The 54,164-nt window shown below is 60.4% G+C and carries 60 protein-coding genes, 3 tRNA genes and 1 riboswitch (2 of these 64 cut by a window edge); of the genes, 32 read left to right on the top strand and 31 right to left on the bottom strand.

Annotated features, from left to right (window positions below; genetic code table 11):
• Nucleotides 1–221, bottom strand: partial view of a lactaldehyde reductase gene (fucO, locus tag ACLH1I_RS12930; protein ID WP_004205528.1) — the beginning only. It extends 928 nt beyond the left edge of the window; the window shows 221 of its 1,149 coding nt (coding positions 1–221); its start codon is at nucleotides 219–221; the stop codon falls past the left edge of the window.
• 27 nt (nucleotides 222–248) lie between these two features.
• Nucleotides 249–896 (bottom strand): L-fuculose-phosphate aldolase, encoded by a 648-nt coding sequence (gene fucA, locus ACLH1I_RS12925; RefSeq protein ID WP_002915470.1) that lies wholly within the window; start codon nucleotides 894–896, stop codon nucleotides 249–251.
• A gap of 566 nt (nucleotides 897–1,462) precedes the next feature.
• Between fucA and fucP the strand changes: the two genes are divergently transcribed.
• From fucP to fucR, 5 genes are all read left to right on the top strand, one after another.
• Nucleotides 1,463–2,773 (top strand): L-fucose:H+ symporter permease, encoded by a 1,311-nt coding sequence (gene fucP / locus ACLH1I_RS12920; RefSeq protein ID WP_032456536.1) that lies wholly within the window; start codon nucleotides 1,463–1,465, stop codon nucleotides 2,771–2,773.
• Nucleotides 2,774–2,805: 32 nt separating this feature from the next.
• Entirely contained in the window at nucleotides 2,806–4,581 is a 1,776-nt protein-coding gene (fucI, locus tag ACLH1I_RS12915; protein ID WP_004205524.1) for an L-fucose isomerase, read from the top strand.
• A gap of 107 nt (nucleotides 4,582–4,688) precedes the next feature.
• The gene (gene fucK / locus ACLH1I_RS12910; protein ID WP_023319036.1) at nucleotides 4,689–6,107 is read left to right on the top strand and encodes an L-fuculokinase; all 1,419 of its coding nucleotides are present in this window, start codon (nucleotides 4,689–4,691) and stop codon (nucleotides 6,105–6,107) included.
• Nucleotide 6,108: 1 nt separating this feature from the next.
• On the top strand, nucleotides 6,109–6,531 hold the full coding sequence (gene fucU / locus ACLH1I_RS12905; protein WP_004205520.1) for an L-fucose mutarotase: 423 nt from the start codon (nucleotides 6,109–6,111) through the stop codon (nucleotides 6,529–6,531).
• Between the two features lie 58 nt (nucleotides 6,532–6,589).
• Nucleotides 6,590–7,300 (top strand): L-fucose operon activator, encoded by a 711-nt coding sequence (fucR, locus tag ACLH1I_RS12900; protein ID WP_004205519.1) that lies wholly within the window; start codon nucleotides 6,590–6,592, stop codon nucleotides 7,298–7,300.
• A 52-nt stretch (nucleotides 7,301–7,352) separates the two neighbouring features.
• Here fucR and rlmM read toward each other — a convergent pair whose 3' ends face one another.
• From rlmM to ACLH1I_RS12880, 4 genes are all read right to left on the bottom strand, one after another.
• Nucleotides 7,353–8,453: a 23S rRNA (cytidine(2498)-2'-O)-methyltransferase RlmM gene (gene rlmM, locus ACLH1I_RS12895; protein WP_004205518.1), complete on the bottom strand. Its 1,101-nt coding sequence runs from the start codon at nucleotides 8,451–8,453 to the stop codon at nucleotides 7,353–7,355.
• Nucleotides 8,446–8,841: a DUF423 domain-containing protein gene (locus ACLH1I_RS12890; protein ID WP_002915543.1), complete on the bottom strand. Its 396-nt coding sequence runs from the start codon at nucleotides 8,839–8,841 to the stop codon at nucleotides 8,446–8,448. Before ACLH1I_RS12890 ends, rlmM begins: the two co-directional genes overlap by 8 nt.
• 19 nt (nucleotides 8,842–8,860) lie before the next feature.
• On the bottom strand, nucleotides 8,861–9,778 hold the full coding sequence (gene gcvA / locus ACLH1I_RS12885) for a glycine cleavage system transcriptional regulator GcvA (protein WP_002915545.1): 918 nt from the start codon (nucleotides 9,776–9,778) through the stop codon (nucleotides 8,861–8,863).
• A gap of 351 nt (nucleotides 9,779–10,129) precedes the next feature.
• A complete protein-coding gene (locus ACLH1I_RS12880; RefSeq protein ID WP_002915549.1) occupies nucleotides 10,130–10,354 on the bottom strand; it encodes a YgdI/YgdR family lipoprotein in 225 nt (74 codons plus the stop codon).
• A gap of 197 nt (nucleotides 10,355–10,551) precedes the next feature.
• On the opposite strand from ACLH1I_RS12880, the gene csdA reads away from it, so the two are divergent.
• Nucleotides 10,552–11,757, top strand: a complete 1,206-nt coding sequence (csdA, locus tag ACLH1I_RS12875) for a cysteine desulfurase CsdA (protein ID WP_151629047.1) — start codon at nucleotides 10,552–10,554, stop codon at nucleotides 11,755–11,757.
• Nucleotides 11,757–12,194: a cysteine desulfurase sulfur acceptor subunit CsdE gene (gene csdE, locus ACLH1I_RS12870; protein ID WP_048295494.1), complete on the top strand. Its 438-nt coding sequence runs from the start codon at nucleotides 11,757–11,759 to the stop codon at nucleotides 12,192–12,194. The genes csdA and csdE overlap by 1 nt, the downstream gene beginning before the upstream one ends.
• A gap of 141 nt (nucleotides 12,195–12,335) precedes the next feature.
• Here the strand turns inward: csdE and tcdA are convergent, their stop codons facing one another.
• Entirely contained in the window at nucleotides 12,336–13,145 is an 810-nt protein-coding gene (gene tcdA / locus ACLH1I_RS12865; RefSeq protein ID WP_012540708.1) for a tRNA cyclic N6-threonylcarbamoyladenosine(37) synthase TcdA, read from the bottom strand.
• Nucleotides 13,146–13,232: 87 nt separating this feature from the next.
• A complete protein-coding gene (gene mltA / locus ACLH1I_RS12860) occupies nucleotides 13,233–14,330 on the bottom strand; it encodes a murein transglycosylase A (protein ID WP_002915579.1) in 1,098 nt (365 codons plus the stop codon).
• A gap of 210 nt (nucleotides 14,331–14,540) precedes the next feature.
• Here mltA and ACLH1I_RS12855 point away from each other — a divergent pair.
• The 3 genes from ACLH1I_RS12855 (at nucleotide 14,541) to ACLH1I_RS12845 (ending at nucleotide 14,836) form a co-directional block, all read left to right on the top strand.
• Nucleotides 14,541–14,617 (top strand) — tRNA-Met (locus tag ACLH1I_RS12855).
• A 33-nt stretch (nucleotides 14,618–14,650) separates the two neighbouring features.
• Nucleotides 14,651–14,727, top strand: a tRNA-Met gene (locus ACLH1I_RS12850).
• 32 nt (nucleotides 14,728–14,759) lie between these two features.
• Nucleotides 14,760–14,836, top strand: a tRNA-Met gene (locus tag ACLH1I_RS12845).
• Between the two features lie 95 nt (nucleotides 14,837–14,931).
• On the opposite strand, the gene cobT is transcribed toward ACLH1I_RS12845, so the two are convergent.
• The 21 genes from cobT to pduF form a co-directional block, all read right to left on the bottom strand.
• Nucleotides 14,932–15,987 (bottom strand): nicotinate-nucleotide--dimethylbenzimidazole phosphoribosyltransferase, encoded by a 1,056-nt coding sequence (gene cobT, locus ACLH1I_RS12840; protein WP_049003261.1) that lies wholly within the window; start codon nucleotides 15,985–15,987, stop codon nucleotides 14,932–14,934.
• A 43-nt stretch (nucleotides 15,988–16,030) separates the two neighbouring features.
• The gene (cobU, locus tag ACLH1I_RS12835; RefSeq protein WP_017899201.1) at nucleotides 16,031–16,576 is read right to left on the bottom strand and encodes a bifunctional adenosylcobinamide kinase/adenosylcobinamide-phosphate guanylyltransferase; all 546 of its coding nucleotides are present in this window, start codon (nucleotides 16,574–16,576) and stop codon (nucleotides 16,031–16,033) included.
• Nucleotides 16,570–18,093, bottom strand: coding sequence for a cobyric acid synthase (locus ACLH1I_RS12830; RefSeq protein ID WP_198079864.1), 1,524 nt, complete (start codon nucleotides 18,091–18,093; stop codon nucleotides 16,570–16,572). The genes cobU and ACLH1I_RS12830 overlap by 7 nt, the downstream gene beginning before the upstream one ends.
• The gene (locus ACLH1I_RS12825; RefSeq protein WP_151629043.1) at nucleotides 18,090–18,914 is read right to left on the bottom strand and encodes an energy-coupling factor ABC transporter ATP-binding protein; all 825 of its coding nucleotides are present in this window, start codon (nucleotides 18,912–18,914) and stop codon (nucleotides 18,090–18,092) included. The genes ACLH1I_RS12830 and ACLH1I_RS12825 overlap by 4 nt, the downstream gene beginning before the upstream one ends.
• Nucleotides 18,915–18,922: 8 nt before the next feature.
• Entirely contained in the window at nucleotides 18,923–19,600 is a 678-nt protein-coding gene (locus ACLH1I_RS12820) for an energy-coupling factor ABC transporter transmembrane protein (protein ID WP_049092081.1), read from the bottom strand.
• Complete coding sequence (locus tag ACLH1I_RS12815; protein WP_004205507.1) at nucleotides 19,587–19,868, bottom strand: energy-coupling factor ABC transporter substrate-binding protein; 282 nt, start codon at nucleotides 19,866–19,868, stop codon at nucleotides 19,587–19,589. The genes ACLH1I_RS12820 and ACLH1I_RS12815 overlap by 14 nt, the downstream gene beginning before the upstream one ends.
• Before the next feature lies 1 nt (nucleotide 19,869).
• Complete coding sequence (gene cbiM / locus ACLH1I_RS12810; RefSeq protein ID WP_004205506.1) at nucleotides 19,870–20,607, bottom strand: cobalt ECF transporter S component CbiM; 738 nt, start codon at nucleotides 20,605–20,607, stop codon at nucleotides 19,870–19,872.
• A complete protein-coding gene (locus ACLH1I_RS12805) occupies nucleotides 20,607–21,317 on the bottom strand; it encodes a cobalt-factor II C(20)-methyltransferase (RefSeq protein ID WP_062914396.1) in 711 nt (236 codons plus the stop codon). Before ACLH1I_RS12805 ends, cbiM begins: the two co-directional genes overlap by 1 nt.
• A complete protein-coding gene (gene cbiK, locus ACLH1I_RS12800) occupies nucleotides 21,314–22,108 on the bottom strand; it encodes a sirohydrochlorin cobaltochelatase (RefSeq protein WP_017899205.1) in 795 nt (264 codons plus the stop codon). Before cbiK ends, ACLH1I_RS12805 begins: the two co-directional genes overlap by 4 nt.
• A 10-nt stretch (nucleotides 22,109–22,118) precedes the next feature.
• On the bottom strand, nucleotides 22,119–22,904 hold the full coding sequence (locus ACLH1I_RS12795; RefSeq protein WP_136023378.1) for a cobalt-precorrin-6A reductase: 786 nt from the start codon (nucleotides 22,902–22,904) through the stop codon (nucleotides 22,119–22,121).
• Entirely contained in the window at nucleotides 22,901–23,626 is a 726-nt protein-coding gene (locus tag ACLH1I_RS12790; protein ID WP_023319046.1) for a precorrin-3B C(17)-methyltransferase, read from the bottom strand. Before ACLH1I_RS12790 ends, ACLH1I_RS12795 begins: the two co-directional genes overlap by 4 nt.
• Entirely contained in the window at nucleotides 23,626–24,681 is a 1,056-nt protein-coding gene (gene cbiG, locus ACLH1I_RS12785; protein ID WP_004205497.1) for a cobalt-precorrin 5A hydrolase, read from the bottom strand. Before cbiG ends, ACLH1I_RS12790 begins: the two co-directional genes overlap by 1 nt.
• The gene (locus ACLH1I_RS12780) at nucleotides 24,662–25,435 is read right to left on the bottom strand and encodes a cobalt-precorrin-4 methyltransferase (RefSeq protein ID WP_004149602.1); all 774 of its coding nucleotides are present in this window, start codon (nucleotides 25,433–25,435) and stop codon (nucleotides 24,662–24,664) included. Before ACLH1I_RS12780 ends, cbiG begins: the two co-directional genes overlap by 20 nt.
• Nucleotides 25,428–25,997, bottom strand: a complete 570-nt coding sequence (locus ACLH1I_RS12775) for a decarboxylating cobalt-precorrin-6B (C(15))-methyltransferase (RefSeq protein WP_023319048.1) — start codon at nucleotides 25,995–25,997, stop codon at nucleotides 25,428–25,430. The genes ACLH1I_RS12780 and ACLH1I_RS12775 overlap by 8 nt, the downstream gene beginning before the upstream one ends.
• Nucleotides 25,987–26,592: a cobalt-precorrin-7 (C(5))-methyltransferase gene (locus ACLH1I_RS12770; RefSeq protein WP_004205493.1), complete on the bottom strand. Its 606-nt coding sequence runs from the start codon at nucleotides 26,590–26,592 to the stop codon at nucleotides 25,987–25,989. The genes ACLH1I_RS12775 and ACLH1I_RS12770 overlap by 11 nt, the downstream gene beginning before the upstream one ends.
• Entirely contained in the window at nucleotides 26,586–27,725 is a 1,140-nt protein-coding gene (cbiD, locus tag ACLH1I_RS12765; RefSeq protein WP_004205492.1) for a cobalt-precorrin-5B (C(1))-methyltransferase CbiD, read from the bottom strand. The genes ACLH1I_RS12770 and cbiD overlap by 7 nt, the downstream gene beginning before the upstream one ends.
• A complete protein-coding gene (locus ACLH1I_RS12760) occupies nucleotides 27,722–28,357 on the bottom strand; it encodes a cobalt-precorrin-8 methylmutase (protein WP_004205491.1) in 636 nt (211 codons plus the stop codon). Before ACLH1I_RS12760 ends, cbiD begins: the two co-directional genes overlap by 4 nt.
• Before the next feature lie 10 nt (nucleotides 28,358–28,367).
• A complete protein-coding gene (gene cbiB / locus ACLH1I_RS12755) occupies nucleotides 28,368–29,327 on the bottom strand; it encodes an adenosylcobinamide-phosphate synthase CbiB (protein WP_004205489.1) in 960 nt (319 codons plus the stop codon).
• Nucleotides 29,324–30,700 carry a cobyrinate a,c-diamide synthase gene (locus ACLH1I_RS12750; RefSeq protein WP_151629041.1) on the bottom strand — a complete coding sequence of 459 codons (1,377 nt, stop codon included), beginning with the start codon at nucleotides 30,698–30,700 and terminating at the stop codon, nucleotides 29,324–29,326. The genes cbiB and ACLH1I_RS12750 overlap by 4 nt, the downstream gene beginning before the upstream one ends.
• A gap of 92 nt (nucleotides 30,701–30,792) precedes the next feature.
• Nucleotides 30,793–30,971: riboswitch (cobalamin riboswitch) on the bottom strand.
• A gap of 280 nt (nucleotides 30,972–31,251) precedes the next feature.
• Nucleotides 31,252–32,163: a transcriptional regulator PocR gene (gene pocR / locus ACLH1I_RS12745; RefSeq protein ID WP_004205486.1), complete on the bottom strand. Its 912-nt coding sequence runs from the start codon at nucleotides 32,161–32,163 to the stop codon at nucleotides 31,252–31,254.
• Between the two features lie 188 nt (nucleotides 32,164–32,351).
• Complete coding sequence (pduF, locus tag ACLH1I_RS12740) at nucleotides 32,352–33,152, bottom strand: propanediol diffusion facilitator PduF (protein ID WP_004105118.1); 801 nt, start codon at nucleotides 33,150–33,152, stop codon at nucleotides 32,352–32,354.
• Nucleotides 33,153–33,677: 525 nt separating this feature from the next.
• On the opposite strand from pduF, the gene pduA reads away from it, so the two are divergent.
• The 21 genes from pduA (at nucleotide 33,678) to ACLH1I_RS12635 (ending at nucleotide 50,455) form a co-directional block, all read left to right on the top strand.
• Nucleotides 33,678–33,962, top strand: a complete 285-nt coding sequence (gene pduA, locus ACLH1I_RS12735; RefSeq protein ID WP_001183618.1) for a propanediol utilization microcompartment protein PduA — start codon at nucleotides 33,678–33,680, stop codon at nucleotides 33,960–33,962.
• Nucleotides 33,959–34,771: a propanediol utilization microcompartment protein PduB gene (gene pduB / locus ACLH1I_RS12730; RefSeq protein ID WP_004205485.1), complete on the top strand. Its 813-nt coding sequence runs from the start codon at nucleotides 33,959–33,961 to the stop codon at nucleotides 34,769–34,771. Before pduA ends, pduB begins: the two co-directional genes overlap by 4 nt.
• 18 nt (nucleotides 34,772–34,789) lie before the next feature.
• Complete coding sequence (gene pduC / locus ACLH1I_RS12725; RefSeq protein ID WP_048325588.1) at nucleotides 34,790–36,454, top strand: propanediol dehydratase large subunit PduC; 1,665 nt, start codon at nucleotides 34,790–34,792, stop codon at nucleotides 36,452–36,454.
• 10 nt (nucleotides 36,455–36,464) lie between these two features.
• The gene (gene pduD / locus ACLH1I_RS12720; RefSeq protein ID WP_004205483.1) at nucleotides 36,465–37,139 is read left to right on the top strand and encodes a propanediol dehydratase medium subunit PduD; all 675 of its coding nucleotides are present in this window, start codon (nucleotides 36,465–36,467) and stop codon (nucleotides 37,137–37,139) included.
• A gap of 14 nt (nucleotides 37,140–37,153) precedes the next feature.
• Nucleotides 37,154–37,675 (top strand): propanediol dehydratase small subunit PduE, encoded by a 522-nt coding sequence (gene pduE / locus ACLH1I_RS12715; RefSeq protein ID WP_049003235.1) that lies wholly within the window; start codon nucleotides 37,154–37,156, stop codon nucleotides 37,673–37,675.
• 15 nt (nucleotides 37,676–37,690) lie between these two features.
• The gene (gene pduG, locus ACLH1I_RS12710; protein ID WP_023319056.1) at nucleotides 37,691–39,523 is read left to right on the top strand and encodes a propanediol dehydratase reactivase alpha subunit PduG; all 1,833 of its coding nucleotides are present in this window, start codon (nucleotides 37,691–37,693) and stop codon (nucleotides 39,521–39,523) included.
• Nucleotides 39,513–39,863: a propanediol dehydratase reactivase beta subunit PduH gene (pduH, locus tag ACLH1I_RS12705; RefSeq protein WP_062914399.1), complete on the top strand. Its 351-nt coding sequence runs from the start codon at nucleotides 39,513–39,515 to the stop codon at nucleotides 39,861–39,863. Before pduG ends, pduH begins: the two co-directional genes overlap by 11 nt.
• A 19-nt stretch (nucleotides 39,864–39,882) precedes the next feature.
• Nucleotides 39,883–40,158 (top strand): propanediol utilization microcompartment protein PduJ, encoded by a 276-nt coding sequence (pduJ, locus tag ACLH1I_RS12700; RefSeq protein ID WP_001057755.1) that lies wholly within the window; start codon nucleotides 39,883–39,885, stop codon nucleotides 40,156–40,158.
• A 3-nt stretch (nucleotides 40,159–40,161) separates the two neighbouring features.
• Entirely contained in the window at nucleotides 40,162–40,644 is a 483-nt protein-coding gene (locus ACLH1I_RS12695) for a BMC domain-containing protein (RefSeq protein WP_148719384.1), read from the top strand.
• Entirely contained in the window at nucleotides 40,644–41,276 is a 633-nt protein-coding gene (locus ACLH1I_RS12690) for a phosphate propanoyltransferase (RefSeq protein WP_064150829.1), read from the top strand. The genes ACLH1I_RS12695 and ACLH1I_RS12690 overlap by 1 nt, the downstream gene beginning before the upstream one ends.
• A complete protein-coding gene (pduM, locus tag ACLH1I_RS12685; RefSeq protein WP_062914402.1) occupies nucleotides 41,273–41,764 on the top strand; it encodes a microcompartment protein PduM in 492 nt (163 codons plus the stop codon). Before ACLH1I_RS12690 ends, pduM begins: the two co-directional genes overlap by 4 nt.
• A 3-nt stretch (nucleotides 41,765–41,767) precedes the next feature.
• Complete coding sequence (pduN, locus tag ACLH1I_RS12680; protein WP_000549823.1) at nucleotides 41,768–42,043, top strand: propanediol utilization microcompartment protein PduN; 276 nt, start codon at nucleotides 41,768–41,770, stop codon at nucleotides 42,041–42,043.
• Nucleotides 42,044–42,052: 9 nt separating this feature from the next.
• A complete protein-coding gene (gene pduO / locus ACLH1I_RS12675; RefSeq protein ID WP_062914403.1) occupies nucleotides 42,053–43,063 on the top strand; it encodes a two-domain cob(I)yrinic acid a,c-diamide adenosyltransferase PduO in 1,011 nt (336 codons plus the stop codon).
• Entirely contained in the window at nucleotides 43,060–44,454 is a 1,395-nt protein-coding gene (pduP, locus tag ACLH1I_RS12670) for a CoA-acylating propionaldehyde dehydrogenase PduP (RefSeq protein ID WP_062914404.1), read from the top strand. The genes pduO and pduP overlap by 4 nt, the downstream gene beginning before the upstream one ends.
• An 11-nt stretch (nucleotides 44,455–44,465) precedes the next feature.
• A complete protein-coding gene (gene pduQ / locus ACLH1I_RS12665; RefSeq protein ID WP_032456568.1) occupies nucleotides 44,466–45,578 on the top strand; it encodes a 1-propanol dehydrogenase PduQ in 1,113 nt (370 codons plus the stop codon).
• Entirely contained in the window at nucleotides 45,575–46,930 is a 1,356-nt protein-coding gene (gene pduS / locus ACLH1I_RS12660) for a cobalamin reductase PduS (protein ID WP_048325611.1), read from the top strand. The genes pduQ and pduS overlap by 4 nt, the downstream gene beginning before the upstream one ends.
• 2 nt (nucleotides 46,931–46,932) lie before the next feature.
• Nucleotides 46,933–47,487: a propanediol utilization microcompartment protein PduT gene (gene pduT / locus ACLH1I_RS12655; protein ID WP_017899223.1), complete on the top strand. Its 555-nt coding sequence runs from the start codon at nucleotides 46,933–46,935 to the stop codon at nucleotides 47,485–47,487.
• Nucleotides 47,487–47,837 carry a propanediol utilization microcompartment protein PduU gene (gene pduU, locus ACLH1I_RS12650; protein WP_004205469.1) on the top strand — a complete coding sequence of 117 codons (351 nt, stop codon included), beginning with the start codon at nucleotides 47,487–47,489 and terminating at the stop codon, nucleotides 47,835–47,837. Before pduT ends, pduU begins: the two co-directional genes overlap by 1 nt.
• 4 nt (nucleotides 47,838–47,841) lie before the next feature.
• The gene (gene pduV, locus ACLH1I_RS12645) at nucleotides 47,842–48,282 is read left to right on the top strand and encodes a propanediol utilization protein PduV (RefSeq protein ID WP_017899224.1); all 441 of its coding nucleotides are present in this window, start codon (nucleotides 47,842–47,844) and stop codon (nucleotides 48,280–48,282) included.
• Entirely contained in the window at nucleotides 48,282–49,496 is a 1,215-nt protein-coding gene (locus tag ACLH1I_RS12640; RefSeq protein ID WP_048326454.1) for an acetate/propionate family kinase, read from the top strand. The genes pduV and ACLH1I_RS12640 overlap by 1 nt, the downstream gene beginning before the upstream one ends.
• 92 nt (nucleotides 49,497–49,588) lie before the next feature.
• Nucleotides 49,589–50,455, top strand: coding sequence for an L-threonine kinase (locus ACLH1I_RS12635; RefSeq protein ID WP_032426138.1), 867 nt, complete (start codon nucleotides 49,589–49,591; stop codon nucleotides 50,453–50,455).
• A 3-nt stretch (nucleotides 50,456–50,458) separates the two neighbouring features.
• On the opposite strand, the gene cobD is transcribed toward ACLH1I_RS12635, so the two are convergent.
• Entirely contained in the window at nucleotides 50,459–51,535 is a 1,077-nt protein-coding gene (cobD, locus tag ACLH1I_RS12630; protein WP_043520857.1) for a threonine-phosphate decarboxylase CobD, read from the bottom strand.
• A gap of 17 nt (nucleotides 51,536–51,552) precedes the next feature.
• Nucleotides 51,553–52,806: an N-acetylmuramoyl-L-alanine amidase AmiC gene (amiC, locus tag ACLH1I_RS12625; RefSeq protein WP_017899228.1), complete on the bottom strand. Its 1,254-nt coding sequence runs from the start codon at nucleotides 52,804–52,806 to the stop codon at nucleotides 51,553–51,555.
• A gap of 227 nt (nucleotides 52,807–53,033) precedes the next feature.
• Here amiC and argA point away from each other — a divergent pair, with 227 nt between their 5' ends.
• On the top strand, nucleotides 53,034–54,164 hold the 5' portion of the coding sequence (gene argA / locus ACLH1I_RS12620; RefSeq protein ID WP_004149616.1) for an amino-acid N-acetyltransferase. It continues 201 nt past the right edge of the window; only the first 1,131 of its 1,332 coding nucleotides appear in the window; the start codon lies at nucleotides 53,034–53,036; its stop codon lies off the right edge, out of view.

Genomic DNA, 54,164 nt, shown 5'->3' with positions numbered 1-54,164 from the left:
GCGATGGTGGGGTTCGGGATCACGTCGCTGAACATGTCCCATGCCAGCCCGGCGGCGTCCAGTTTGTCAGTGACTTTTGCCGCCACGCCGCACTTCGCGAGGGTCCTGTCGGTCACGATCAATGCCTTGCGATAACCGCGCCGCATCACTTCATCGGTTAATGCGTTTATCGCCCCCCGGCCAAACCACGCCGTTTCGTTGAGGATCATTCGATTTGCCATCGCGTCTCTCCTGTTAGGGTTGCGGCATCACTCTTCAATGCGTAATCCGTAGGTTTTAAACTTCTCCAGCACGATGGCGATCGCCTCGTCATCCAGCACGGGGACCGGGTCGGTAATCGCCAGGGTGCTGAGATAGAGCTGGGCCAGGACTTCCACTTCATGCGCCAGCCAGAGCGCTTTCTCCAGGCTGGCCTCGCAGGCGATCAGGCCATGATGCTGCAGCAGCGTGGCTTTGCGGTGCTTCAGCGCCACCGCGACATGCTCAGACAGTTCGCGGGTGCCGAAGGTGGCATAGGGCGCGCAGGGGATCGAATTCCCGCCGGCGGCGGCGATCATATAGTGGATGGCCGGAATGGGTCGGTTGAGGATCGACACCGCCGTACAATGGACTGCGTGATTGTGAACTACCGCCTGGGCATCGGGCCGCGTCTGGTAGGCCGCCTGATGGAAACGCCATTCGCTGGAGGGCAGTTTTCCCTGCTCATGCTGACCGTCGGCATCAATAAAGACGATCTTGTCTTCCGTCAGTTTTTCATACGGGATGCCGGTGGGCGTGATCAGCATCCCCCCCTGATAGCGCACGCTGACATTGCCGGCGGTCCCCTGATTTAACCCCAGGCGGGTCATTTCCAGGCAGGTATCGATAATCTGCCGGGCCAGTCTGTTTCTTTCCATTGTTTTCCTCTTTTAGCGACTCATCATCCGTCAACGGCAGGGCAACATAATTATTGTTGGCGACCGTGGGATAGGTTGAATAATGATCTCCATCTTCAGCCTGAATAATCGCAGGGGAATTTCCATCGCTATATTTTGTGAACCACGTCAATTATTCCATCATAAAAAAAGGGATGTAACTGGTTAAGCGGATGTTGAAAATGCCCGTTCTTAAAAATATTTCTTCAAGCGGGCATTTTATTTTTCTGTAACATTTGCCCGTTTTCCACGATATATATTCAATCGGTCATTGGCGTTGTGGTTTTGTGAATTTATTTCCTCAAACGGTCAGTCATTTTGAAAAATTAAAGTGACAATTATCACATAAAATGGTCCACAGAGCGTTAAGTGTGACCCTCATCATATTAACAGGCGGTTTTTATTTGAAAATGAAGCCATGAGTTCCGCCGTGACTTTCATTTCACTCACCGGCGCGTCACCTGAGCTCACTTAATTTTGCGGTCTGCTGCAGCACCAGACTGCGCCCTGAATGCTGTTGTAAATGCTTCTGAACTGATGAGGACGCTATGGGAAACACAACGATACCAACGCAAAGTTACCGCGCCATGGAGAGCGGGCAAAGTAAGAGCTACATTATTCCTTTTGCTCTGCTGTGCTCCCTCTTTTTTCTGTGGGCCGTGGCCAATAATCTCAATGATATTTTATTACCGCAGTTTCAACAGGCCTTTACCCTGACTAATTTTCAGGCCGGATTAATCCAGTCGGCTTTTTATTTTGGCTATTTTATTATTCCCATCCCCGCCGGGATGCTGATGAAAAAACTCAGCTATAAAGCCGGCATTCTTACGGGTCTGTTTTTATATGCTTGTGGCGCCGCGCTGTTCTGGCCTGCCGCCGAAGTAATGAATTACACCTTATTCCTGATTGGGTTATTTATTATCGCCGCCGGGCTTGGCTGTCTGGAAACTGCGGCCAACCCATTTGTCACCGTCCTCGGTCCGGAAAGCGGCGGTCACTTCCGCCTGAATCTGGCCCAGACCTTTAACTCATTTGGCGCCATTATTGCCGTGGTATTTGGCCAGAGCCTTATTTTGTCCAACGTCCCGCATCAGCCGCAGGAGGTGCTGGATAAAATGACGCCAGAGCAGCTCGGCGCCTGGAAGCACAGCCTGGTCCTGTCGGTACAAACCCCCTATATGATTATCGTGGCCATCGTGCTGCTGGTCGCCCTGCTGATCGTCTGTACCCGTTTCCCGTCGCTGCAAAGCGATGACCACAGCGACAGCGCGCAGAGCACGTTTCTCGCCTCGCTGTCGCGCCTGATGCGCATCCGCCACTGGCGCTGGGCGGTACTGGCTCAGTTCTGCTATGTCGGTGCGCAAACCGCCTGCTGGAGCTATCTGATTCGCTACGCTGTCGAAGAGATCCCGGGCATGACGGCCGGTTTCGCCGCCAACTACCTGACCGGCACCATGGTCTGTTTCTTTATTGGCCGTTTCACCGGCACCTGGCTGATCCGCCGCTTCGCGCCGCATAACGTGCTGGCGGTCTATGCGCTTATCGCCATGCTGCTCTGTCTGCTCTCCGCCTTCAGCGGCGGCCACGTCGGTCTGCTGGCCCTGACCCTGTGCAGCGCCTTTATGTCCATTCAGTACCCGACCATCTTCTCGTTGGGGATTAAGCACCTGGGCCAGGACACCAAATATGGCTCGTCATTTATCGTCATGACCATCATCGGCGGCGGGATCGTCACCCCGGTGATGGGCTTTGTCAGCGACGCCGCCGGCAATATCCCGACCGCCGAACTGGTCCCGGCGCTGTGCTTCGCCATCATCTTTATTTTTGCCCGTTTCCGCTCGCAAGCGGCGACGAACTAAACCTGTTATCCGCATAACCTGAGGGATCTGTAATGAAAAAAATCAGCTTACCGAAGATCGGTATCCGCCCGGTAATCGATGGTCGTCGCATGGGGGTTCGCGAATCGCTGGAAGCGCAAACCATGAACATGGCGAAAGCCACCGCCGCGCTTATCAGTGAGAAGCTGCGCCATGCCTGCGGCGCCCGGGTGGAGTGCGTGATCGCCGATACCTGCATCGCCGGCATGGCCGAGTCGGCCGCCTGTGAAGAGAAATTCAGCAGCCAGAACGTTGGCGTCACCATCACCGTCACCCCCTGCTGGTGCTACGGCAGCGAAACCATCGATATGGATCCGCTGCGCCCGAAGGCCATCTGGGGCTTCAACGGCACCGAGCGTCCGGGAGCGGTCTATCTGGCCGCGGCGCTGGCGGCCCACAGCCAGAAAGGGATCCCGGCGTTCTCCATCTACGGGCATGATGTGCAGGATGCCGATGACACCTCGATCCCGGCGGATGTCGAAGAAAAATTGTTGCGCTTCGCTCGCGCTGGCCTGGCGGTCGCCAGTATGAAAGGGAAAAGTTATCTGTCGCTGGGCGGCGTCTCAATGGGCATCGCCGGCTCCATCGTCGACCACAACTTCTTTGAATCCTGGCTCGGGATGAAGGTTCAGGCTGTCGACATGACGGAGCTGCGCCGGCGAATCGATCAGAAAATCTATGATGAAATCGAGCTGGAGATGGCGCTGGCGTGGGCGGATAAACATTTCCGCTACGGCGAAGATCAGAACGCCGAGCAGTATAAGCGCAATGAGGCGCAGAGCCGCGCGGTGCTGAAAGAGAGCCTGCTGATGGCGATGTGCATCCGCGACATGATGCAGGGCAACGCGAAGCTGGCGGAAAAAGGGCTGGTGGAGGAGTCGCTGGGCTACAACGCCATCGCCGCCGGCTTCCAGGGCCAGCGTCACTGGACCGATCAATACCCCAATGGCGATACCGCCGAAGCGCTGCTCAATAGCTCCTTTGACTGGAACGGCGTGCGCGAGCCGTTCGTCGTCGCCACCGAAAACGACAGCCTCAACGGCGTGGCCATGCTGATGGGCCACCAGCTCACCGGCACCGCCCAGGTGTTTGCCGACGTGCGCACCTACTGGTCGCCGGAGGCCGTAGAGCGCGTCACCGGGCAGCCGCTCACCGGCCGGGCGGAGCACGGCATCATTCACCTGATTAACTCCGGCTCCGCGGCGCTGGACGGCTCCTGCCAGCAGCGCGACGCGCAGGGCAACCCAACGATGAAACCTCACTGGGAGATTGAGCAGAACGAGGCGGATGCCTGCCTCGCGGCCACCGAATGGTGCCCGGCGATCCATGAATACTTCCGCGGCGGCGGCTTCTCTTCCCGCTTCCTGACCGAAGGCGGCGTGCCGTTCACCATGACCCGGGTGAACATCATCAAAGGCCTGGGACCGGTACTGCAAATCGCCGAAGGCTGGAGCGTGGCGCTGCCCAAAGCGATGCACGACCAGCTCGACGCCCGCACCAACTCCACCTGGCCCACCACCTGGTTTGCCCCGCGCCTGACCGGCAAAGGCCCGTTCAGCGATGTGTACTCGGTCATGGCTAACTGGGGCGCCAACCACGGCGTGCTGACCATCGGCCATGTCGGCGCGGATTTCATTACCCTCGCCGCCATGCTGCGTATTCCGGTCTGCATGCACAACGTGGAAGCGGCGAAAATCTACCGCCCCTCCGCCTGGGCCGCGCACGGTATGGACATCGAAGGCCAGGACTACCGCGCCTGCCAGAACTACGGGCCGCTGTATAAGCGTTAACAGGTTGGTTTCGCCCGGAGGCGCAGGCTTACCGGGCCTACAGACGCGCGCTGTTTGTAGGCCGGATAAGCGCCGCGCCATTCGGCAATGTTGTTTCGGGAGTCACTATGAAGCAAGACGTAATCCTGGTCCTCGACTGCGGCGCCACGAACGTGCGGGCGATGGCCGTTGACCGACAGGGGAACATTATCGCCCGCGCCGCAACGGCGAACGCCAGCGACATTGCGGCGGAAAAAAGCGACTGGCACCAGTGGTCGCTGGAGGCCATTATGCAGCGCTTTGCCGACTGCTGTCGGCAGATCCATGACCAGCTGGCCTCCTGCACGGTGCGCGGCATCACCGTCACGACCTTTGGCGTCGATGGCGCGCTGGTGGATGAGCAGGGTGCGCTGCTGTATCCGATAATCAGCTGGAAATGCCCGCGCACCGCGGCGGTAATGGACACCATCAGCCGGTATATGTCCGCGCGCCAGCTGCAGCAAATCGCCGGCGTCGGCGCCTTTGCATTCAACACCCTGTATAAGCTGATCTGGCTGAAAGAGAACCACCCGCAGCTGCTGGCGCAGGCCCATGCCTGGCTGTTTATTTCGTCGCTGATCAACCATCGACTGACCGGGGAGTTCACCACCGACCTCACCATGGCGGGCACCAGCCAGATGCTCGATCTCCGGCAGCGCGATTTCAGCGCGCCGATCCTGCAGGCGACCGGCCTGCCGCGCCGCCTGTTCCCGCAGCTGGTTGAAGCAGGCCAGCCGATCGGCGCCCTGCTGCCGGAGGCCGCTGCGCTGCTGGGCCTTCCCGTCGGGGTCCCGGTTATCTCGGCCGGGCACGACACCCAGTTCGCCCTGTTTGGCGCCGGCGCCGGGCAGGATGAGCCGGTGCTCTCCTCAGGGACCTGGGAGATCCTGATGGTGCGCAGCGCGCAGGTCGACACCTCGCTGCTCTGCGACTACAGCGGCTCCACTTGCGAGCTGGACAGCCAGCCGGGACGCTATAACCCGGGGATGCAGTGGCTGGCCTCCGGCGTGCTCGAGTGGGTGCGCAAGCTACTGTGGAACACTGACACGCCGTGGCAAACGCTGATTGACGAAGCGCAGGCGATCCCGCCCGGTGCCCAGGGCGTCAGAATGCAGTGCGACCTGCTTGCCAGCCAGCACGCCGGCTGGCAGGGCGTCACGCTCAACACCACCCGCGGCCATTTTTACCGCGCCGCGCTGGAGGGGTTAAGCGACCAGCTGGCGAAGCATCTGCAAACCCTGGAAAACATCGGCCGCTTCCGGGCGCAAGAGCTGCTGCTGGTCGGCGGCGGCAGCCGCAACGCGCTGTGGAACCAGATCAAGGCTGACCGGCTGGGAATACCGATCAAAGTTCTCGACGATGCCGAAACCACGGTGGCCGGCGCGGCGATGTTTGGCTGGTATGGCGTGGGCGAGTTCTCTTCCCCGGAACAGGCCAGAGCGCAGGTCGCGTACCGCTACCGCTATTTTTGGCCGCAAACTGAACCTGAATTAACAGAGGAAGCCTGAGATGCTCAAAACCATTTCCCCGCTGATATCGCCGGAACTGCTGAAAGTGCTGGCCGAAATGGGCCATGGGGATGAAATTATTTTTTCCGATGCCCACTTCCCGGCGCACAGCATGGGTCCGCAGGTGATTCGGGCCGACGGCCTGCGGGTCAGCGATCTGCTGCAGGCGATTATCCCGTTGTTCGAGTTAGACAGCTATGCGCCGCCGCTGGTGATGATGGCCGCCGTCGAAGGCGATGCGCTCGACCCGACGGTGGAACAGCGCTATCGGCAGGCGCTTTCGGCGCAGGTCCCCTGCCCGGATATCGTGCGGATTGACCGCTTTGCCTTCTACGACCGGGCGCAAAAAGCCTTTGCGATCGTTATCACAGGAGAGTGCGCTAAGTACGGAAATATCCTTTTAAAAAAAGGAGTCACGCCGTAATCTCATGCCGGAGCGTCTGCCTGATGCAGACGCTCAATCAATAATGGGGTGAGAATAAATGAAAGCGGCCCGCCAGCAGGCGATCGTCGATCTCCTGATCAACCACAGCAGCCTGACCACCGAAACGTTGTCAAAACAGCTCAACGTCAGCAGGGAAACCATTCGCCGCGATCTCAGCGAGCTGCAGGCGCAGGGCAAAGTGCTGCGCAACCACGGCCGGGCTAAAGTGATCCACCAGCGCAGCCAGGACAGCGGCGACCCTTTTCACATGCGGCTGAAAAGCCATTACGCGCATAAAGCCGATATCGCCCGCGAAGCGCTGGCCTGGATTGACGAAGGGATGGTCATCGCCCTCGATGCCAGCTCCACCTGCTGGTATCTCGCCCGCCAGCTGCCGGACCGCCCGCTGCACGTCTTTACCAACAGCCAGCCCATCTGTCAGGAGCTGGCTAAACGCGACCAGATCATGCTCACCTGCTCCGGCGGTACTCTGCAGCGGAAATATGGCTGCTACGTTAACCCGGCGCTGATTTCCCAGCTGAAATCGCTGGAGATCGATCTGTTTATTTTTTCCTGCGAAGGCATCGACCCGCAGGGCGCGCTGTGGGACTCCAATGCCTTCAATGCCGACTTCAAATCGATCCTGCTTAAGCGAGCGGCGCAGTCGCTGCTGCTGATCGACAAAAGCAAGTTCAACCGCTCCGGCGAAGCGAGGATTGGTCATCTTGATGAGGTGACGCATATTGTGTCGGATGCGCCGCAGCCTTAAGCATGCGGCGAAGGCCAGAGGACATGCGCGTCTCTGGCCTCAGGGTGAGTGATTAACGCTCGTCGCGACGTCCGCCAACGGCGGCCCATAGGCGACGCACGTGAACGGTCACCTCTTCACGATCGTGATACAGCTGACGCGCCTGGATCTGGGCGTTAACGCCGTGCTCGTCCAACTGGGCCTGAATGTAGGCCAGATTCTGCGACACCTCTTCATAGCGCTTTTTCATCGGCAGCTTGAGGTTGAAGATGGTCTCCCGGCACCAGCCGTTGACCAGCCACTGCGCCATCAGCGCCGCCACTTTCGCTGGCTTTTCCACCATATCGCAGACCATCCACGAGATGTTATTGCGGTTAGGACGATAGCGGAAACCGTCTTCACGCAGCCAAGTCACCTGGCCGGTATCCATCAGGCTCTGGGCCATCGGGCCGTTATCGACCGAAGAGACCCACATGTTGCGTTTCACCAGCTGATAGGTCCAGCCGCCCGGGCAGGCGCCGAGGTCGACGGCATACATGCCGTTCGCCAGTCGCTCGTCCCACTCGTCCGCCGGAATAAAGACGTGGAACGCCTCTTCCAGCTTGAGGGTGGAGCGGCTCGGCGCGTCGGACGGAAACTTCAGCCGCGGAATGCCCATATAGAACGGCGAGTTATTGTTACTGTACGAGTAGCCGGTATAGCAGCAGCCCGGGGCGATAAAGAACACATGCACCACCGGACGCTTCGGCGTTTCATAGCTGGTCAGGACGCCCGCTTCGCGCAGCGCCGCGCGCAGCGGCACGGTAAACTTGCGGCAGAACTTCATCAGCTCTTTGCTTTCGTTGGTGTCCGCCACCTCGACGCGCAGATCGCCGCCCTTCTCCACCACGCCCTGCAACATGCCGACGATCGGCGTAATGCGATCCTCCGGCGGCAGGTCGCGCAGCAGTTCGCCCACCACAAACATCTGGCGGGCGAAGATCAGCGAGCTGAACGGCAGATCGCGCACCAGCTTCTCGCCATCATCCTGCTGATAGCCTTCAAAAATCACATAGCCAGAGTCTTCTTTGACCCGGGCGAAACCAAACACCTCGAGGCGGGCTGCCTTATCGGTAATTTCTGCTGCGCACTCTTTCTCAAACCCAGGGCGACAATAGAGGACAACCTTATTCATGAACAACGCCCTTACGTTTCAGACGAATTGCACCAATTAACATTAACACCCAGCCGGCGAGGAAGCTCACGCCGCCCACCGGGGTCACGAACGCCCACAGGCGTAAATGAGAGAGCGCCAGGCAGTAGAGGCTGCCGCTGAACAGCACGGTCCCTAACGCCAGAAAAACGCTGCTCCAGTAGAACCAGATACTGATCCGACGCTGCATCGCCACCGCCAGACCAAAAATCGCCAGGGTATGGAAGGCCTGATACTCCAGGCCGGTATGGATCCAGGCCATCTCCGCCGCGCCGAGCGATTGACTTAAGACATGCGCGCCGAAGGCACCCAGAGCCACAAAGATAAAGCCGCTAATCGCGGCGAATATCAGCATAAAACGGCTGGTCATGTTGTTACCCTACAAGTAATTATTGTTCATAACGAAAGCGGAATTTTTCTTGTTCACTTGCCGCTTTCGCCAGAATCCACTGCCGGAAAGCGGCTATTTTACCCAGTTCTGCCTGACTGTCATGGCAAACAAGGTAAAACGCATTCTTACTGACCAGAACATCATTAAATGGACACACCAGGCGACCGGCTTCAATTTCGGACTGCGCCATGACATTGTTGGCCAGCGCCACGCCCTGCCCGTGAATGGCCGCCTGCAGCACCATCGCGCTGTGGCTGAAAATCGGCCCCTGCTGCACATTAATATGGCTTAGACCAAGCTGGCGGGTATAAGTTTGCCAGTCGCGGCGGGACGCATCGTGAAGCAGCGTATGTTGCGCCAGATCGGCAGGCGTTTTCAATGCTTTATCGCCGGTGAGCAGCAGCGGGGAACAGACCGGCAGCAGATATTCGGCGTACAGTTTTTCCACACGCAGGCCCGGCCAGTTGCCGCGACCGTAAAAAATCGCCACATCGACATCGTCCGCCAGCTTATCCTCCTGACGGTCCACCGCCTGGATCCTGACGTCGATTCCCGGATAAGCTGAGTTAAAGCTTGTCAGTCTCGGCACCAGCCACTGGATGGCGAAACTTGGCAATAAACTGACCGTTAATGCCCCTTTGGCGCTGCGCGCCTGCAGTTTACGCGTCGCTTCCGTCAGTTGCGAAAAAATCTCTTTAATATCCTGAAAATAGCTCTGCCCTTCTTCCGTTAACAGCAGCGAACGATTGCGCCGACGGAACAGCTTAAGGCCCAGAAAATCCTCGAGAGACTTGATTTGGTGGCTGACTGCGGCCTGCGTCACAAAAAGCTCATCGGCTGCCCGAGTGAAGCTGAGATGGCGTGCGGCTGCATCAAAAACACGTAATGCATTCAGAGGAGGTAATCGCTTCGACATGGTTATTCTGGCTTAGATGTTAACTCAATTTAACAAATAGGAAACAATGGTTAACCTATTAGTTTTTTTTATCTGAGCCATTATAAATTGTCCGTTGAGGTTCTACCAGCAAATACCTATAGTGGCGGCACTTCCTGAGCCGGAACGAAAAGCTTTTTTTGGAATGCGTGTTCCATCAAGCTTTTGGCTTACGGTTGTGATGTTGTGTTGTTGTGTTTGCAATTGGTCTGTCTTTGCAGGCCCCGGTAGCAAGGCTACCCCTTTTCACTTCCTGTACATTTACCCTGTCTGTCCATAGTGATTTAATGTAGCACCGCAACGCGCGGTGCTTTTTTTTGCCTTTTTACTGCCTTACTCGTCCAGCTCACCCAGCTGTTTCACGTCAGAGCGATTGATCTGCTGTTTGTTGCCCCACGCGTCCTTATACGAGATCATGCCAGTATCATTATCGGTTTGCGGTTTCCCGTCGGTAACGATGGTCCGCCCATCATTGGTATGCATCACATAGTTAGAGGAACAGGCGCTCAGGCCTAAAGTCAGCATACAGGCAGAGATAATCGCAGCGGCCTTAGTCATTTTCATTTTTCTCTCCTTACGGCTATTTATACTATTCGTGACTCGTTAAGTAATAGGTTAAAACACAAACCCAACACTTTTCAGCATAACCCTCTTTGACCCACGTGGAGTCACATTCGGACAATTCCACAGAGCGCAGAGGCCTTGTCACGCCCGACAAATTGCGCGACGATCGCGGTATTGATACGAGGAATTCCATGAACGCATTCAACCCTGCGCACTTTCGCGCGCAGTTTCCGGCTCTGGCCGATGCCGGCGTCTATCTCGACAGCGCGGCGACGGCGCTCAAACCGCAGGCGGTGATCGACGCCAGCGACCAGTTTTATCGCCTGAGCGCCGGCAACGTCCACCGCAGTCAATTCGCCGCCGCCCAGCGGCTGACCGAGCGCTATGAGGCGGCCCGCGAGCGCGTGGCGGCGTGGCTGAACGCCCCCTGCGGCAAAGATATCGTCTGGACGCGGGGGACCACCGAGGCCATCAATATGGTGGCGCAGAGCTACGTCCGGCCGCGCCTGCAGCCTGGCGATGAAATTCTCGTTAGCGAAGCCGAGCATCATGCCAACCTCGTGCCCTGGCTGATGGTGGCCGGGCAAACCGGCGCCAGAGTGGTCAAGCTGCCGCTCGGCGCCGACCGCCTGCCGGATATCGCCAGCCTCAGCGCGCTCATCACCCCGCGCAGCCGGGTGCTGGCCATCGGCCAGATGTCCAACGTCACCGGCGGCTGCCCGGACCTGGCTCAGGCCATCCGCCTTGCTCACGCCGCCGGGATGGTGGTGATGGTCGACGGCGCGCAGGGGGCGGTGCATTTCCCCGCGGACGTGCAGGCGCTGGATATCGATTTTTACGCCTTTTCCGGCCATAAGCTGTATGGCCCGACCGGGATCGGCGCCCTGTACGGCAAAAGCGAACTGCTGGCGGCGATGTCGCCCTGGCTCGGCGGCGGGAAGATGATCGCCGAGGTCAGCTTTGACGGCTTTACGCCACAGCCGGCGCCCTATGGCCTTGAGGCCGGTACGCCCAATGTCGCCGGGGTTATCGGCCTCAGCGCCGCGCTGGAGTGGCTGGCGCAGAGCGATATCGGCCAGGCGGAAAACTGGAGCCGCAGCCTGGCGAGCCTGGCGGAAGAGGCGCTGGCGAAACGGCCGGGCTTCCGCTCTTTCCGCTGCCAGCAGTCAAGCCTGCTCGCCTTTGAGTTCGACGGTATTCATCACAGCGATCTGGTGACGCTGCTGGCCGAGTCCGGCATTGCCCTGCGCGCCGGGCAGCACTGCGCCCAGCCGCTGCTGGCGGCTTTAGGAGTCAGCGGCACGCTGCGGGCCTCTTTCGCCCCCTACAATACCCAAGACGATGTTGCAGCGCTGGTCCACGCGGTGGATCGCGCCCTGGAAATTTTGGTGGATTAATGACGACCCTGCACCCCTTCGGCACGACCATTACCGACGCCACGCTGCGCCAGACCTTCGCCCCGCTGAACCAGTGGGAGGATAAATATCGGCAGCTGATTTTATTGGGCAAAAAGCTGCCGACGCTGACCGATGAGCGCAAAGCGCAGGCCCATGAGATTGCCGGGTGTGAGAACCGCGTCTGGCTGGGCTATGAGGAGGACGCCGAGGGCAGGCTGCACTTCTTTGGCGACAGCGAAGGAAGGATTGTGCGCGGTCTGCTGGCAGTACTTTTAACCGCCGTGGAAGGCAAAAGCGCCGCTGAGCTGCTGGCACAGGATCCGCTGGCGCTGTTCGACGAGCTGGGGCTGCGCGGCCAGCTCAGCGCCTCACGCAGCCAGGGCCTCAGCGCCCTGAGCGAGGCGGTGCTCGCCGCCGCCCGCGAGGTTGGGGTTTAAGCTCATCCCGGGGGCGGCGCTTGACGCGCCTTGCCCGGGCTACGGGCTCGTGCAGTTTTGTCGCCCGGACAGGTGCGCAGCGCCGCCTCCGGGGAATTGTCCTGTAGACCGGGTAAGGCGCCTGCGCCGCGACCCGGGAGTTTACGTCGTCTGCCGCTCCGCCTTCGCCAGCATTTTCTTCAGCGCATGGGAGACGGCGACAAAACCAAAGGTCGCGGTCACCATCGTCGCGGCGCCAAAGCCGGATGCGCAGTCCATCCGCTTCGGCCCTTCCGCCGTACTCTTCATCGCGCAGACACTGCCGTCCGCCTGCGGGTAGACCAGCGCTTCCGTAGAGAATACGCAGTCCACGCCGAGCTTGCCTTTACTGTTTTTCACCACCCCAAACTGGCTTTTCAGACGCTCGCGCAGTTTAGCTGCCAGCGGATCCTGGATGGTCTTCGCCAGGTCAGCGACCTGGATCTGCGTTGGGTCAATCTGGCCGCCTGCCCCGCCGGTGGTGACCAGCGGCACTTTGTAGCGGCGGCACCAGGCAATAAGCGCCGCTTTTGGCCGGACGCTATCGATGGCGTCGATGACATAGCTGAAGCCGGCGCCCAGGTATTCGGCCACGTTTTCCGGGGTTACGAAATCATCCACCACCGTCACCCGACACTCCGGGTTGATCAGGCGAATACGTTCCGCCATCACCTCCGCTTTCGCCAGCCCGACGTTGCCGCTGAGGGCGTGGATCTGGCGGTTGGTATTGGTAACGCAGACATCGTCCATATCGATAAGGGTGATCGCCCCGATGCCGGTCCGCGCCAGCGCTTCCGCCGCCCACGAGCCGACCCCGCCGATCCCGACCACGCAGACGTGGGCGTCGGCAAAACATTGCAGCGCTTTTTCACCATATAAACGTGCCGTACCGCCAAAACGCTGGCGCCAGGCATCGCTGATTACAACAGACATAGAACCTCAGAACAAAATGACAGCGCCCGGAGGCCGCCGCAAACGGCGTCATCCGGGCGCCCTGGTCAACAGGCACGGCCAGGGGTGTTAGCCGCTAAAAACATTTCCCGCGCCTGGCGCGTTTTTCAGCACCCATACGCGGCCGTAGTGGTTATACCAGCCGGCACGGTGGCCAGCGTCAGGCCCAATGCCCTGATAGATGTCGAAATGCTGGCCTTTGATGGCCCCGCCAACGTCGAGGGCGACCATCAGACGCAGTTCGTACTGGCCGTTAAACTTGCCGTTATTATCCAGCAGAGGTACCTCGGCCAGCAAGGTGGTTCCCGGCGGAATAATCGACCGGTCGGAGGCCACCGAGGCGCGGCCGATCAGCGGCACGGCGCTGGCGCCTTTCACCGGCGCGAAAGACTGTGGTTTAAAGAACACGAACGACGGGTTCTGCTCCAGCAGCTCGCGCACTTCCGCTTCGCTGTGCTTTTCACCCCACTCGCGGATCGCCTGCATCGACATATCTTCTTTCTTCACTTCCCCGCGGTCGATCAGCACTTTGCCGATGCTGCGATAGGGCCAGCCGTTTTTCCCGGCATAGCTAAAGAAGTTGAGCGGCGAACCGTCGCCAAAATCGATATAGCCGCTGCCCTGCACGTCCATGATGAAGTTATCCATCAGCGAATTGCTGTACGCCAGCACATAGTTGTCGCTCAGCGCGCCGGCATAAATGCTGGCGCGGGACGGCAGCTTGCCGCGCTTCGGCGGCATCCGGTAAATGGGGTACTGGAATTCACCCTGACGGGTGTGGCGCGCCTGCACCACCGGCGTGTAGTAGCCGGTAAACTGGACGTTGCCATAGTTGTCGACGCCCTGCATCTGCCAGGCGTCGATGCCAAACTGGCGCAGCGTGCGGGTGTCGCCGCCGGCGCGCAGCCACTCCTGCAGCGCGTTATAGACGTTGCTCTGGCTGTTATAGAGGCGCGGAGAGGCGTTACGAATTTGATTAACCTGCTCGGAGAAGTCGCCGGCGTTGATCGGCGCCCCGACGGCATCCGGCTGGTTTACCAGTGAAAACGGCTGGGTGAACTTGCCATCGCTATATTGCTGACCGCGGTCGGTCGGTTTTGAGGAACAGGCGGCGAGCATAGCCAGCATTGCCCCCGTCGCTACGTATTTTGCCCAACGTCCTTTCATGGTGTCTCATCTTTTGCTGCGAAGCCTTAGTGCGTGTTGAAGATAACAAAGCGCCAGAGCTATTGAAATGCGCGATCTCATCGATGGCACAGATTTGTGTAAAAAAACACCACAACGTGGCGTTTTATAAGCCAATTCTTACAAAAATGTCGATTTGGTCGAAAAAAGGTTGCATCATCTCGCTAGCGGAGTATAGTGCGCTTCCACGGACGCGGGGTGGAGCAGCCTGGTAGCTCGTCGGGCTCATAACCCGAAGGTCGTCGGTTCAAATCCGGCCCCCGCAACCAATTAAAATTTGATGAAGTAAAGCAGTACGGTGACGCGGGGTGGAGCAGCCTGGTAGCTCGTCGGGCTCATAACCCGAAGGTCGTCGGTTCAAATCCGGCCCCCGCAACCAATCAAATTTGACAACGTGAAGCAGTACGGTGACGCGGGGTGGAGCAGCCTGGTAGCTCGTCGGGCTCATAACCCGAAGGTCGTCGGTTCAAATCCGGCCCCCGCAACCAACATCATAAACACCCTCAAGGGTGTTTTTTTGTTTCTGCCGCCGGCAAAACCTCTGCCGAAAACGGGAACGGCCATTGCCGCCCCCATCTCCTGCTTACCCCTTAGGTAACACAATATTGCTGGCCGCCAGCATGCCCATGCGATGGTACATCGCACAGGCCGCCTCGACGATCGGCATCGCCAGCGCCGCGCCGCTGCCTTCCCCCAGCCGCATACCCATATTGAGATACGGTTCGAGTCCGAGGTGCGCCAGCGCGATACGCGCCCCCTTCTCCGCCGAATAGTGGGACGGGATCAGATACGGTTTTACCGCCGGCGCTATCCGGCACGCCGCCAGCGCCGCCGCGTAAGAGAGAAAGCCATCCAGCACCACCGGCAGCCCGCAGGACGCCGCCCCCAGCATGACGCCGGTCATCCCCAGCAGATCAAATCCACCGACTTTGCTCAGCACGTCGAGGCCATCCTTCGGGTCGGGCTGATTAAGGGCGATAGCCCGCCGCACGACCTCCACCTTGTTGCCAACCTTCGCCAGCGGCAAATTGGCGCCAATCCCAACCACCTCCTGCGCATCGCTGCCGGTCAGGACGCTGACCATCGCCGCCGCCGGCGTGGTATTGGCCATCCCCAGTTCGCCGACGCCAAACAGAGTCACGCCCTCCTGCGCCAGCGCGTGGGTGTAGCGCATCACCTCCAGCAGCAGCTCCTGCCCCTGCTCGCGGCTCATGGCCGGGCCGCGGGCAATATTGCCGCAGCCCCGCGCCACCCGCATATTCACCACGCCGGGCAGCGGTTCGCTATCGATCCCGACATCAATCACGTGCACTTGCGCCCCGGCCTGGGCGGCGAGCACGCAGACGCCGGTGGTGCCGCGGGTCATATTGGCGGCCTGGATGGCCGTGACCGCCTTCGGCGAAATCGCCACCCCTTCGTCCCACACCCCATGGTCGGCGCACATCACCAACAGGGCCTTTTTCGCCACCTGCGGCTGGCCGCCCAGGCCGGGCATTCCCGCCAGCTGCACCGCCAGCGCCTCCAGACGCCCGAGGCTGCCGGGGGGCTTGAGTAAGCCGTCAATGTGTTGCTGTGCCCGCGCCATGGCGTCGGCGTCCGGCGCGGGGATCGCCCGCAGTACCTCGTTTACGCTTTGCATACAGAATCCCTGCCAGGGCTGGCCCGGTCGGCCAGCGATTGAGTTATTTGATTTTGACGCCGATGCCGGAGACCACCAGCCAGACCGCATCCGCCGCAGCCGCCAGGCGCTGATTGACCCGCCCGGCGATATCACGAAAATGCCGCGCCAGGCGGTTCTCCGGCACAATGCCCATCCCCACCTCGTTGGTCACCAGCACGACGTGCGCCGGGCAGCGCTGACAGGCGGCAATCAGCACGCCAATTTCGTCATCAATAGCCCGCTCCATGGCGGCGTAATCCCAGACGTCGGGGTCGCTGTCGCCGCCGAGCGCGAACAGCAGGTTGGTGACCATGGTGGTAATGCATTCCAGCAAAATCGCCTCCTCTGGGGCGGTATCCGGGGTGATCAGTTCATCAAGCTGCTGCCAGCGCTCGGCGGTGCGCCAGTGGGCGGGCCTGCCGTCGCGATGATGCTGGATCCTTGCGGCCATCTCGTCGTCAAAGATTTGCGAGGTGGCGATATATAAAACCTGCGGCGCATCGGCAATCAGCGCCTCGGCATGGCGGCTTTTGCCGCTGCGCGCGCCGCCGGTAACCAAAGTCAGCATAGGGGCTCCTGATGTTGGCGCATGATGGCGTAAATTTGATCGATGGCGATATGTTCGCGCATGGCATCGGCCAGCAGGTCAAACTGGCGGGTTTTATAGCGGGCATACTCCAGGGCGCTGTCCAGCGGCGCCAGCCCTTTGCGCTGACGCAGGCCGTTAACCAGCGCCCGGGTAAAGGCATCGCTGTCGAACAGGCCATGGAGATAGGTGCCGAACGCCAGGCCGTCGTCGCTGACCGCGCCGTCTGCCACTGACTGTCCAGCTTTATGCAGCTGCAGCAGCGGCGCGCAGCCTGCCTCACGGCGCGTCTCGCCCATATGAATTTCGTAGCCACTGACCCGCAGCCCCGCCGCGTCGGCTAACCAATCCGGGAGGTTAGCCTCCAGGGTCGCCTGCACCTGAGTGGTGGTTTTGCGCTGGGCGAAGTGGGTCACGGTCTTCAGCACCCCCAGTCCGGGCTGGGTGCCAAGGCCAGACTCCACCTCATCGATAATGGTTTCGCCGAGCATCTGATAGCCGCCGCAGATCCCCAGCAGCGGCACCTTGCGCTGCCGGGCCTGCTCGACCGCGTTCGCTATGCCGCTTTCACGCAGCCAGCACAGATCGCCGAGGGTATTTTTACTGCCCGGGAGAATGACCAGGTCGGCGTCGGCCAGCGCCTGCGGGTCGCGGACATAGCGCACCCGGACGTCAGGCTGCGCCGCCAGGGCGTTAAAGTCGGTAAAATTGGCAATATGCGGCAGGTGAACGACGGCGATGTCGATATCGCGCCGGTCGGTGCGGTGGTATTTCCCGGCCTGCAGCGCCACGCCGTCCTCATCCTCAAGGTCAACTTCAAGCCACGGCATAACGCCCAGCACCGGCACGCCGGTCAACGCCTCGATCTGCTCGATCCCCGAGCGCAGGAGCGCCACATCGCCGCGGAATTTATTGATAATCACCCCTTTCACCCGCGCTCGCTCCTCGGGCTGCAGCAGCGCCAGCGTGCCGTAAATCGCGGCAAATACCCCGCCGCGGTCGATGTCGGCCACCAGGATCACCGGGCACTGCGCCATTTCGGCCATGCCCATATTGACGATATCGCGGTCGCGCAGGTTAATTTCCGCTGGGCTGCCGGCCCCTTCCAGCACCAGCGCCTCATACTCCCCGGCCAGGCTCTGGTAGACCGCGAGGATCTGCTCGCGCAGGCGTGGCTTGTACTGGTGATAGCTCACCGCGTCCATGCTGGTCGCCACCTCCCCCATCAGCACCACCTGCGCCTGACGGTCGCTGGTGGGCTTGAGCAAAATCGGATTCATGCGGACATCCGGGGCGATCCCGGCTGCTTCGGCCTGGAAAATCTGCGCCCGGCCCATCTCTTTGCCATCCGGCGTAATGCCGGAGTTCAGCGCCATATTCTGTGATTTAAACGGCGCGGTGCGCAGTCCATCCTGATAAAAAATGCGGCACAGTCCCGCCACCAGCACGCTTTTCCCGACGTCGGAAGCGGTGCCCTGTAACATAATCGCCAGCGTCATGACGCCTCCTTAATCGCGCCTATCGCATCGTTGCGCATCCGCTGAAAAAACTCCGCTTCGGTTTTACACAGCGGCAGCCCCAGTTCGCTATGAAGTTTCACCAGCCACGGCTGGGTCAATCCCGCCCGGGCCATGGTCTCCGCGCAAGCAAACACCTCGCCGGGTTCCCCTTCGGCCAGCACTTCGCCGTGCCGCAGAACGTAAACGGCGTCGCTCACCTCATAGATCAGATCGATATCGTGGCTGGAGATCGCCACGTGGTTGCCGCGATCGGCAATGCGCTTGATGATGTCGATCATCTGCGCGCGCCCGCGGGGATCGAGGCCCGCGGTGGGCTCGTCAAGCAGCAGGTAGCGCGCCTGCAGCACCAGCGCCCCGGCGATCGCCACCCGTTTTTTCTGCCCATGACTGAGGCACTGGATCGGCTGCTGGCGAAACCCCTGGGCATCGACGAGGGTCAGCGCCTCATCCACCCGGCGGGCGATCTCCTCTTCCGCCACCCCGAGGTTACGCAGACTAAAAGCGATATCGCTGTCGATATCGGTATAGAAGATTTGCTGGTCCGGATCCTGAAACACCGTCGCCACCTGCTGGCGCAGCGCCAGCAGACCGCGCTTGCTGTAGTCCAGCGCCTCTCCCTGCCACAGCACCGCCCCCTGCTGCGGGCGCAGCAGGCCGCTCAGGTTCATAAACAGCGTCGACTTTCCGCAGCCGTTGGCCCCCACCAGGCCGGTCACCGCATGGCGGGAAAAATCCAGCGTCAGCCCTTTAAGCACCGGCTCATCCTGATAGCGAAACCAGAGATCGGTTGTGGCAAGCATACTTATCCTTAGAGGTGAAAATCACCCTGGTACAATTTGATATCCAGCGCCGTGCTCATCTGTTGATAGCGCAGGAGGACGCGGGTGAACAGCAGTCCCACCAGCATCGCCAGCGAGCGATAGCCCTGCGGCACGCTACCATAGCCAAAACGCAGGGTTTGCGCGCGGTGAATCGCCATCGCCTCGTCCAACAGAATAAAAATGAAGCGCCAGGTCAGCAGGATCTGCTCCGTCAGCAGCCGCGGTACACGACCGCGCTTGAGTAAAATAATCAACTGCGGGAAAGGCAGATTGAGCACCAGCCAGAGCGTCGCCGCCATCGCCGCCAGGCTGCGCCAGAAAGTCTCCCCGGCCACGGCCAGCCCCTGGGCGGAAATCCCTATCGAGAAAGCGCCCAGCCGAAAGCTCGCTAACAGCATCTGCGGGTCGCGGCTGACGCTGAACAGAATGGTCAGCACGCCGACCAGCAAAAAGCCAAAGGGCAGCGCCATCCAGCGGCACCAGCGCTTGAATGAGACCCGTAGCAGCCAGCAGGTCAGCGCGGCGGTTAGCGCCAGCGTCAGCGCCTGGCCCCATGCCGGAAGCGTAAAGGCCAGCGCCATCAGCAGCAGCCAGAGCAGAAACTTCCGCTCTGGCGCCACCTGCAGCCAGCGGCTCTGGTAGCTGAGTCGGTCAAACCCGGTCATCACGGCGCTGTCTGCCCCTCGCATATCCGAGAATGTAAAAAATCACCGCCGCGCCCAGCGAGCCCTGCAGGGTAAACAGCAGGCTCTCAATCTCGCCGCTCGCCGGTTCATATAGCGGCTGGAACCAGGGTTGATAATCCGGCGCCACCGCCTGGATCTGGCTCTCCGCTTCGCCGTCCGAGCCGCCAAACTCGCCGCCGTGGTTAATAAAAAATGGCAGGATCATCAGGGCGACCACCATCGCCAACAGGATCAGGGTCTTTTTCATATTAATGTCCCTCCGCGGCGATCAGTCGCCGTTTGGTTAGCTGATCGTAGATCATCACGGTGAGCAACCCTTCCGCGATGGCGATCGGGATCTGCGTCAGGCAGAAGATGCCCATAAACTTGGCGATCGATCCACCTGCTCCGGTTGCCGGATCGGGAAAGGCCACCCCGAGCTGGACGGAGGTGACAAAGTAGGTCATCAGATCCGCCAGCATGGCGCAGAGAAAGACCCCGACATCGCGACGGATCCCCGCCCGACAGGCCAGCTTCCACACCAGATAGCCGACCATCGGACCGATCACCGCCATCGACATCCCGTTGGCGCCAAGGGTGGTCAGGCCGCCATGCGCCAGCAGCAGCGCCTGGAACAGCAGAACGATCGCCCCCAGCACCGCCACTACGCCCGGCCCGAAGAGGATCACCGCCAGACCAACGCCGGTGGGATGCGAGCAGCTGCCGGTCACCGATGGGATCTTCAGCGCCGAAAGAACAAAAATAAACGCCCCGCAGAGAGCCAGCAGCACCTTCTGATTGCTCTCTTCCTGGACGATACGCCGCAGGCGCACCAGGCCGTACCACAGGCAGGGTAAAAACAGCAGCCACCACGCCAGCGCCCACATCGGCGGCAAAAAGCCCTCCATGATATGCATGGCGAACGCCTCCTGTGGGACGATGATCAGCAGAACAGCAGCCGCCAGCCCCCCATACGAAAGCTGCTTCAGCGATTGCACCTGATTCATTACGCCTCCTCCCACTGTTTGTTAACCAGGATGGTCGAGAAATAGGGCAGCGGCTGGTCATCGCTGACCTCGCGCAGGCTGCGCCAGCACTGCTCACCCGGCAGGGTGGCCTCTGACATCATCAGCGCCGCATCCAGCAGCCCCGCCTGCGCCAGCAGCGCCTTAATGCGGGCGAAGCGGCCGTAGACTTTCATCAGAACCAAACTGTCATGCTGGCGCAGCGCCGCGGCAATGTCCGCTTCCGGCGCGGTGCAGGAGATCACCGCCAGCGACTGCTGCTCCATGGCCAGCGGGGTTTTCGCCCGCGCAGCAATGGCGGCGAAGGAGGTAACGCCAGGGACAATCTCCAGCCAGTCCGGGCAGCCAATCCGCTGCAGCAGAAAGACCCAGGTGCTGAACAACATGGCATCGCCGAGGGTGATAAACCCGACCTGCCTGCCCGCCGCCACTTCCTGGGTCAGCGCCGCGACGACATCGTTCCACACCGCCTCTTTTTCCGCGCTGTCGGCGCTCATCGGAAAATGGCAGCAGCGGACCTCCGTGTGTGCGCCAAGGTACTCGCGCACGATGGAGAGGGCCAGGCTGTCGCCGCCTTTGCGACCGGCTGGCGCATACAGCACATCCAGCTGGCCGAGGATCCGCGCCGCACGCACAGTGATCAGATCGGCCGCCCCCGGCCCGGTGCTCAGGGCGTACAGTTTGCCGCTCATGCTGCTTTCTCCATCGCGTTATTCAGCGCCTGCTGCAGATGGGCGACGAACATAGCCCGCACCGCCGGATTTTCCCCTAACCCGCTCAGCCACGGCGTTGCCGTGATACCGGCGGCGTTGAACAGCGTTTTCCAGGAGTCCTCTTCGTCCGAGGCCATATCGTTAATGGCGTGATCGCCGGCCACCAGCATCAGCGGCATCAGGTGCACGCCGGTCACGCCCTGGCGAGCGAGTTCGTTAATCACGATGTCCACTTCGGGATAGCTTTCCACCGCCCCCACCCGCGCCGGAAAACCCTGCACCGCCATCATATGATCCAGACAGGCGTAGGCCGCGAAGGCGTGGTGGCTGGCGCCATGCCCCATAAATACCACTCGTTCCGTCGCCGCCAGCGGCGGCATCTGCTGGCGCAGGGCCTGCATTAGCTGCACGTAATCGCCATGACCGCTCAACAGCGGCGCGCCCAGCGTCAGACGCTGAAAGCGCGGGCGCATGCTCTGCACTTCGCGAACGATCTTCTCGTACTCGTCGCCGTTGATAATGTGCAGGGACTGGATCGCCACATCCTGGTACCCCTGCTCGGCCAGCTTTTGCAGGGCCTGCAGCGGGGTATCGATATGGATGCCGTCGCGCTGCTGCAGTTTGCGAATAATCATCCCCGAGGTGAAGGCGCGAAACAGCGTGCGGTCCGGGCAGCTGGCGGCCAGATCGCGCTCGCAGGCGGCGATGTTCTTCTCGCGGGTGTCGTGATAGCTGGTGCCAAAGCTCACCACCAGAAGTGCTTTTTTCATATCCTGTTCCTCAAGTCGCCGACAGCCAGCGCGTCAGCCGCGCAGCGAAATCGGCCTGGCTTTGCAGTAATTCATCGCCCGTCACCAGCGGCGCCGGACGGGTAATGACGATGCAGGGGATCCCCGCATCGAGACAGGGTTGTACTTTTTCCTGATAGCCCCCTTCCGCCCCAGAGGCTTTCGTCACCACGACGTCGGCCCGGCACTGGCGATAAAAGGCGGCGTTAAATTCAGCGCTGAACGGCCCGCAGAGGGCAAAGATCTCCCCCACGCCAAATCCCAGTTCGCTGCAGTGCTGAACTACCTCCGGCACCGGCAGCACCCGGGCAAGCAGCGTTTTATCCGCCAGCCCCGCCCGCCAGGCCACCAGATCTTTGCTGCCGGTGGTCAGCAGGATCCGCTCGCCGAGGCGATGGGCTACCGCGCAGGCCTCGTTCAGATCGCCGACGACGTGAAGAAGCGGATGGCGCAGATCGCTCAGCTGCTCCGGCCTTTGATAGCGGCTGAGCAAGACTCCGACGCTGGCGCAGGCGCGTACAATATTCTCGCTGACCACCTCGGCGTAGGGGTGAGAGGCGTCGATTACCCAGCGGGTGCGTTGCGCCTTCAGCCACTCCGCCATCTGCTGCCACTCCATGCGCCCGCAGCGTATCTGGCCACGGATAGCGCCGGCCAGCTGCTCGCCGGTGGAGGTCGCCACCGACAGGGTGTAGCGCACGCCGGCGGCGTCCAGCTGCTGGCAGATCGCCCGCGCATCGCTGGTGCCCCCGATAACCAGCACGTCGCCGTGGTTCACAGCGCGTAGCCTCGCGGGGTAATCATCAGACCGTTATCGATGTATGTCGCTTTGTTGCCGACGATCACCAGGCTGGTCATATCCACCGGGGCGAAATCCATCTCCCCGAGGGTGGTCAGCCATTTCTCCTGCTTTTTACGCCCGGCGGATTTGACCACGCCAACCGGCGTATCCGCGCTTTTGCTGGCCGCCAGCAGCGCAAAGGCGCGCGCCAGATGCCCTTCGCGGCCGCGGCTGCGGGGGTTGTAAAAACAGATAACGAAGTCCGCTTCCCCGGCGGCGACAATGCGTTTTTCAATCACCGACCACGGCGTCAGCAGATCGCTGAGGCTGATATGGCAGAAATCATGCATCAGCGGCGCGCCGAGCAGCGAGGCGGCGGCGATACTGGCCGTCATCCCCGGGATCAGGCGGACCTCAATGTCCAGCCGCTGCTTATTAACCAGCTCCAGCACCAACCCCGCCATGCCGTAGATGCCGGCGTCGCCGCTGCTGATCAGCGCCACGTTGTGCCCGGCCTGCGCCAGCTCGATGGCCGCCTGGCAGCGTTCAATCTCTTTGCACATGCCGGTTTTGATCACCTGCTTGTCACCGGTAAAGGCTTTTACCAGGTGGGTGTAGGTCTTGTAGCCCACCACAATCTCCGCCGCCTGCAGGGCCTCCACGGCTTCCATGGTCATCATCGCCTGCGAGCCAGGGCCAATTCCGATTACGCTTAACATCAGTGTGAAACTCCCAAAGTAATAGTGACGCCCTGCTCGCGCAGGGTTTCGCCGGACAGGTTTCCCTGACTCAGCAGCCAGGCCACCGGGCCGGAGACGCTGCCGACGCCGACCGTCTCCCGGACAAAAGACGAGGCCGGAAAGCGGTGCTCGTGCTCGCGCAGCGCCTCGGCGCTGAAGGTTTCGAACGGCACCCGGCAGCGATGAGCCAGCTGGCGGAGCCCCGGCTCGTTTGCCTTCAGGCTCACGCTGCCGATCGCTTTCAACGCCAGTGGGTCAAGGCGCTGGGCAGCAAGCTGGCGCTCCAGCAGCGTACTGAGCAGCGCGCAGGGGGTGTCGCGCCGGCAGCCGATCCCCGCCACCACCCGCTGGGGCACCAGCTTCCAGTGAGGTATCGGCAGCGGCGGCAGCGACCGGCGCAGGGTGATGCAGATCAGCGCGTCGAGCGACGGCAAGCGCGTAAGGTTCCTCACCGGAATAAAGCCGCGCTGGTCGCAGCGGCTTAGCGCCTCGGTAAATTCAGCGTCGCACCACAGTCCCACCCGCTTACCGCTCACCAGCATCTGATTAACGGTTTTCACCGTCGCGCGAAAATCGGTCATCCGGGCGTTCAGCTCAACAGCCAGTGTGTCGAGGGCGGCCAACTCGTTGACGTCGGTTGCGGTGGTGATCACCGGGTCGGCGCCGAGCATCCCGGCGAGATAGCGGGTCAGGGCATTGGCCCCCCCGGCATGGCCGGAGAGCAGGCTGATGACGTGCCGGGCGCGCTCATCAATCACCACCACCGCCGGGTCGCTGAGCTTGTCATTCACCAGCGGCGCCAGCACCCGCACGGCAATCCCGGTGGCGCCGATAAAAATCAGCGCCGAAAAGCTGCTGAACGCCTCGCGGGCAGCGCTGGCAAAGCCGCCGTTAAAGGGGATAAACCCCTCCTCCTGCAGCGCCTCGCTGGTGTAGCAGGTGAGCGGCAGCATGGCCGCCAGCCTTTTTGCCAGCCGCACGCCGCCGGGCGTCAGGCAAAACAGGGCAATGGATTCAGGCTTTACGGTATTCATGGCTAAAATCCGCTGCGTACAGTTTGGAGTAGTGATACTCATCGCCGAGGAAGGGACCGACGAGGATCAGCGCCGTTTTGCGGATCCCGGCGTCGCGTACCTTATCGCCGATGTCCGCAAGGGTTCCGCGGACGGTCTGGCTTTCCGGCCAGGTGGCCTTATAGATCACCGCGACCGGGGTGGTCGCCGGGTAGCCGCCCTCCACCAGCCGCTCCGCCACCCGGTGAATACGCTGCACCGACAGGTAAATCGCCATCGAGGTCTGGTGGCTGGCAAAGGCCTCCAGCTGTTCGCGCGCAGGAACCGGCGTGCGCCCTTCCAGACGGGTAATAATCAGACTTTGCGATACCTCGGGCACCGTATATTCCACCCCCAGCTCCGCCGCCGCCCCGAGGAAGGCGCTGACGCCCGGCACCACCTGCCAGCGGATCCCGCGGCGGGTCAGCTCTTCGCCCTGCTCGCGCACCGAGCCGTACAGCGAGACGTCCCCCGTCTGCAGGCGCACCACCGTTTTTCCCGCCTTCACGCCCGCTTCCATCAGATCGAGGATCTGCTCCAGATGCAGCGCGGCGCTGTCGTGACACTCCGCCTGTGGCGGACAGTAGGCCAGCAGCTCGGTGTTGATCAGCGACCCGGCGTAGATCACCACCTGCGCCTGCTGCAGCAGACGGTAGCCTTTGAGAGTAATCAGTTCGCGATCGCCAGGACCGGCGCCGACGAACCACACGCAATGGGGATCAAAAGTCTCAGCCATGGTTTCCTTCCTTCTGACAGGCGATGACAAAAACGGGATTATGGGGTTTGAAGTAGTGGCCGCTGCCCAGCGTGGTCAGCGATGAGACGTTCAGCTGCAGGCAATCAATCTGTGTAATCCCCCGCTGCTGCAGATAGTCGAGAGCCGCATTCAGGTTCTCCTGCAGGATAAAAGTCATCACCAGACGGCCACCGGGATAGAGCTGCTGCCACGACCAGTCAATGAGCTCGTCGAGGCGGCCGCCGCTGCCGCCCATAAAAATGGCGTCGGCGCGTTCGGTCATCACCATCGGCGCTTCGCCGGGCAGGATCTCAATATTGCCGCAGGCGAAATGCTGGCGGTTTTCGTCCAGCAGCCGGAGAGCCGCGGGGTTGCGTTCGATGGCGGTTACCTGCAAAGAGGGATACTGCAGCGCCGCCTCAATCGACACGCTGCCGGTACCGGCGCCGATATCAATCAAGTGGCTTGCCCGGTGTAGCTCAAGTTTGGCCAGCGCCAGCGCGCGAACCGCCTCTTTGGTCATCGGCACCTTCTCGCCGCGCAGAAAAAGCTCATCTTTCATCGAGGATCACCACCGCGTTCATCTCATATTCGGCATCGACCTCACTGACCGGTAGCCAGTGGATCCGCTCGTTATCCATCGCCAGATTTTCGCCAATCACCATCCAGCGATACCCTTTACCCCGCGCCGCCAGCTGGGCGGCGATTTCCCGCGGCCCGCAGCGCCCGTCGGTCACCATCGCCACCTTGCGCTGGCGCGCCAGCTCATCAAAACAGACGTCCCGTCCGTGGCTGCTGGTCAGCCAGATATCGTTCATATCGATACCGGCCTTCGCGCAGAGATACTGCACCGCGCTGATGCCGGGGATAATGCGCACGCGCTCGATGCCAAAGTGGGCGATCAGCCGCGTGCCGATGCCGTAAAAGAGCGGGTCGCCTGAGGCCAGCACCACCACTTTCTGCGCTGCGCGTTCGCCGAGCCAGACCAGCAGTTCGGCAATATTGGCGCCCAGCGCAAACCGTTCGCCGCGAAATCCGGGGAACTGATCTAAATGCCGCTTACCGCCTACCAGCGCATCCGCGCTGGCGACCGCATCTTGCGCCGCCGGCGTCATCAAATGCAGGCCTGACGGCCCCATGCCGACCACCGTTAACATGACATCTCCCGCGCAATCTCGGCGATCGGCCGATTGCTGCCGAGAACCTTGTTATCAAAGGAGAACATGATGGCGTCGCAGACGGGCGGCGCTTTGGTAAAGCGCAGCATCTGCATCACCCGCAGACAGATGCGTTCAGCAAGATGGTTATAGATAGGCTGAAAACCGTACGCGTCGATGTGCTCCATCGCCGCTTCGGTGGTATCGCATTCGCTCACCAGCTGCAGCAGCGCCAGCGGTGCCCCCTGCAGCGCCAGATGCGCGACCAGCGTTTCCATGCGCGCATCGGCGATATGGCTGTGGGTATGGAAGATCCCGGCGGCGACTTTAATCAACTTGCCGGGATGGCCAATCAGCACAATCTGACGGAACCCGAGGCGCACGGCCTCTTCAATCATGTAGCCGACGAAGTTGCTCATGGTGACCACCACCTGCGAGTCGATGCCCATCTGCTCACGTACGAAGCGCTCGCCGTGGTTCCCCGGCACCAGCACCACGCGCTCCAGTCCGGCGGCGCGTTTGATCTCCAGCTCGAGGGAGAGCGAGCGCTTCCAGCTCTCTTCCGACATCGGGGTGACGATCCCGGTGGTGCCGATAATCGAAATCCCGCCGAGGATCCCCAGCCGCGCGTTATAGGTTTTTTGCGCCCGCACCTCGCCCTCCGGGGCGAAAATCTCTACCGTCGCCCCGCGCGACGGGCCAATCGCCTCGCGCACCGCCGACTCGATGGTGTGGCGCGGGGTGCGGTTAATCGCCGGGCTGCCGATGGGCAGGCCGATCCCTTTGCGGGTGACTGTGCCGACACCTTCGCCGCCGCGCAGGGTTATCTCGCCGGAGTCGTCGAGCGTCACGCGGGCGAAAATCAGCATCCCGTGGGTGGCGTCAACGTCGTCGCCGCCGTCTTTACGAATCGCGGCGATCGCCTGCTGCCCTTCGACGTGCGGCGACTCGACGTTAAGGCACAGGGTCACGCCGGAAGGGGTGACAATGGAGACCTGATGAATGAGGTGCTGGCGCATCACCATCAGCGCCGCCACCTTTGCCGCCGCCGTCGCGCAGGAGCCGGTGGTGTAGCCCTTGCGCAGGGCTTTGCCGTGATGCCACACCGGGTCGTCAAAGGCCTGATCGCTCATTGCGCCTCCCGCAGGTGGTACAGCAGGGCGTTCACAATTGCTGCCGCCACGTTGCTTCCCCCTTTGCGGCCGAGCGCAGCGATAGCCGGCAGGCCGCTCTCGCTGAGCGCCGCTTTCGACTCCGCGGCGCCGACGAACCCGACCGGCACACCCACCACGCCGCCGATAGCCGTTTCGCGGTGTTCCAGCAGGCGAAACAACGCAGTTGGCGCATTGCCAAAGACAAACACTTTCTCCCCGGGCTCCTGCACCGCAATATCCACCGCCGCCATCGAGCGGGTCATCCCCCGGCTTTGCGCCTCGCGCACCACCCGCGGGTCGCTGATATAGCAGCGGCATTCGCCGCCAAAGCGGGCTAACAGGGTTTTGTTGATCCCGGACAGCGCCATGGTGGTATCGGTATACAGGGTGCAGGGCCGGCTCAGCGCCTCGCTCAGAGCGATCAGGGCATCCGGAGAAAACCACAGAATATCCAGCCACTCGAAGTCAGCGGTGGTGTGGATCACCCGCTTGATAATCGCCTCGTGCAGCGGGCTGGCGAAACGGTAGTCCGGTCGCGTTTCGGCGATGATCTCGCTGATGATGTCGAAGCTTTTCGCCTCAATCGCCTGCGGTTGTTGTATGTACTGCATCAGGTTCTCCTCAGGCCGCGCCGACCAGCCAGTAGCGCAGGCCGATGAACAGCGCCAGCGCCAGGGTTGACGCCACCCACATCAATCGAATGGTTCGGGAAATATCGTCCACCGCAATGTCGCGGACGGCGTCGCCTATCCAGGGTTTTTCAACGCGCTGGCCGAAGTAGTCGTTCGGGCCGCCAAGGCGGATCCCCAGCGCGCCGGCGACGGTCGCTTCCGGCCAGGCGCAGTTAGGACTGCTGTGCTGATAGCGATCGCGCCAGCCCGTCCGCAGCGCCCGGGCGCCATCTTCCCGACATACCACGGCGGCGAGGCTAAGCAGCAGCCAGCTCAGCCGGGCGGGAAGGAAGTTGGCCACATCGTCAAGACGGGCGCTGACCATGCCGATCGCCCGGTATTTTTCGTGCTTATAGCCGACCATGGAATCGAGGGTGTTGACCGCCTTATAGGCCATGGCCAGCGGCGCGCCGCCCAGCAGCAGGAAGAAGAGCGGCGCGATAATGCCGTCGACGGTGTTTTCCGCCACGGTTTCCACCACCGCGCGGTTAATCTGCTGCGGCTGGAGCTGTGTGGTGTCGCGCCCGACAATCCACGACAGCTTGCTACGGCTTTCCGCCAGATCCCCCGCGCGCAGCGGTCGCTCGACGTCCCGCGCCGACTGCGCCAGACAGCGCCCCGCCAGCACGGTGAAGATCATCCATACCTCCACCAGCCATCCCAGCCAGGGGTGGATCCCGCGCGCCAGCGCCAGTACGCCCCAGGCCACAGCCCACGTCAGGCCGGTCACCACCAGCCACATCACTCCGCCGCCGATGCGCAGCGTCCGCTCGCTATGGCAGACGCGCCGCACCACGCGCTGGCTGATGTTGATCAGACGACCTATCCAGCGCACCGGATGCGGCCAGTGCGGCGGATCGCCAATGACGACATCGAGTATCCAGGCCACACACCAGGCGAGAAGAGTCATAGCGTCCTCCTTGCCGCCTGCAGCCAGTGGTTGAGCATGGTGGGTCGCTGGGCAAAATGGACATGGAGATAGCTGGCAAAGGCGCTGCCGGACTGCCATCCTCCCTGCCACTGCTGAAGCGTCTTGCCGTCCCGCTGTTTACGGCAGGCCAGCACGGCGGCGGTGGCGGGAGTAAAATCGGAGTAATGAAATTCATGGCCGCGCAGCCACTCGCCGGGGGCGGCCAGCAGCGTTTGCTGCTGCGCCTGCGCTTCGCAGTAGCCGAACCGGGTCAGACGCGTCCCCATCCGGCTGTAGCCGGGAATGATATCCGCCATCGCATAGCACTCGCCGCCGGTGACCTCCAGGGCGGAGCCCAGATACATCAGGCCGCCGCACTCGGCGTAGATCGCCACCCCGCGCCGGTGCGCCGCGCGGAGCTGCGCCAGCATCTCCTGGTTGGCTGACAGGCCGGCCGCGTGCAGCTCCGGGTAGCCGCCGCCAAGCCAGATCATCTGGCAGGCCGGCAGCTGGCGATCGCGCAGCGGGCTAAAGCGCACGATCTTCACGCCGCAGCGGACCAGCAGCGCCAGGTTATCGGGATAATAAAAATTGAAGGCCTCGTCGTCGGCGAGGGCCAGCGTCAGCCCTTCGCCGGCGTCGGCGGCAAGCTGCTCCCCCCACTCGCCGGCCGGCAGGTTCGCCAGTTCGCTGAGGGACAGCAGCCGGTCGATGTCGAGGGTGCGCCCCAGCAGGCTGGCAAAATCCCGCCATGCCTGTTGATTAACCATCGACTCGCGGGCGGTCACCAGCCCCAGATGCCGCTCGGGCAGCGCCACGCCTTCCACGCGCGGCACATAACCGAGCACCGGCGCCTGGCAGTAGCGCTCAATGGCGCTTTTCAGCAGCTGGAAGTGAGTGTCGCTGTTGACGCGATTAACGATCACGCCGGCGATATTGAGGGCCGGATCAAAATGTTGAAAGCCCATCACCGTGGCGGCGATGGAGGTCGAGACCGCTTTGCCATCCACCAGCAAAATCACCGGGCAGCCAAGCTGTTTGGCCATCGCCGCGCTGCTGCAGTAGTTGGGGTCGGTGCCGTAGCCGTCATAGAGGCCCATCACCCCTTCAATGACTGCGATATCGGCCTGCTGCAGCTGGTCGGCAAACAGCGCGTTGAGTATCGGGGCGGGAAGCATAAAGCTGTCGAGATTGCGGGAGGCGACGCCGCTGATGGCGGTGTGCCAGGCGGTGTCTAAATAGTCTGGCCCCACTTTACAGGGTTGCACCCGCAAACCGCGCTGTTGGAGCAAGCTGAGCAGGCCGAGCGTCACGGTGGTTTTGCCACAACCGCTACCGGTACCCGCAAGAATGAACGCACGCCTGGTTGCCATACCCTGTCCTGTTCAGGTGGTCAGAGTATAGCTGCGCGCATGCCTGGTCCTGCGACCACGCACCGCTAAGCCACCCACTTCCCACCGAAGTTGTTGGTCTGTTACCGGCAGGCAGGTCTTCTGGCTTAGCTTCGTTCTCGCCCGCCCTTCCCAATCTTACGATCAGTGGTTTTTACGGGGTCGTCAGCATCACAGCAGCGGGGGCTGCGGGGGATTGACACCCCCTTCCCTGACACCAAACTGGTGTCGAACCTGTCGGTTTTATTCGCCGATGCGCCCTGCATCGGCGGTTAATGTTTCAAGCTTACTTTTACCGCCTTATCCCCCGCCAGAATGACGCCTGCGGAGTGAAGCGGTTTTGAATAATCATCGGTCTCGTATTAACGGACACTCTATCCCATCACAAAAATAAAAACTGGTGTAGTTTATCCCTCGAATATCATTATTTTGTTGCGCTATGACAATTTATTGCTCTACTGTCGTTTTTTTCATTTTATAATGATGAAGATACTCCGGGATATCAAAAATCGGCAATAGCAAAATATTGTCATTTAAAATGACTCAGTTTGTGATCCGGCATTAATTTGCTGACGAAACGCCTGCGGCGTTACCTGATAGGTCTGGCGAAACACTTTACAAAAATAGCTGGTTTGCGAAAAACCTAAATTCCGCGCAATGCTGGCAATGCTCCAGTCGCTGTGGCAAAGCAGCTCTTTTGCGCTCGCCATCCGCTGCTGATTGACCCAGGCGTTAAAGCCGATCCCCTGATATTTTTTAAACAATTTGCTGAAGTAGTACGGGCTGAGATAGACGTGCGCCGCCACCTCCTCCAGACGCAGTTCATCAGAGAGATGCGCGTCGATATAGCGCAGCGCCTTCTTCATTTTGCCATCGTGCGGCGAGGCCGCCCGGCTGCTCTGCGCCGGGTCGTTCTGCGGCGGGTTATCCTTGATAACCACGAAGTTAAGCTGTTTTTTCAGGCAATTCTCGACGATCAGCTTGAGCAGATCCGCAGAGGCGATAACCCGCGAATAGTCCATCTCAGGCACATCGCGAAACGCCTGAACCAGCGCCGGATCGTCCTGCCAGCGGTCATCCACGTTAAGGATGTCCACCAGTTCGATATCGTTGCTCAGACGAACCTGGCCGCAGAGCACAAAGCCCACAAGGTGCCCGGCGATAACCAGCGGAATGGAAAAATCGGTTAACCCGGCGTGGCAGCGGTAGATACAGAGCGCATCGGTTTTCGAGGCCTCGAGGCCGCCGCAGCGGTCGCTCATGCGACAGCGGGAGCTGTGCTGGGGGTGCTGGCGCATCAGCTGGCAGAAAGGGGTGAAGTTAAACAGTTCAGATATTTCATCACCGTGAATATTGACAACCACAACCGCCAGACTGGTGGCCTGCGCAAAATCCTGTGCGATTTTATTAATGAGTTCTGAGTTCAGTGTGCTCGCAGAAATCATGATAAAACCTCTCAGTTAATTTTTTGTTATAAATAAAACATTTCTTTAATATTCACTTCCTTTCATCATCATTTACCGCCAACGATAAAAGAATATTACGATAGCAAAAGTCTCCCATCCGTGGGAGACGTTTTTAGCCAGTTCGTGATACCGGTTCATGAAAATTTTTCGCTATTTCAGCGGATGCATTAATCCTCTAATTTACAGGTATTACACGGTAGATTATTACCAATCAGATAACGATAGATGGCCGCGCCGAGACAGGCGCCGATCAGTGGCGCAATAATCGGCACAATAAAGTACGGTATATCCCTTCCGCCGGTCATCGCGATATCGCCCCAACCCGCCATCCACGTAAACAGCTTCGGCCCAAAATCACGCGCCGGATTCATCGCAAAACCGGTCAGCGGCCCGGTTGAAGCGCCAATGACCGCCACCAGCAGGCCGATCAGCAGCGGGGCCAGCGGCCCTTTCGGTACGCCGTTGCCGTCGTCGGTCAGCGCCATAATCATCCCCATCAGCATGGAGGTGATCACCACTTCAACCAGCGCCGCATGCCAGATGCTCAGCGATGCCGCCGGGTAGGTGCTGAAAATACTCGCCAGCTGCAGGCTCTCTACGCTGCCGCGCGCGATATGGTGGGCGGATTCAAACTCGGTAAACATCGTGCTGTACAGCACATAGGCCAGCACCGCGCCGCCAAAGGCGCCGGCAACCTGTGAAACGATATAGGGGAAAACTTTTCGTCCGGGAAAGCAGGCAAACAGCCATAACGCGACGGTCACCGCCGGGTTGAGATGGCCGCCGGAGATCCCCGAAGTCAGATACACGGCAAGCGAGATCCCCAGCCCCCAGATAATGCATATCTCCCACAGTCCGAGGCTGGCTCCCGCCACCTTTAACGCGCTCAGGCAGCCGATGCCGAAAAACAAAAATAGCCCGGTGCCCAAAAACTCGGCGGTACATTGCGCTTTTAACGAATCATTCATTATGACACCTTCTTAGCAGAGTTCGTGTCCTGACCAGCCAACATCCTGCTGGCAGTAGAGTACAACAGGCACCACTATATGAACTCCCGTCCGCAAATTGTTGGCAACCTGCTGACGGCAGCCTCCGGAAAATTCGGGCATCAATAACAAATTATTGTCATTAAATAACGCAGAATTGCATTGCTCACGCGCGGCTTTCGCCATTATGCCACCACCATGGCATGCAAAAATATTGCTAAAACCAGCTCATCGTTTTCCAACAAACATCACAAATCAGTTTCTCGCGCATAGCAGATAAAATTGAAATCGTCATGAACAAATTTGTAAATATGGAATATACAAAACAAGATAATCACATCAACACAAATAAAAATAATAATTAACATCAAACACTTAAATAAATAAAAGACAATTTTATATTATCCAATACCCACTATTTTTTCACCATCACATTGAAGTCAGCCATTCTTTTTCCTCGCATCTTCTTATAGTCCCCACTATCGGAACACTCCATGCGAGGTCTTTATGCAACAAGAAGCACTAGGAATGGTAGAAACCAAAGGCTTAACCGCAGCCATAGAGGCCGCTGATGCAATGGTTAAGTCAGCCAATGTGATGTTAGTGGGCTATGAAAAGATTGGCTCCGGGCTGGTCACCGTCATCGTGCGCGGCGACGTTGGCGCGGTGAAAGCGGCCACCGATGCCGGTGCCGCCGCCGCACGTAACGTGGGAGAAGTGAAAGCCGTACACGTCATCCCACGCCCTCACACCGATGTAGAAAAAATCTTACCGAAGGGAATTAGCCAATGAGCAGCAATGAGCTGGTTGAACAGATCATGGCTCAGGTGATTGCCCGTGTGGCAACGCCGGAACAGCAGGCCATCCCTACTGAAAACCATCCAATACGAGAGACGGCTATGGCAGAAAAAAGCTGCAGTTTAACGGAATTTGTCGGGACCGCCATTGGCGACACCCTGGGACTGGTGATCGCCAACGTCGATACCGCCCTGCTGGACGCGATGAAGCTTGAAAAACGCTATCGCTCCATCGGCATTCTCGGCGCCCGCACCGGCGCAGGCCCGCACATTATGGCGGCGGACGAAGCGGTGAAAGCCACCAACACCGAAGTGGTCAGCATTGAGCTTCCGCGCGATACCAAAGGCGGCGCGGGCCACGGTTCGCTGATTATTTTAGGCGGCAACGACGTTTCCGATGTTAAGCGCGGTATCGAAGTCGCCCTGAAAGAGCTCGATCGCACCTTTGGCGATGTTTACGGCAATGAAGCCGGACATATAGAGCTGCAGTACACCGCCCGCGCCAGCTACGCCCTGGAAAAAGCCTTCGGCGCGCCGATTGGCCGCGCCTGCGGCATTATCGTCGGCGCACCGGCCTCCGTTGGCGTGCTGATGGCCGATACCGCCCTGAAGTCAGCCAACGTAGAAGTCGTGGCGTATAGCTCTCCGGCGCACGGCACCAGCTTCAGTAACGAAGCCATCCTGGTGATTTCCGGCGACTCCGGCGCGGTCCGCCAGGCAGTCACCTCCGCGCGCGAAATCGGTAAAACCGTCCTTGCGACCCTCGGTGCTGAACCGAAAAACGATCGCCCCTCCTACATCTGATACCCGCGAGGCTGATTCATGAGATCGAAAAGATTTGAAGCACTGGCGAAACGCCCTGTGAATCAGGACGGCTTCGTTAAGGAGTGGATCGAAGAAGGCTTTATCGCGATGGAAAGCCCGAACGATCCGAAACCGTCGATAAAAATCGTTAACGGCGCGGTGACCGAGCTGGACGGGAAACCGGTGAGCGATTTTGACCTGATCGACCACTTTATCGCCCGCTACGGTATCAACCTGAATCGCGCCGAAGAAGTGATGGCGATGGATTCGGTCAAGCTGGCCAATATGCTCTGCGATCCGAACGTCAAGCGTAGCGAAATCGTCCCGCTGACCACCGCGATGACCCCGGCGAAAATTGTCGAAGTGGTTTCGCATATGAACGTGGTTGAGATGATGATGGCGATGCAGAAAATGCGCGCCCGCCGCACCCCGTCTCAGCAGGCGCACGTCACCAACGTTAAAGACAACCCGGTGCAAATTGCCGCCGACGCCGCCGAAGGCGCATGGCGCGGATTCGACGAACAGGAAACCACCGTTGCGGTAGCGCGCTATGCGCCGTTTAACGCCATCGCCCTGCTGGTCGGTTCTCAGGTAGGCCGTCCGGGCGTGCTGACCCAGTGCTCGCTGGAAGAAGCGACCGAACTGAAGCTCGGCATGCTGGGCCACACCTGCTACGCCGAAACCATCTCCGTCTACGGCACCGAGCCGGTCTTTACCGACGGCGACGACACCCCGTGGTCGAAGGGCTTCCTCGCCTCCTCCTACGCCTCTCGCGGCCTGAAAATGCGATTCACCTCCGGCTCCGGCTCCGAAGTGCAGATGGGCTACGCAGAAGGCAAATCCATGCTTTATCTGGAAGCGCGCTGCATCTACATCACCAAAGCCGCCGGCGTTCAGGGGCTGCAAAACGGCTCCGTAAGCTGCATCGGCGTGCCGTCTGCGGTGCCTTCCGGCATTCGCGCGGTGCTGGCGGAAAACCTGATCTGTTCGTCGCTGGATCTGGAGTGCGCCTCCAGTAACGACCAGACCTTCACCCACTCCGATATGCGTCGTACCGCGCGCCTGCTGATGCAGTTCCTGCCGGGAACCGACTTCATCTCCTCCGGTTATTCCGCGGTGCCGAACTACGACAACATGTTCGCCGGTTCCAACGAAGATGCCGAAGACTTTGACGACTACAACGTTATCCAGCGCGACCTGAAGGTCGACGGCGGTCTGCGTCCGGTTCGCGAAGAAGATGTTATCGCCATCCGTAACAAAGCCGCCCGCGCGCTGCAGACCGTGTTTGCCGGAATGGGGCTGCCGCCGATTACCGATGAAGAAGTGGAAGCCGCGACCTACGCCCACGGTTCGAAAGATATGCCGGAGCGCAACATCGTCGAAGACATCAAATTCGCCCAGGAGATCATCAACAAGAACCGCAACGGCCTGGAGGTGGTGAAAGCGCTGGCGCAGGGCGGCTTCACCGACGTGGCCCAGGACATGCTCAACATCCAGAAAGCCAAGCTGACCGGGGACTATCTGCATACCTCCGCAATCATCGTCGGCGACGGACAGGTGCTATCAGCCGTCAACGACGTTAACGATTATGCCGGTCCGGCAACGGGCTATCGCCTGCAGGGCGAACGCTGGGAAGAGATTAAAAACATCCCTGGCGCTCTTGATCCCAACGAGATTGATTAAGGGGTGAGAAATGGAAATTAATGAAAAATTGCTGCGCCAGATAATTGAAGAAGTGCTTAGCGAAATGAAGGGCAGCGATAAACCGGTCTCGTTTAATGCGCCGGCGGCCTCGACTGCGCCGCAGGCAACCGCGCCTGCTGCCGACGGCTTCCTGACGGAAGTCGGCGAAGCGCGTCAGGGCACTCAGCAGGATGAAGTGATTATCGCCGTCGGCCCGGCTTTCGGCCTGGCGCAGACCGTCAATATCGTCGGCATACCGCATAAGAGCATTTTGCGCGAAGTGATTGCCGGTATTGAAGAAGAAGGCATTAAAGCGCGCGTAATTCGCTGCTTTAAATCCTCCGACGTGGCCTTCGTCGCCGTTGAAGGCAACCGCCTGAGCGGCTCCGGCATCTCTATCGGCATCCAGTCAAAAGGCACCACCGTTATCCACCAGCAGGGCCTGCCGCCGCTCTCTAACCTGGAGCTGTTCCCCCAGGCGCCGCTGCTGACCCTGGAAACCTACCGCCAGATTGGTAAAAACGCCGCCCGCTATGCGAAACGCGAATCGCCGCAGCCGGTCCCGACGCTGAACGACCAGATGGCGCGGCCAAAATACCAGGCGAAATCGGCCATTTTGCACATTAAAGAGACCAAGTACGTGGTGACGGGCAAAAACCCGCAGGAACTGCGCGTGGCGCTTTGATAAAGGATAACTCCATGAATACCGACGCAATTGAATCGATGGTGCGCGACGTATTAAGCCGTATGAACAGCCTGCAGGGCGAGGCGCCAGCGGCGGCTCCGGCGGCTGGCGGCGCGCCCCGTAGCGCAAAGGTCAGCGACTACCCGCTGGCGAATAAGCACCCGGAATGGGTGAAAACCGCCACCAATAAAACGCTGGACGACTTTACGCTGGAAAACGTGCTGAGCAATAAAGTCACCGCTCAGGATATGCGTATTACCCCGGAAACGCTGCGCTTACAGGCTTCTATCGCCAGGGACGCGGGCCGCGACCGGTTGGCGATGAACTTCGAACGCGCCGCCGAACTGACCGCGGTACCGGACGATCGCATTCTTGAAATCTACAACGCCCTCCGCCCCTATCGCTCGACGAAAGAGGAGCTGCTGGCGATCGCCGACGATCTCGAAAGCCGCTATCAGGCGAAGATTTGCGCCGCTTTCGTTCGCGAAGCGGCAACGCTGTACGTCGAGCGTAAAAAACTCAAGGGCGACGATTAATTACAGGGGCATGTGATGCGATATATAGCTGGCATTGATATCGGCAACTCATCGACGGAAGTCGCCCTGGCGACCCTGAATGAGGCTGGCGCGCTGACGATTACGCACAGCGCGCTGGCGGAAACCACCGGGATCAAAGGCACGTTGCGTAACGTGTTCGGCATTCAGGAGGCCCTCGCGCTGGTCGCAAAGCGCGCGGGGATCAGTGTCAGCGATATTTCGCTCATCCGCATTAACGAAGCCACGCCGGTGATTGGCGATGTGGCGATGGAAACCATTACCGAAACCATCATCACCGAATCAACCATGATCGGCCATAACCCGAAAACGCCCGGCGGCGCGGGGCTTGGCGTGGGCATCACCATTACGCCGCAGGAGCTGTTAACCCGCCCGGCGGACGCGCCCTATATCCTGGTGGTGTCGTCGGCGTTTGACTTTGCCGATATCGCCAGCGTGATTAACGCTTCCCTGCGCGCCGGATATCAGATTACCGGCGTCATTTTGCAACGTGACGATGGCGTGCTGGTCAGCAACCGGCTGGAAAAACCGCTGCCGATCGTTGACGAAGTGCTGTACATCGACCGCATTCCGCTGGGGATGCTGGCGGCAATTGAGGTCGCCGTCCCGGGGAAGGTCATCGAAACGCTCTCTAACCCCTACGGCATCGCCACCGTATTCCACCTCAACGCCGAGGAGACGAAAAACATCGTGCCGATGGCGCGAGCGCTGATTGGCAACCGTTCCGCCGTGGTGGTCAAAACGCCATCCGGTGACGTCAAAGCGCGCGCGATACCCGCCGGTAACCTTGAGCTGCTGGCCCAGGGCCGGAGCGTACGCGTAGATGTCGCCGCCGGAGCCGAAGCCATCATGAAAGCGGTCGACGGCTGCGGCAAACTCGATAACGTCACCGGCGAGTCGGGGACCAATATCGGCGGCATGCTGGAGCATGTGCGCCAGACCATGGCCGAGCTGACCAACAAGCCCAGCAGCGAGATTTTTATTCAGGATCTGCTGGCCGTTGACACCTCGGTTCCGGTGAGCGTCACCGGCGGTCTGGCCGGGGAGTTCTCGCTGGAGCAGGCAGTGGGCATCGCCTCCATGGTGAAATCTGACCGTTTGCAGATGGCGATGATTGCCCGCGAGATCGAGCAGAAGCTCAATATCGACGTACAGATCGGCGGCGCAGAGGCCGAAGCCGCCATTCTCGGCGCGCTGACCACCCCCGGCACCACGCGTCCGCTGGCGATCCTCGACCTGGGCGCAGGCTCCACCGATGCCTCCATCATCAACCCCAAAGGCGAAATCATCGCCACTCACCTCGCCGGAGCTGGCGATATGGTGACGATGATCATTGCCCGCGAGCTGGGGCTGGAGGATCGCTACCTGGCGGAAGAGATCAAAAAATATCCACTGGCGAAAGTCGAAAGTCTGTTCCATCTGCGCCACGAGGACGGCAGCGTGCAGTTCTTCTCCACGCCGCTGCCCCCCGCCGTATTCGCCCGCGTCTGCGTGGTGAAACCGGACGAACTGGTGCCGCTTCCCGGCGACTTAGCGCTGGAAAAAGTGCGCGCCATTCGCCGCAGCGCCAAAGAGCGCGTCTTTGTCACCAACGCCCTGCGCGCGCTGCGTCAGGTCAGCCCGACCGGCAACATTCGCGATATTCCGTTCGTGGTGCTGGTCGGTGGCTCGTCGCTGGATTTCGAAGTTCCGCAGCTGGTCACCGATGCGCTGGCGCACTACCGCCTGGTGGCCGGGCGAGGAAATATTCGCGGCAGCGAAGGCCCCAGAAACGCGGTGGCCACCGGTCTGATTCTCTCCTGGCATAAGGAGTTTGCGCATGGACAGTAATCACACCGCCCCGGCTATTGTGATCGCCGCCATCGACGGCTGCGACGGCTTGTGGCGCGAAGTGCTGCTGGGTATCGAAGAGGAAGGCATTCCTTTCCTGCTCCAGCATCACCCGGCCGGGGATGTCGTGGACAGCGCCTGGCAGGCGGCGCGCAGCTCGCCGCTGCTGGTGGGCATCGCCTGCGACCGCCATACGCTGGTCGTGCACTACAAGAATTTACCCGCATCGGCGCCGCTTTTTACGCTGATGCTTCATCAGGACAGTCAGGCCCACCGCAACACCGGTAATAACGCGGCACGGCTGGTCAAAGGGATCCCTTTCCGGGATCTGAATAGCTAAGCAACAGGAGAACAGCAGTATGAATAACGCACTGGGACTGGTTGAAACAAAAGGGTTAGTAGGCGCCATTGAAGCCGCCGATGCCATGGTGAAATCGGCCAACGTGCAGCTGGTCGGCTACGAAAAAATTGGCTCGGGTCTGGTGACCGTAATGGTTCGCGGCGATGTCGGCGCGGTCAAAGCGGCGGTGGATGCGGGCAGCGCGGCGGCAAGCGTGGTGGGTGAAGTGAAATCCTGCCACGTGATCCCGCGTCCGCACAGCGACGTTGAGGCCATTTTACCGAAATCAGCCTGATTGATGGCGAATAAGGAGCACCGCGTGAAGCAATCACTGGGATTACTTGAAGTTTATGGTCTGGCACTGGCTATTAGCTGCGCCGATATCATGGCGAAATCCGCTTCTATCACGCTGGTCGCCCTCGAAAAGACCAATGGTTCAGGCTGGATGGTGATTAAAATTACCGGTGATGTGGCCTCAGTACAGGCGGCTATCACCACCGGTGCACAGTTTGCCGAACAGCGAAACGGTCTGGTGGCTCATAAAGTCATCGCCAGACCCGGAGAAGGGATCCTGCCAGCAGAGGCTCCCCCACCCTCCGTCATGGAACCTGAGCCTGAAGAGTCAGAGACGGCTAATGTCGTTTCTGAAGCGCCAGCAGAAGAGCCCCTCCAGCAACAAGGCGTGGTGAGCTGCAACCTGTGCCTGGATCCAAAATGTCCACGCCAGAAGGGCGAGCCGCGCACCCTTTGCATTCATCCCGGCAAGCGAGGTGAAGCGTAATGGATAAACAGCTTCTCGAATCAACGGTCAGTAAAGTCCTCGACGAGATGCGTCTGCGGCCCATTCCGCTGGGGGTTTCAAATCGTCATATCCACCTGTCGGCGTCGGATTATGAACGCCTGTTTCCCGGTCATCCCATCAGCGAGAAAAAAGCGCTGCTGCAGCCGGGACAGTACGCTGCGGAGCAAACCGTCACCCTGGTAGGGCCGAAGGGGCAGCTTAAAAATGTGCGCCTGCTCGGCCCGCTGCGCTCGGTAAGTCAGGTGGAAATCTCGCGTACCGATGCCAGAACCCTGGGGGTGGCGGCGCCGCTGAGAATGTCCGGCGATCTGAAGGGGACGCCGGGCATCCGTCTGGTCAGCCCTTTTGGCGAGCTAGAACTCTCGACAGGGGTTATCGTCGCACAGCGGCATATCCATATGTCGCCGCTCGATGCGCTGATCCTGCGGGTCTCGCACGGCGATATGGTTTCGGTGGCCATTGAAGGCGACGAGCGCGGGCTGATCTTCAACAACGTGGCGGTTCGCGTTTCACCGGATATGCGTCTCGAAATGCACATTGATACCGATGAAGCCAACGCCGCCGGCGCTGATAACCCGCAGGCCTTTGCCCGGCTGGTAGGCCCGCGATGAACGGCGAAATTCTGCAGCGCATTGTGGAGGAGATTGTCTCCCGGCTGCAGCGTCGCGCCCATAGCACGGCGACGTTGAGCGTTGCGCAGCTCCGTGATGCCGACTGTCCAGCGCTGTTCTGTCAGCACGCCTCGCTGCGCATTCTGCTCGTTGACCTGCCGCTGCTGGCTCAGCTTGCGGATGCGGAAACCGACGATGCCGCGGCGCGGAAAATTCACGAGGCGCTGGCTTTCGGCATCCGCGTGCAGCTCACCCTGCACAGCCAGCTGCTGCCGGTTATCCCGCTCAAAAAACTGGCGCGCCTGCCGGTGATATTCACCGACGAGCGCGGACTGCCGCTGATCCTGCATGCAGGTTCAGTGCTGAGCTATCGCGACGTCGCGCAGCTGGGCCAGGGGCGTCTGGTTATCCACCGCAAATGCATCGTGACCGCGCTGGCGCGCGAAGCGGCACAGGCGCGGCATATTCAATTCATTAAGCAGGAGTAAATCATGCATCTGGCACGAGTCACGGGCGCGGTTGTCTCCACGCAAAAATCGCCTTCCCTGATCGGCAAAAAGCTGCTGCTGGTGCGGCGGGTCAGCGCCGATGGCGAACTCCCCGCCTCCCCCACCTCCGGCGATGAAGTCGCCGTCGATTCCGTCGGCGCGGGGATCGGCGAGCTGGTTCTGCTCAGCGGCGGCTCCAGCGCTAGGCACGTTTTTTCCGGGCCAAACGAGGCCATCGACCTCGCCGTTGTCGGCATTGTCGATACGCTTTCACGTTAAGGAGCGAATATGGCGATTTATACCCGAACGGGCGACGCTGGCACCACCTCACTCTTTACCGGCCAGCGGGTGAGCAAAACGCACCCGCGGGTTGAAGCCTACGGCACGCTGGACGAACTGAACGCCGCGCTGAGCCTGTGCGCCTGCGCCGCCGCGGATGAAAATCACCGCGCCCTGCTCGAAGCCATCCAGCAGCAAATATTCTGGTTTAGCGCAGAACTGGCCAGCGACAGCGAGCAGCCGTCGCCCAAACAGCGCTACATCAGCAGCGAAGAGATTTCCGCCCTGGAAGCCGCCATCGATCGGGCCATGGCCCGCGTCGAACCGCTGCATAGCTTTATTTTACCCGGCCGCTGCGAAGCCGCGAGCCGCCTGCATTTTGCCCGCACGCTGGCCCGCCGCGCCGAACGCCGTCTGGTTGAGCTGGCGGCGGAAGTCAACGTACGCCAGGTGCTGATGCGCTACATCAACCGCTTATCAGATTGCCTGTACGCCCTGGCCCGCGCGGAAGATAGCGATGCGCACCAGAACAATATTATTCGTGAGGTTAGCAGGCGCTATCTGGCCGCCAGCCAGCCGAGCCACAGCAAGGAGACGACGCCCGTGGCACTCTCATTCCACGATCTGCACCAGCTCACCCGCGCCGCGGTTGAGCGCGCGCAGCAGCTTCAGGTGCCGGTGGTGATTAGCATCGTTGATGCCCACGGTACGGAAACCGTCACCTGGCGGATGCCGGACGCCCTGCTGGTCAGCAGCGAACTGGCGCCGAAAAAGGCCTGGACCGCGGTGGCGATGAAAACGGCGACCCATGAGCTGAGCGATGTCGTTCAGCCGGGCGCGGCGCTTTACGGTCTGGAAAGTCATTTACAGGGAAAAGTGGTCACCTTTGGCGGCGGTTACGCCCTGTGGCGCGACGGCTTATTAATTGGGGGTCTTGGCATCAGCGGCGGCAGCGTTGAGCAGGACATGGACATAGCACAGACCGCCATCGCGGCTATTAACGTGGGAACACATCAATGAATACTTCTGAACTCGAAACCCTGATTCGCACCATTCTTAGCGAGCAATTAACCACGCCAGCGCAAACGCCGGTCCAGCCTCAGGGCAAAGGGATTTTTCAGTCCGTCAGCGAGGCTATCGACGCCGCGCACCAGGCGTTCTTACGTTATCAGCAGTGCCCGCTAAAAACCCGCAGCGCCATTATCAGCGCAATACGTCAGGAGCTGACGCCGCTGCTGGCGACGCTGGCGGAAGAGAGCGCCAATGAAACGGGGATGGGCAACAAAGAAGATAAATTCCTGAAAAACAAGGCCGCGCTCGACAACACGCCGGGCGTGGAAGATCTCACCACCACCGCGCTGACCGGCGACGGCGGCATGGTGCTGTTTGAATACTCACCGTTTGGCGTTATCGGGTCCGTCGCGCCGAGCACCAACCCGACGGAAACCATCATCAACAACAGCATCAGCATGCTGGCGGCGGGCAACAGCGTCTACTTCAGCCCGCATCCGGGAGCAAAAAAGGTCTCTCTCAAGCTCATCAGCCTGATAGAGGAGATTGCCTTCCGCTGCTGCGGCATCCGCAATCTGGTGGTCACCGTGGCGGAACCGACGTTTGAAGCCACCCAGCAGATGATGGCCCATCCGCGCATTGCGGTGCTGGCTATCACCGGCGGCCCGGGTATTGTGGCAATGGGCATGAAGAGCGGTAAAAAAGTGATTGGCGCTGGCGCGGGCAACCCGCCCTGTATCGTTGATGAAACGGCGGATTTGGTGAAGGCGGCGGAAGATATCATCAACGGCGCTTCGTTCGATTACAACCTGCCCTGCATCGCCGAGAAGAGCCTGATTGTGGTGGAGAGCGTGGCTGAACGCCTGGTGCAGCAAATGCAAACCTTCGGCGCGCTGCTGCTCAGTCCAGCCGATACCGACAAACTCCGCGCCGCCTGCCTGCCTGAAGGCCAGGCAAACAAAAAGCTGGTCGGCAAAAGCCCGTCGGCCATGCTGGAAGCTGCCGGGATCGCCGTGCCGGCGAAAGCGCCGCGTCTGCTGATTGCTATCGTCAACGCCGATGACCCGTGGGTCACCAGCGAACAGCTGATGCCGATGCTGCCGGTAGTGAAAGTCCGCGATTTCGATAGCGCGCTGGCGCTGGCCCTCAAGGTTGAAGAGGGGCTGCATCATACCGCCATTATGCACTCGCAGAACGTGTCGCGCCTGAACCTTGCGGCCCGCACCCTGCAAACCTCGATATTCGTCAAGAACGGCCCCTCCTATGCCGGGATCGGCGTCGGCGGCGAAGGTTTTACCACCTTTACCATTGCCACGCCAACCGGTGAAGGGACAACCTCGGCGCGCACCTTTGCCCGCTCCCGGCGCTGCGTGCTGACCAACGGCTTTTCCATCCGCTAACCGAGGTCGCGATGAATACTTTCTCACTACAAACGCGGTTGTACAGCGGTCAGGGCAGTCTGGCGGTGCTCAAGCGCTTTACCAATAAGCACATCTGGATAATCTGCGATGGCTTTCTGGCGCGTTCGCCGCTGCTGGATACCCTGCGTAACGCGTTGCCCGCAGATAACCGCATTAGCGTCTTTAGCGAGATAACGCCGGACCCTACTATCCATACCGTGGTGCAGGGGATTGCGCAAATGCAGGCCCTGCGTCCGCAGGTGGTCATCGGCTTCGGCGGCGGTTCGGCAATGGACGCGGCGAAAGCGATTGTCTGGTTCAGCCAGCAGAGCGGCATCAACATCGAAACCTGCGTGGCCATACCAACCACCAGCGGCACCGGCTCGGAAGTGACCAGCGCCTGCGTGATTAGCGACCCGGATAAAGGCATTAAGTACCCGCTGTTCAACAATGCGCTGTATCCGGATATGGCGATCCTTGACCCGGAGCTGGTGGTCAGCGTGCCGCCGCAGATTACGGCCAACACCGGCATGGACGTGCTGACCCATGCGCTGGAGGCGTGGGTTTCGCCGCACGCCAGCGACTTTACCGACGCGCTGGCGGAAAAAGCCGCCAAACTGGTGTTCCAGTATCTGCCCACGGCGGTGGAAAAAGGTGACTGCGTGGCGACGCGCGGGAAAATGCATAACGCCTCAACCCTCGCCGGGATGGCCTTCAGCCAGGCGGGACTGGGGCTTAATCACGCTATTGCCCACCAGCTTGGCGGGCAGTTTCATCTGCCGCATGGCCTGGCTAACGCGCTGCTGTTAACCACGGTTATCCGCTTTAACGCCGCTGTTCCCCGCGCTGGCAAACGCTATGCGCGGCTGGCCAAAGCCTGTGGCTTTTGCCCGGCAGAGGCCAATGACGTCACGGCGATCAATGCGCTGATTCAGCAGATCGAACGACTCAAGCAACGCTGCGCGCTGCCGTCACTGGCGATCGCGCTGAAAGAAGGACGCTCTGAGTTTTCCGCGCGTATTCCGGCGATGGTGCAGGCCGCGCTGGCGGACGTTACCTTACGCACCAACCCGCGTCCAGCCTGCGCTGAAGAAATCAGGGAACTGCTGGAGGAACTGCTATGAGCGCCGCCATCAACAGCGTTGAAATCTCCCATAGCGCCGATGAAATCCGCGAGCGCGTGCGCGCAGCAGGCGTCGTCGGCGCGGGCGGCGCGGGGTTTCCCGCCCACGTTAAGCTACAGGCGCAGGTAGAGATTTTTCTGGTCAACGCCGCCGAGTGCGAACCGATGCTCAAGGTCGACCAACAGCTGATGTGGCAGCAGGCTGCGCGCCTTGTGCGCGGCGTGCAGTACGCGATGACGGCAACCGGCGCGCGCGAAGGGGTCATTGCCCTGAAAGAAAAATACCGCCGGGCTATCGACGCCCTTACCCCGCTGCTGCCTGCCGGTATCCGTCTGCATATTCTGCCGGATGTCTATCCCGCGGGCGATGAAGTGCTGACCATCTGGCTGGCAACCGGTCGCCGGGTCGCGCCCGCCGCGCTGCCGGCCAGCGTCGGCGTGGTGGTCAATAACGTGCAAACGGTCCTCAATATTGCCCGGGCGGTTGAACAGCAGTTTCCGGTCACCCGCCGCACGCTGACCGTTAACGGCGCGGTCGCCCGACCGCTGACCGTCACGGTCCCCATCGGCATGCCGCTGCGCGAAGTACTGGCGCTGGCGGGCGGCGCGACGGTCGATGACCCCGGTTTTATTAACGGCGGTCCGATGATGGGCGGCCTGATCACCTCTCTCGATAACCCGGTGACCAAAACCACCGGCGGCCTGCTGGTGCTGCCGAAAAGCCATCCGCTTATTCAGCGGAGAATGCAGGACGAACGCACGGTGCTTTCCGTGGCTCGCACCGTCTGCGAGCAGTGCCGGCTGTGTACCGATCTCTGCCCACGGCATCTGATCGGCCACGAACTCTCTCCGCACCTGCTGGTGCGGGCGGTGAACTTTCATCAGGCCGCCACGCCGCAGCTGCTGCTTAGCGCACTTACCTGCTCGGAATGCAACGTCTGCGAAAGCGTGGCCTGTCCGGTCGGGATCTCGCCGATGCGCATCAACCGCATGCTAAAACGCGAGCTGCGCGCGCAAAACCAGCGCTACGAAGGGCCGCTGTATCCTGCCGACGAAATGGCGAAATACCGCCTCGTACCGGTGAAGCGATTGATCGCCAAACTGGGATTAAGCCCCTGGTACCAGGAAGCACCGCTGGTTGAAGAGGAACCGTCAGTAGAAGAAGTGACATTGCAGTTGCGCCAGCATATCGGCGCCGGTGCGGTGCCGAATGTCACCGTCGGGGAGCGCGTTACGCGCGGGCAATGCATTGCCGATGTTCCGGCAGGCGCATTAGGCGCGCCGATTCACGCCAGTATTGACGGCGTTATTGCGGCCATCAGCGAACAGGCCATCACGGTTGTAAGAGGTTAACCATGTCTCAGGCTATAGGAATTTTAGAACTCACCAGCATTGCCAAAGGGATGGAACTCGGCGATGCGATGCTGAAAAGCGCCAACGTTAATCTGCTGGTCAGCAAGACCATCTGTCCGGGGAAGTTTTTACTGATGCTTGGCGGCGATATCGGCGCTGTCCAGCAGGCCATTGAAACCGGCACTTCGCAGGCCGGCGAAATGCTCGTCGACAGCCTGGTTCTGGCGAATATTCATCCCAGCGTCCTTCCGGCCATCAGCGGCCTGAACAGCGTAGACCGACGCCAGGCGGTCGGCATCGTTGAAACCTGGAGCGTGGCGGCCTGCATCAGCGCCGCTGACCGGGCGGTGAAAGGCTCAAACGTCACCCTGGTGCGGGTGCATATGGCTTTCGGCATCGGCGGTAAATGCTACATGGTGGTGGCGGGCGACGTTTCTGATGTCAACAACGCGGTGACGGTTGCCAGCGAAAGCGCGGGCGAAAAAGGGCTGCTGGTTTACCGCTCGGTGATCCCGCGCCCGCATGAAGCGATGTGGCGACAGATGGTGGAGGGATGATGGAAAGGCAGCCAACAACGGATCGCATGATTCAGGAATATGTTCCCGGAAAACAGGTGACCCTCGCGCACCTGATTGCCAATCCAGGGAAAGATCTCTTTAAGAAGCTGGGCCTGCAGGATGCGGTATCCGCCATTGGCATCCTCACCATTACGCCCAGCGAGGCGTCGATTATCGCCTGCGATATCGCCACCAAATCCGGCGCGGTAGAGATTGGTTTTCTTGACCGCTTTACCGGCGCCGTGGTGCTGACCGGCGACGTTTCCGCCGTCGAGTATGCCCTCAAGCAGGTGACGCGCACGCTGGGCGAAATGATGCAGTTCACTACCTGCACGATCACCCGGACGTAGCGCAATGAAACGTCTGATGCTTATCGGCCCCAGCCAGTGCGGGAAAACCTCGCTTACCCAGGGTCTGCGCGGCGAAGCGCTCCATTACAAGAAAACTCAGGCGATTGAATGGTCGCCGATGGCCATCGACACGCCGGGCGAATATCTGGAGAACCGCTGCCTTTATAGCGCCCTGCTGACCAGCGCCTGCGAGGCCGACGTTATCGCGCTGGTGCTGAATGCCGACGCCCAGTGGTCGCCGTTTTCTCCGGGTTTTACCGTCCCGATGAACCGTCCGACGATTGGCCTGGTCACCAAAGCTGACCTCGCCGACCCGCAGCGGATATCGCTGATCGGCGAGTGGCTCAGGCAGGCTGGCGCCCGGCAAATTTTTATCACCAGCGCGCTGAATAACCTGGGTCTTGATGCCGTGCTGAATTTTCTGAATTCGAAGGAACCTTTATGATGTCTTACAAAATCATGGCCATTAACGCCGGCAGTTCATCGTTAAAATTCCAGCTGCTGGAGATGCCGCAGGGCGACATGCTCTGCCAGGGATTAATCGAACGTATCGGCATGGCAAACGCCCAGGTGACTCTCAAAACTCCGGAGCAGAAATGGCAGGAGACGGCGCCGATCGCCGATCACCGTGAAGCCGTCACCCTGCTGCTTGAAAAGCTCCTCAACCATCGGATTATCCAGAGCTTGCAGGATATCGATGGCGTCGGCCACCGCGTGGCGCACGGCGGGGAGCGCTTTAAGGATTCAACGCCGGTGACCGATGACACCTTAGCGGAAATCGAGCGCCTGGCAGAGCTGGCCCCGCTGCATAACCCGGTAAATGCCTTAGGCATCAAAGTGTTCCGCCAGCTGCTGCCCGACGCGCCGTCGGTGGCGGTGTTTGATACCGCTTTTCACCAGACGCTGGATGAGCGCGCCTTTATCTATCCGCTGCCGTGGCGCTACTACAGCGAGCTGGGCATTCGCCGTTACGGCTTCCACGGCACCAGCCATAAGTACGTCAGCGCGACGCTGGCGGAAAAGCTGGGCGTACCATTGAGCGCTCTGCGCGTAGTGTGCTGTCATCTCGGCAACGGCAGCAGCGTTTGCGCAATCAAAGGCGGGCGTTCGGTTAACACTTCAATGGGCTTTACGCCGCAGTCTGGGGTGATGATGGGCACCCGCAGCGGCGATATCGATCCGTCGATTCTACCGTGGCTGGCGCTGCATGAGGGTAAAACGCCGGAGCAGCTGAATCAGCTGCTGAATAACGAGTCCGGCCTGTTGGGCGTTTCCGGCGTCTCGCACGATTATCGCGATGTCGAGCAGGCGGCGGACAGCGGTAATCGTCAGGCAGCCCTGGCGCTCTCGCTGTTTGCTGAGCGCATTCGCGCCACTATCGGCAGCTATATTATGCAGATGGGCGGCCTGGACGCGCTGATCTTTACCGGCGGCATCGGCGAAAACTCCGCCCGAGCCAGGAGCGCCATCTGCCATAACCTGAATTTCCTCGGGCTCTCGGTCGATGAAGAGAAAAACCAGCACAACGCCACCTTTATTCAGGCCGAAAATGCGATGGTCAAAGTGGCGGTGATCAATACCAATGAAGAGCTGATGATCGCCCGCGATGTGATGCGCCTGGCGCTGCCGCAGGCGCGCGAGCTGGCGGTACCAGCCTAAACGACGCCTCTCCCCTTTGCGGAGAATCATGGTAACCGGCGGGTCGCCGTGCCACTATGCGCCCTGGCGAAGGTAAGCGGAAAGGTGAAAACGTGGCCGTTGCACAATGTCCCGCCTCGTGCGGAGAACTTATCCAGGGCTGGATCCTCGGCAGCGAGAAGCTGATCTCCTGCCCGGTGGACTGGTACAGCACCGTCGAGGTCGAGACCGGCAAACCGCGCAACGATGAGCGGCCGCTGTCGCGGGCGATGGTCAACCAGCTGCTGGCCCACTGGGGCTACCCGGCGGCGCTGAGTCAGCAGATCCGCATCACCCTGCACTCGACGATCCCGGTAGCCAAAGGGATGGCCAGCAGCACCGCCGATATCGCCGCCACCGCGGTGGCCACCGCCCATCATCTGGGCCACGCGCTGGATGAGCCGACGCTGGCGCGTCTGTGCGTCGCGCTGGAGCCCACCGACAGCACCCTGTTCCACCAACTGACGCTGTTCGATCATAATACCGCCGCTACCCAAATCGCCTGCCCTGCGCCACCGGCGCTCGACCTGTTAGTGCTGGAGAGCCCGCTGACGCTGCGTACCACCGACTACCATCAGCTGCCGCGCGAGGCGGGTCTGCTGGCTAACGCCTCCCGGCTGCAGCTGGCGTGGGAGAAAGTGCAGCAGGCCTGCCAGCATGGCAGCCCGCAGCTGCTGGGCGAAGCGGCCACTATTAGCGCCATCGCCAGCCAGCAGCTGTTGCCCAAGCCGGGGTTTGACGCGCTGCTGGAGCTGGTGGAAAGCGCAGGATTGTATGGCCTCAACGTGGCGCACAGCGGCAGCGTCGTCGGCCTGCTGCTGGACCGCCGTCGTCATGACGTGGATTTTTTGCAATGGCGGCTGGCAGAGCGCGGCATCGCCGCCCACTGGCCGCAACAGCATCTGCTGGCGATGGTGCCGGGGGGCGTCACCCTGCAGTAGGGCTCAGGCCAGCGCCCGGCGCAGCGCCGCCAGCAGCTGGTCGTTTTCGCCGGCGCTGCGGATCGCCACCCGGAAATAGCGGCTATCCAGCCCCGGGTAGTTGGCGCAGCTGCGGATCAACACGTGCTGGCGCAGCAGGGCGTATTGCAGGTCAAGATCGGGTCTGTCACAGCGCAAGAACAGGTAGTTGGCGCGCCCGGGCCACACGGTCAGCCCGGCCATCTCCTGAAGCTGCGCGTAGAAACGCGCTCCCTCCTCCTGCAGCCACTGCCAGGTGGCCCGCTGATACGCCCGGTCCTGAAGAATGATCTCCCCGGCCAGAGCGGCATAGGCATTGATGGACCATGGCATTTGTCGCTCGCGCAGCCGGGCCACCGCCCGGGCGTCAGCGTTGAGCAGGTAGCCTAGACGCAGCCCCGGAATAGCATAAAATTTGGTCAGCGAGCGCAGAACCCAGACGTGCGGATACTGCGCCAACAGGGGAATAAACCCCGGCTGATCGGGAATAAAGTCGAGGAAGGCTTCATCGAGGATCAGGCTGATATTCAGCGCCCGACAGCGTTGCGCAATGGCTTCCAGCAGGCCACGCTCCGGCAGCAGACCAGTGGGGTTGTTCGGGGTGCAGAGAAACAGGCAGTCCAGCGCCGGCGTGAGAGCATTGAGGATCCCGTCGGTCAGCTGCCAGCCATCGCGCTCCTGCAGGGCATACTCCACCACCTCGCAGTCCACAGTCTGCAGCGCGCGCCGGTACTCTGCGAATCCGGGAATGACGATCATCGCCCGCCGCGGCTTAAGGCCGTGGACAAGGGTGAAGATCGATTCAGTTTCGCCGTTGCCGGCGAGGATATGCGCCGCCGGCAGCCGATGGTGTGCCGCCAGCGCCTGATGCAGCTGTTGATACTCAACGTCAGGGTAGCGCTCGGCGCAGCCGGGATTGTCGACGATCGCCTGCCTGAGCGAGGCGGGCATTCCCAGCGGATTGATATTGGCGCTAAAGTCCAGCAGTTCGCCGGGCGCAATGCCCAGCAGGGCGGCGGCCTCGCGGATATTGCCGCCATGGGCGCTTTTCAGTAAGGCCATGTCCCTTTCCTGTATGGTTATCCGCGGCGGGCCAGCGTCGCGCCGTCGGCGAAGTAGGCTTTAATCCCGGCGAGGATCGACTCGGCCACCTGCTGCTGGAATTTGGCCGTTTTCAGCTTCCGCTCCTCTTCCACGTTACTGATAAACGCCGTCTCCACCAGAATGGAGGGGATATCCGGCGCCTTCAGCACCGCAAAGCCCGCCTGCTCTACCCGGTTCTTGTGCAGGTTATTGATATTGCCCATTTTCTCCAGCACTGCCTTACCAAATTTGAGGCTGTCGGCGATGGTGAGGGACTGCACCATATCGAACATGGTGTGGTCGACATAGCGATCGCCGCTCTTGCTGACCCCACCGATCAGATCCGAGGCGTTCTGCGTCTGGGCGAGATATTTTGCCGCGGTACTGGTGGCCCCCTTGGTGGAGAGCGCAAACACCGAGGAGCCGCTGGGCTGGCGGCTGGTAAAGGCGTCGGCGTGAATCGAAACGAACAGGTCGGCGCGCTGCTTCTGCGCCTTGGCGACACGCACCTTCAACGGGATAAACACGTCTTCGTTGCGGGTCATATAGGCCTTCATATTGCCTTCTTTGTCGATCAGCGCCCGCAGGCGGCGGGCAATTTGCAGCACCACGTCTTTCTCGCGGGTGCGATACTTGCCCACGGCGCCGGAGTCTTCGCCGCCGTGGCCGGGATCGAGCATGATGACAATCGGCCGGTCGCGCCCGGCTTTGCCCGGCTGCGGCCCGCTTTGCGCCGGCGGCACCTGTCGCTCCAGATCGCCTTTGTTGTAATCCTCAAGCAGCGCCAGTAGCGGATCCTGAACATCGGTGGCGTTGGCGGGGTAGAGATCCATCACCAGACGCTCTTTAAAGCCAGCTACCGGCGCGAGGGCAAACAGCTGCGGCTTAACGTTCTGCTTGAGCTCGAAGACCATGCGCACGGTTTGCGGATCAAACTGGCCCACGCGGGCGGACTTAATAAAGGGATCGTCATCGCGGATCTGCCCCCCCATGCCTTTCAGCACCGAGTTGAGATTAACCCCTTCCAGATCCACCACCACCCGTTCCGGATTACTGAGGGCAAACTGCCGGTATTTCAGCACATGATTCGATTCCACCGTGACGCGCGTGTAGGTCGATGCTGGCCAGACGCGAACAGCGACCACCCGCGCGGCGGCGGCCAGCCCAACGGGGCTCACGCTCATTAACCACATGGCGCCCGCGCCCTGCAGCAGACGGCGACGGCTTAATCCAGAGTTGTTTCCCGACATGCCACTCCCAAGCAATAAAAACGCATTTATACCCAAAACAAACAGATTGACCAGAAACTTTAACGAAAGGCATATAACCTGTCATCTATAAAAGGGTAAACATTCATTGACACCCTGCGCCGGGTCACATGTTTTTCGTGGCTTAGCCTCAAATTGGGGCTTGCGTTTAACGGCAAAACAGAATAAAAATACAATAATTACGAATAATCATGCATTGAGGGTTTGTCATGGTGAAGGAACGTCGCACTGAACTGGTAGAAGGATTCCGCCATTCTGTTCCCTATATAAATGCCCATCGGGGAAAAACGTTTGTCATCATGCTGGGCGGCGAAGCCATTGAGCATGAAAATTTTTCAAATATTGTCAATGACATAGGACTATTGCATAGCCTGGGCATTCGCCTGGTGGTGGTCTATGGCGCCCGCCCGCAGATTGACGCTAATCTCGCCGAGCACCACCACGAGCCGGTCTATCACAAGCAGACGCGAGTGACTGACGCCAAAACGCTGGAGCTGGTTAAGCAGGCGGCGGGGATGCTGCAGCTGGAGATCACCGCCCGCCTGTCGATGAGCCTCAACAACACCCCGCTGCAGGGGGCCCATATCAATGTCGTCAGCGGCAACTTTATCATCGCCCAGCCGCTGGGCGTCGATGACGGCGTCGATTATTGCCACAGCGGGCGCATTCGCCGCATTGACGAAGAGGCGATTCATCGCCAGCTCGACAGCGGCGCCATTGTCCTGATGGGGCCGGTCGCGGTGTCGGTCACCGGCGAGAGCTTTAACCTGACTTCGGAGGAGATCGCCACCCAGCTGGCCATCAAGCTGAAGGCGGAGAAAATGATCGGCTTCTGTTCTTCGCAAGGGGTTTACAACCAGGCCGGGGAAATTGTCTCTGAACTGTTCCCCAATGAAGCGCAGGCCCGCGTCGAAGAGCTGGAAGCGGACGAAGATTATAACTCTGGCACCGTACGCTTCCTGCGCGGGGCGGTGAAGGCCTGCCGCAGCGGCGTGCGGCGCTGCCACCTGATCAGCTATCAAGAAAATGGCGCGCTGCTGCAGGAGCTGTTCTCACGCGACGGCATCGGCACCCAGATCGTCATGGAGAGCGCGGAGCAGATCCGTCGGGCGACCATCAACGATATCGGCGGTATTCTTGAGCTGATAAGCCCGCTGGAGCAGCAGGGCATCCTGGTGCGCCGCTCCCGCGAACAGCTGGAGATGGAGATCGACAAGTTCACCATTATTCAGCGCGATAACACCACCATCGCCTGCGCCGCCCTCTATCCTTTCCCGGAAGAGAAGATCGGCGAAATGGCCTGCGTGGCGGTGCATCCGGATTACCGGAGCTCGTCGCGG

The sequence above is a fragment of the Klebsiella sp. 1SOBk10mer genome (assembly GCF_046602535.1).
Lineage (GTDB): Bacteria > Pseudomonadota > Gammaproteobacteria > Enterobacterales > Enterobacteriaceae > Klebsiella > Klebsiella quasipneumoniae.
Note: the sequence above shows the minus strand (reverse complement) of the source record. Positions and strands in the feature narration are given on the sequence as shown.

What these genes read in the sequence shown, in the direction of transcription:
- fucA (WP_002915470.1), bottom strand. Translation starts at nt 896, where the DNA reads ATGGAAAGAAACAGACTGGCCCGGCAGATTATCGATACCTGCCTGGAA.
- fucP (WP_032456536.1), top strand. Translation starts at nt 1,463, where the DNA reads ATGGGAAACACAACGATACCAACGCAAAGTTACCGCGCCATGGAGAGC.
- fucI (WP_004205524.1), top strand. Translation starts at nt 2,806, where the DNA reads ATGAAAAAAATCAGCTTACCGAAGATCGGTATCCGCCCGGTAATCGAT.
- fucK (WP_023319036.1), top strand. Translation starts at nt 4,689, where the DNA reads ATGAAGCAAGACGTAATCCTGGTCCTCGACTGCGGCGCCACGAACGTG.
- fucU (WP_004205520.1), top strand. Translation starts at nt 6,109, where the DNA reads ATGCTCAAAACCATTTCCCCGCTGATATCGCCGGAACTGCTGAAAGTG.
- fucR (WP_004205519.1), top strand. Translation starts at nt 6,590, where the DNA reads ATGAAAGCGGCCCGCCAGCAGGCGATCGTCGATCTCCTGATCAACCAC.
- rlmM (WP_004205518.1), bottom strand. Translation starts at nt 8,453, where the DNA reads ATGAATAAGGTTGTCCTCTATTGTCGCCCTGGGTTTGAGAAAGAGTGC.
- ACLH1I_RS12890 (WP_002915543.1), bottom strand. Translation starts at nt 8,841, where the DNA reads ATGACCAGCCGTTTTATGCTGATATTCGCCGCGATTAGCGGCTTTATC.
- gcvA (WP_002915545.1), bottom strand. Translation starts at nt 9,778, where the DNA reads ATGTCGAAGCGATTACCTCCTCTGAATGCATTACGTGTTTTTGATGCA.
- ACLH1I_RS12880 (WP_002915549.1), bottom strand. Translation starts at nt 10,354, where the DNA reads ATGACTAAGGCCGCTGCGATTATCTCTGCCTGTATGCTGACTTTAGGC.
- csdA (WP_151629047.1), top strand. Translation starts at nt 10,552, where the DNA reads ATGAACGCATTCAACCCTGCGCACTTTCGCGCGCAGTTTCCGGCTCTG.
- csdE (WP_048295494.1), top strand. Translation starts at nt 11,757, where the DNA reads ATGACGACCCTGCACCCCTTCGGCACGACCATTACCGACGCCACGCTG.
- tcdA (WP_012540708.1), bottom strand. Translation starts at nt 13,145, where the DNA reads ATGTCTGTTGTAATCAGCGATGCCTGGCGCCAGCGTTTTGGCGGTACG.
- mltA (WP_002915579.1), bottom strand. Translation starts at nt 14,330, where the DNA reads ATGAAAGGACGTTGGGCAAAATACGTAGCGACGGGGGCAATGCTGGCT.
- cobT (WP_049003261.1), bottom strand. Translation starts at nt 15,987, where the DNA reads ATGCAAAGCGTAAACGAGGTACTGCGGGCGATCCCCGCGCCGGACGCC.
- cobU (WP_017899201.1), bottom strand. Translation starts at nt 16,576, where the DNA reads ATGCTGACTTTGGTTACCGGCGGCGCGCGCAGCGGCAAAAGCCGCCAT.
- ACLH1I_RS12830 (WP_198079864.1), bottom strand. Translation starts at nt 18,093, where the DNA reads ATGACGCTGGCGATTATGTTACAGGGCACCGCTTCCGACGTCGGGAAA.
- ACLH1I_RS12825 (WP_151629043.1), bottom strand. Translation starts at nt 18,914, where the DNA reads ATGCTTGCCACAACCGATCTCTGGTTTCGCTATCAGGATGAGCCGGTG.
- ACLH1I_RS12820 (WP_049092081.1), bottom strand. Translation starts at nt 19,600, where the DNA reads ATGACCGGGTTTGACCGACTCAGCTACCAGAGCCGCTGGCTGCAGGTG.
- ACLH1I_RS12815 (WP_004205507.1), bottom strand. Translation starts at nt 19,868, where the DNA reads ATGAAAAAGACCCTGATCCTGTTGGCGATGGTGGTCGCCCTGATGATC.
- cbiM (WP_004205506.1), bottom strand. Translation starts at nt 20,607, where the DNA reads ATGAATCAGGTGCAATCGCTGAAGCAGCTTTCGTATGGGGGGCTGGCG.
- ACLH1I_RS12805 (WP_062914396.1), bottom strand. Translation starts at nt 21,317, where the DNA reads ATGAGCGGCAAACTGTACGCCCTGAGCACCGGGCCGGGGGCGGCCGAT.
- cbiK (WP_017899205.1), bottom strand. Translation starts at nt 22,108, where the DNA reads ATGAAAAAAGCACTTCTGGTGGTGAGCTTTGGCACCAGCTATCACGAC.
- ACLH1I_RS12790 (WP_023319046.1), bottom strand. Translation starts at nt 23,626, where the DNA reads ATGTTAAGCGTAATCGGAATTGGCCCTGGCTCGCAGGCGATGATGACC.
- cbiG (WP_004205497.1), bottom strand. Translation starts at nt 24,681, where the DNA reads ATGAATACCGTAAAGCCTGAATCCATTGCCCTGTTTTGCCTGACGCCC.
- ACLH1I_RS12780 (WP_004149602.1), bottom strand. Translation starts at nt 25,435, where the DNA reads ATGGCTGAGACTTTTGATCCCCATTGCGTGTGGTTCGTCGGCGCCGGT.
- ACLH1I_RS12775 (WP_023319048.1), bottom strand. Translation starts at nt 25,997, where the DNA reads ATGAAAGATGAGCTTTTTCTGCGCGGCGAGAAGGTGCCGATGACCAAA.
- ACLH1I_RS12770 (WP_004205493.1), bottom strand. Translation starts at nt 26,592, where the DNA reads ATGTTAACGGTGGTCGGCATGGGGCCGTCAGGCCTGCATTTGATGACG.
- cbiD (WP_004205492.1), bottom strand. Translation starts at nt 27,725, where the DNA reads ATGAGCGATCAGGCCTTTGACGACCCGGTGTGGCATCACGGCAAAGCC.
- ACLH1I_RS12760 (WP_004205491.1), bottom strand. Translation starts at nt 28,357, where the DNA reads ATGCAGTACATACAACAACCGCAGGCGATTGAGGCGAAAAGCTTCGAC.
- cbiB (WP_004205489.1), bottom strand. Translation starts at nt 29,327, where the DNA reads ATGACTCTTCTCGCCTGGTGTGTGGCCTGGATACTCGATGTCGTCATT.
- ACLH1I_RS12750 (WP_151629041.1), bottom strand. Translation starts at nt 30,700, where the DNA reads ATGGCAACCAGGCGTGCGTTCATTCTTGCGGGTACCGGTAGCGGTTGT.
- pocR (WP_004205486.1), bottom strand. Translation starts at nt 32,163, where the DNA reads ATGATTTCTGCGAGCACACTGAACTCAGAACTCATTAATAAAATCGCA.
- pduF (WP_004105118.1), bottom strand. Translation starts at nt 33,152, where the DNA reads ATGAATGATTCGTTAAAAGCGCAATGTACCGCCGAGTTTTTGGGCACC.
- pduA (WP_001183618.1), top strand. Translation starts at nt 33,678, where the DNA reads ATGCAACAAGAAGCACTAGGAATGGTAGAAACCAAAGGCTTAACCGCA.
- pduB (WP_004205485.1), top strand. Translation starts at nt 33,959, where the DNA reads ATGAGCAGCAATGAGCTGGTTGAACAGATCATGGCTCAGGTGATTGCC.
- pduC (WP_048325588.1), top strand. Translation starts at nt 34,790, where the DNA reads ATGAGATCGAAAAGATTTGAAGCACTGGCGAAACGCCCTGTGAATCAG.
- pduD (WP_004205483.1), top strand. Translation starts at nt 36,465, where the DNA reads ATGGAAATTAATGAAAAATTGCTGCGCCAGATAATTGAAGAAGTGCTT.
- pduE (WP_049003235.1), top strand. Translation starts at nt 37,154, where the DNA reads ATGAATACCGACGCAATTGAATCGATGGTGCGCGACGTATTAAGCCGT.
- pduG (WP_023319056.1), top strand. Translation starts at nt 37,691, where the DNA reads ATGCGATATATAGCTGGCATTGATATCGGCAACTCATCGACGGAAGTC.
- pduH (WP_062914399.1), top strand. Translation starts at nt 39,513, where the DNA reads ATGGACAGTAATCACACCGCCCCGGCTATTGTGATCGCCGCCATCGAC.
- pduJ (WP_001057755.1), top strand. Translation starts at nt 39,883, where the DNA reads ATGAATAACGCACTGGGACTGGTTGAAACAAAAGGGTTAGTAGGCGCC.
- ACLH1I_RS12695 (WP_148719384.1), top strand. Translation starts at nt 40,162, where the DNA reads ATGGCGAATAAGGAGCACCGCGTGAAGCAATCACTGGGATTACTTGAA.
- ACLH1I_RS12690 (WP_064150829.1), top strand. Translation starts at nt 40,644, where the DNA reads ATGGATAAACAGCTTCTCGAATCAACGGTCAGTAAAGTCCTCGACGAG.
- pduM (WP_062914402.1), top strand. Translation starts at nt 41,273, where the DNA reads ATGAACGGCGAAATTCTGCAGCGCATTGTGGAGGAGATTGTCTCCCGG.
- pduN (WP_000549823.1), top strand. Translation starts at nt 41,768, where the DNA reads ATGCATCTGGCACGAGTCACGGGCGCGGTTGTCTCCACGCAAAAATCG.
- pduO (WP_062914403.1), top strand. Translation starts at nt 42,053, where the DNA reads ATGGCGATTTATACCCGAACGGGCGACGCTGGCACCACCTCACTCTTT.
- pduP (WP_062914404.1), top strand. Translation starts at nt 43,060, where the DNA reads ATGAATACTTCTGAACTCGAAACCCTGATTCGCACCATTCTTAGCGAG.
- pduQ (WP_032456568.1), top strand. Translation starts at nt 44,466, where the DNA reads ATGAATACTTTCTCACTACAAACGCGGTTGTACAGCGGTCAGGGCAGT.
- pduS (WP_048325611.1), top strand. Translation starts at nt 45,575, where the DNA reads ATGAGCGCCGCCATCAACAGCGTTGAAATCTCCCATAGCGCCGATGAA.
- pduT (WP_017899223.1), top strand. Translation starts at nt 46,933, where the DNA reads ATGTCTCAGGCTATAGGAATTTTAGAACTCACCAGCATTGCCAAAGGG.
- pduU (WP_004205469.1), top strand. Translation starts at nt 47,487, where the DNA reads ATGGAAAGGCAGCCAACAACGGATCGCATGATTCAGGAATATGTTCCC.
- pduV (WP_017899224.1), top strand. Translation starts at nt 47,842, where the DNA reads ATGAAACGTCTGATGCTTATCGGCCCCAGCCAGTGCGGGAAAACCTCG.
- ACLH1I_RS12640 (WP_048326454.1), top strand. Translation starts at nt 48,282, where the DNA reads ATGTCTTACAAAATCATGGCCATTAACGCCGGCAGTTCATCGTTAAAA.
- cobD (WP_043520857.1), bottom strand. Translation starts at nt 51,535, where the DNA reads ATGGCCTTACTGAAAAGCGCCCATGGCGGCAATATCCGCGAGGCCGCC.
- amiC (WP_017899228.1), bottom strand. Translation starts at nt 52,806, where the DNA reads ATGTCGGGAAACAACTCTGGATTAAGCCGTCGCCGTCTGCTGCAGGGC.